The organism is Streptomyces sp. NPDC058632 (genome assembly GCF_042717095.1).
Taxonomy (GTDB): Bacteria; Actinomycetota; Actinomycetes; order Streptomycetales; family Streptomycetaceae; genus Streptomyces.
Map to the genome: position 1 here is coordinate 1 of NZ_JBHXQZ010000011.1, position 57,671 is coordinate 57,671.

The window sequence follows — 57,671 nt, forward strand, 5'->3', positions numbered from 1 at the left end:
CTCCGTGAATGTTTTCCCGTAATCGGGTCGACACCACGAGAGCGGAACGGTCGGGCGGAATAGGCCCGGCCGTCCACAACGTCCTCGCTGTGTTTCTTCAAAGGAACCTCGTCCCGGCCGAACGGCCGGAGACGGGGTATCAACATATCTGGCGTTGATTTTTGGCACGCTGTTGAGTTCTCAAGGAACGGACGCTTCCTTTGTACTCACCCTCTCGGGCTTTCCTCCGGGCGCTTCCCTTCGGTCTTGCGTCTCCGACTCTACCAGATCTTTCCGATCCGATTTCCTCGGGCTTTCGCTTTCCGGGTTCCCGCTTTCGCGTTTCCCTTTCCGGCGGATCCGACTTTATCAGATGTTTCGTGCCGGACTGGCCGGTCGAATTCTTCCGATTCTTCGGGAGGGGCTTCGTCGAATTCTGAAGTTTCGAGAAGCAGTCAGATGCTCACGGTTGCCACTGCGGGTCAGAGCCCAGCTCCAGGCAACTGTTCGAATCTACCTCCCCGCTCGGTCCGTGTCAACGGTTCCTGCGGGGCGAAGAGGAGACTAGCAGCTGAACGGAGCTCCACGCACATCAGGCGGCCGTCGGCACGACGGCGCTGCGTTCGGCCGTCTCCAGGTCACCGGTCTCACCGGCCCGCGCCGCGCGTCCGCCCAGGACAAGGACGTAGGCCAGGAAGGCCAGCTCCGCGACGACTCCGATGGTGATGCGGGCCCAGGTGGGAAGGCCGGACGGGGTGACGAAGCCTTCGATCGCACCGGAGACGAAGAGGACCAGCGCGAGGCCGATCGCCATGGCCAGCGCTGCCCGGCCCTCCTCCGCGAGGGCTCTGCGCCGCGGGCGTGTCCCGGGGTCGATGAGGGTCCAGCCGAGACGCAGGCCGGTGCCGGCGGCGACGAAGACCGCGGTCAGTTCGAGGAGGCCATGGGGCAGCACGAGGCCGAGGAAGGTGTCGAGCCTCCCCGCGGAGGCCATCAGTCCGAAGCCGACGCCCAGGTTGAGCATGTTCGTGAAGAGGATCCAGATGACCGGCAGGCCCAGGAAGATTCCCAGGATCAGGCAGAGGGCGGCGGCCCACGCGTTGTTCGTCCAGACCTGGGCGGCGAACGAGGCCGCGGGGTTGCTGGAGTAGTACGTCTCGTACTGGCCGCCGGGGCGGGTGAGCTCGCGCAGCTCGGCGGGTGCGGCGATGGATGCCTGGATTTCTGGGTGGGTGCCGATCCACCAGCCGAGGAGGGCCGCGACCGCGGTGGACAGGAGCGCGGTGGGCACCCACCAGTGGCGTGCCCGGTACACGGCGGCCGGGAAGCTGTGCGAGAGGAAGTGGGTGACGTCCCGCCAGGACGCGCGGCGGGTCCCTGTCACGGCACCACGCGCGCGTGCCACCAGCTGGCTGAGCCTGCCGGTCAGCTGCGGGTCGGGGGCTGCGGACTGGATCAGCGAAAGGTGCGTGGCCGTGCGCTGGTAGAGGAGGACGAGTTCGTCGGCCTCGGCGCCGGTCAGCCGGCGCCGGCGCCGGAGCAGGGCGTCGAGGCGGTCCCACTCCGCGCGGTGGGCGGAGACGAAGACGTCCAGGTCCATCGGTGTGTCTGCTCCTCGGCTGTGCGTCGGATCCCGCCGCGAGTCCTTCGTCGGTCGTACGGGCCGGCCGGCTTGGCGGTACGGGATGATCGGCTGGTCGTACTGCGGTGCGATGTGCCATCAGCTTGGCAGACTGGCGGTGTTCCGGGCAGGGCAGGGGAAAGGCGGCGGACGTGAGTGAGCTGGTGACGGGCGAGGCTGTGGCGTTGGAGCTGCGCCCGGCGAAGCTGCCCAGCAGGGCGCTGGCCGTGCTGCTCGATCTGGCCGCGGCCATGACGGTCTATGTCGTGGCGACCATCGCGCTGGTGGCTTCCACCTCCTCCCTGGACCAGGCGGCACAGACAGCGATCTTTCTCGCCGTCTTTCTGTTGTTGCTGGTGGGCGGGCCGATCGCGGTGGAGACGCTCACCCATGGTCGATCGCTCGGGAAGATGGCCTGCGGGCTGCGGGTGGTGCGGGACGACGGTGGGCCGATCCGTTTCCGGCATGCGCTGGTGCGGGGGCTGATCGGAGTGATCGAGATCCTGATGACGATGGGCGTCATCGCGTGCATCGCCTCACTCGTGTCGTCGCGGGGGCGGCGGCTCGGGGACGTCTTCGCCGGGACCCTCGTCGTTCGGGAGAGGTTGCCGGTCGGGCCCGTGGGCTCGGTGCCGCCGCCCCCGCCCTGGCTGGCCGGCCGGTTCTCGGGGCTCGACCTGTCCGCGGTGCCGGACGGGCTGTGGCTCGCCGTACGCCAGTACCTGACGCGGATGCGGCAGCTGGACCCGCAGGTGGGGCAGGCGATGGCGGAGCGGCTGGCGGCGGATCTGGCGGGCCGGACGGGGGCGCCGGTGCCGCAGGGCGTGCCGGCGGCGGCGTATCTGGCGGCGGTGGTGCAGGAGCGGCAGGCCCGGGACGCGCGGCGTGCCTTCGGGCACGGTGCCGGTGGAGCGGCGGCCGCGGGCGGCGGGCCGATCGGCGCATTCGGACCGGCGGGTCCGTACGCTCCGCCGCCCGTCGATCGGGCAGCTCCGCCCACCGCACACCCCTCCCCCTCCCTTCCCGCTGCGCCCTCCCACCCCGCCGGCTTCTCGAGCCCTTCTGCGCCCTCTGCGCCCTCTGCGCCCAGCGCTCCCTCCACTCCCGCTTCTCCCGCCTCTCCCCCTCCTGCGGCCGAGGGGCCGTCGACCGGGTTCGTGCCGCCGGCGTAGGGCGTGCGGCGTTTTCGGGGCGGTCGCCCGGGGCGGTCGGATCAGTCGAGGGCCGAGGGGGGTGACTCGAGGTCCTCGAGTTCGATGCCGGGGGCCGCGAGGACCACGTCCCCGGAAAGGTGCACCGTGTGCTGCTCACCCGTGTCCAGGGCTGTGACCTGGTATGCGTCCACGGTCAGGGGTCCGTTGTCAGTGGCGTGTGCTTCTCTTTCCACCAAGGTCCAGGACTGGTCCACGGTGAGTGGGGCGAGCACCGGATCCGTGAAGGCGACGAGGCGTACGCGGGTGGCCGGGGCGGAAGGGGTGAGGCGCAGGAGACGAGCGGTGGCGATGAGGAACGCGGGTGAGGAGCCGGTGAAGGCGTGGGCGCGCACATTGCCTTCGGTGGCGTGGGTTCCGGTGGGGTCGGTACGGACCCAGGTGACGCCGTCGAGGGCGGCGCCGCGAACCTGCCAGCTCGCGGCGTGCAGTTCGAGTCTGATGGGGCGGCCTAGTTCGTCGAGGGCGAGGTCGACCGAGCCCAGGTGATCGCCGGATGGTGCGGTGAGCTGGGACACGTAACGCCAGCCGGAGGGGCCGGGGGCGCAGTGGAAGTGCTCTTCGGCGAGGGGGGTGTGATCGTGCGGATCGTGGAGCGAATAGCGGCCGCGGGGCATGGGTGTCCTGGGTCTTGACGGGCGGGCCGGTCCGTCCGGGCACTGGCCGGCCAACGGGACAGGCCCCCGCCACGGGGGTGCGGGGGCCTGTCCTGGATGGTCCTGCCGCGGTGAGCGCGCCGGTGCACGGGCACGCTCACCGCGGGAGCCTCGGCCCGGTGGGCGTCGGCTCGGGCGTCGGGCTCAGTAGCGGTAGTGGTCCGACTTGTACGGGCCCTCGACCGTCACACCGATGTACTCGGCCTGCTCGGGGCGGAGGGTGGTCAGCTTCACGCCGAGCGCGTCGAGGTGGAGGCGGGCCACCTTCTCGTCCAGGTGCTTGGGCAGCACGTAGACGCCGGTCGGGTACTCGTCGGGCTTGGTGAACAGCTCGATCTGGGCCAGGGTCTGGTCCGCGAAGGAGTTGGACATCACGAACGACGGGTGGCCGGTGGCGTTGCCCAGGTTCAGCAGGCGGCCCTCGGAGAGGACGATGAGGACCTTGCCGTCGGGATAGGTCCAGGTGTGGACCTGCGGCTTGATCTCGTCCTTGACGATGCCGGGGGTCCTGGCAAGGCCGGCCATGTCGATCTCGTTGTCGAAGTGACCGATGTTGCCGACGATGGCCTGGTGCTTCATCTTGGCCATGTCCGAGGCCATGATGATGTCCTTGTTGCCGGTCGTGGTGACGAAGATGTCGGCCTTGTCGACGACCTCGTCCAGCGTCGTGACCTGGTAGCCGTCCATTGCCGCCTGCAGGGCGCAGATCGGGTCGATCTCGGTGATGATCACGCGGGCGCCCTGGCCGCGCAGGGACTCCGCGCATCCCTTGCCGACGTCGCCGTAGCCGCAGATGACGGCGGTCTTGCCGCCGATCAGGGTGTCGGTGGCGCGGTTGAGGCCGTCGACCAGGGAGTGGCGGCAGCCGTACTTGTTGTCGAACTTCGACTTGGTGACGGCGTCGTTGACGTTGATCGCCGGGAACAGGAGGGTGCCGTCGCGGTGCATCTCGTACAGACGGTGGACGCCGGTCGTGGTCTCCTCGGTCACGCCGCGGATCTCGGACGCCAGCTGGGTCCACTTCTGCGGGCTCTCGCTCACCGTGCGGGTGAGGAGTTCGAGGATGACGCGGTGCTCGTCGGACTCGGCGGTGTCGACCGAGGGGACCTTGCCGTCCTTCTCGTACTCGACGCCCTTGTGGACCAGGAGGGTGGCGTCACCGCCGTCGTCCAGGATCATGTTCGGGCCGCCGGTGGGGGTGCCCGGCCAGGTCAGCGCCTGCTCGGTGCACCACCAGTACTCCTCCAGCGTCTCGCCCTTCCAGGCGAAGACGGGGATGCCCTGCGGGTTCTCGGGCGTGCCGTTCGGGCCGACGGCGATGGCGGCCGCGGCGTGGTCCTGGGTGGAGAAGATGTTGCAGGACGCCCAGCGGACCTGAGCGCCGAGGGCGGTCAGGGTCTCGATGAGGACGGCGGTCTGCACGGTCATGTGCAGGGAGCCGGTGACACGGGCGCCGGCCAGGGGCTGCGCCTCGGCGTACTCCTTGCGGATCGCCATCAGGCCCGGCATCTCGTGTTCGGCCAGGGTGATCTCCTTGCGGCCGAAGGCGGCCAGGGAGAGGTCGGCGACCTTGAAGTCCTGTCGGGTGTCGACAGTCGTCATGGAGAGCTGCTCCTCGGGGTGTGGGTCGAGGTGGGTACGGCTGTTCTGCGCGGCGGCGGACACAGGAGTGCCCGGGGAGGGCACAGGCATGCCCCGCGTGCTCGCAGCGCAGTCCGTCGGAGGCCCTCTCTCCCTCGGCCGGTCCGCAGGGGGACCGCCCGACCGCCATCAGCAGCGACGTCTGGCTCCGTCCCAAGCTACACCGACGGACGGGGCCGCCCCCAGCCGGTTGCCGAACACATCAAGCCGAACACGGAGGGTGATGAGGCGGGTGGCAACGAACGGCAGACAGCGGGAAGGAGCCATGGTGAACGGCGGTGAACGGCCACGACCACCGGGGCCGGTGGTCGTCACCGGTCGGTGGTCGTGGCCGAGCAGGGGGTGTGCCCGTCGGCAGGGCCGGACGGGCGCGGGCTCAGTGTTCCGTCGGGGCCGGGCCGCCGGGGCTGGCTGCGGCGTCGGCGCCCTTGGCGGCCTCGGTCTCGCTGTAGATGTCGGGCTCCAGGTAGATCACGCGGGCGATCGGGACGGCCTCGCGGATGCGGGACTCGGCGGCGTCGATCGCGGCGGCGATCTCCGTGGCCGTGTCGTCGTGCCGCACGGCGATCTTCGCGGCGACCAGCAGCTCCTCGGGGCCGATGTGAAGGGTGCGCATGTGGATGATGCGGGTGACGGTGTCTCCGTCGACGACGGCGGCCTCGATCTTCCGGGCCTCCTCGGCACCCGCGGCCTCGCCGAGCAGCAGCGACTTCGTCTCGAGCGCGAGGATCACGGCGATCAGGATCAGCAGGACGCCGATGCAGAGGGTGCCGATGCCGTCCCAGACGCTGTCGCCGGTGAGCAGGGCCATGCCGACGCCGCCGAGGGCGAGGACGAGGCCCACGAGGGCGCCGAGGTCCTCCAGGAGGACGACCGGCAGCTCGGGGGCCTTGGCGTGACGGACGAACTCCTTCCAGGAGCGCTCGCCGCGCACCGCGTTGGACTCCTTGATGGCCGTGCGGAAGGAGAAGGTCTCGGCGATGATCGCGAAGACCAGGACACCGACCGGCCAGTACCAGTGGTCCAGGTCGTGCGGGTGCTTGATCTTCTCGTAGCCCTCGTAGAGGGCGAACAGGCCACCGACCGAGAACAGCACGATGGAGACGAGGAAGGCGTAGATGTAGCGCTCGCGGCCGTAGCCGAAGGGGTGCTGCGGGGTGGCCTGCCGCTTGGCCCGCTTGCCGCCGACCAGCAGCAGGGCCTGATTGCTGGCATCGGCGACGGAGTGCACGGATTCGGCGAGCATCGACGAGGATCCGCTGAAGAGGTACGCCACGAACTTCGCTACCGCGATCGCGGCGTTGGCGACAAGTGCCGCAACGATTGCCTTGGTGCCGCCTGACGCGCTCATGTGTCCGCGTTGTCCCTTCGTACGCCGTTGACGGGCCCGGGTCGGCGTCTTCGTACGCCGCCCGGGGTGTTGACCGTCCTGTAACGGGGGGACATTGTTGCAGCCCTATCGGGCTGCGGTGTGTCAGACCGTCGTCATCGGCCGGTCAGACGACGACCGTGGCCCTGAACAGGGTTCCGGCACCGGACACTTCGGCCTTTTCGCCTGCGGGGACGAACACGGAGGTGCCCGGGGACAGTTCGTGCTCGCCCGCGCGTACGGAGCCGGCGGTGCAGAGCAGGATCTGGGGGGTGGCGCGCGTGAGGTCGTGGGAGGTGCCGCCCGCGGGCAGGACGTAGCGGGAGAGCCGGAACTCGTCGGTGGGGGTGTCGTAGAGCTCCTCGCCGTCGGGGGCGGCCTCCGGGCGCAGCACGCCGGGGTCGCCGGCCTCGAAGCGGACGATGCGCAGGAGTTCGGGGACGTCGACGTGCTTGGGGGTCAGTCCGCAGCGCAGCACGTTGTCGGAGTTGGCCATGATCTCGACGCCGAGGCCGTTCAGGTAGGCGTGCGGGACGCCGGCGCCGAGGTAGAGGGCCTCGCCGGGCTGGAGCCGGACGTGGTGGAGGAGCATGGCGGCGATGACGCCGGGGTCGCCCGGGTAGTGGTGGGCGATGGCGGCGTACGGGGCGTGGTCGCCGCCGAGGCGGTCGCAGGCGGCGGCCGCTTCGGTGACGGTGTGGGCCATCTCGTCACGGTCGGCGGTGAGGATCGCGGTGAGGACCTCGCGCAGGGCCGCTTCCTCGGGGTGCGCGTGCAGCAGGTCGGCGTACGGCTTGAGGGAGTCCACGCCGAGGGCGTCGAGCAGTTCGGCGGCGCGCAGCGGGTCGCGGAAGCCGCAGAGGCCGTCGAAGTCGGTGAGGGCGCAGATCAGTTCGGGCTTGTGGTTGGCGTCCTTGTAGGTGCGGTGCGGGGCGTCGGCGGGGACGCCGCGTCGCTCCTCGTCCGCGTATCCGGCCTTCGCCTGGTCCAGGTCGGGGTGGACCTGGAGGGACAGGGGCGCGCCGGCGGCGAGGAGTTTGAGGAGGAAGGGCAGGCGCGGGCCGAACTTCGCGACCGAGGCCGCGCCGAGTTCCCGCTCCGGGTCGGCGTCGATGACCTCGGCGAGTGTGCCCCGGCCGGTGCGCGAGGGCGCGCCGGGGTGGGCGCCCATCCACATCTCCGCCTGCGGCTCGCCGGTCGGTTCGACGCCGAGGAGCCGGGCGATGGCGGTGGTGGAACCCCAGGCGTAGGGGCGGACGGTGTTGTCGAGGCGATCCATGGGGTTCTCTCTGGGGCGTTCGGCAGGTTCTCTGCGGAGGGCAGAGGGCGGAGGGCAGAGGCGGCGGGAGGGGCGGGGGACGGAGAGGCGGCGTACGCGCGGACGCGGCAGGGCGGACGCCGCCAGAAATCCTGGTCAGGGCATCCGCTGTGGGGCTGTCCCTCGCATGATCAGGCTCTTGAGGTGAGCGCCAGGTAAACGGCGGCGAAATCCGTGACGGCGATCAGTTCGGCAAGGGTCTCCAGTTCGCCGCCCTCCTCCGGTTCCAGTTCGCTGATCGGTGTGTCGTGGCTGAGGGCCAGCTCACGGGCGGCCGGGGCGGCGGTGAGGCCGCCGATCGGGCGGTCGCGGAGCAGCACCACGCGCGCGTGGAGGGCGGGGGTTTCCTCCACGCGGTCACGGAAGAAGTCGTCCGGGTCGGCGCGGCCGGCGAGCGGGCCTGCCAGCAGGGCGCTGTGCGAGCCGAGCGCCTCGGGGAGTTCGGCGACGACGGCGGGGGTGCCGGACAGTTCCGCGAGCGCGGAGGCGAAACGGCGGCCCGCCGGCCCGGCCGAGGTGCCCTCGGTCCACACGACGGGGAGCGCGTCGGCGAGTTCGGCGGCCAGGGTCTTGGCGGGGTTGCTGTAGGCGGCGACGGCCGGGCCGCAGCGTTCGGCGATGCGGTCGAGGCGGTCGGCGACCTTCTCCAGGACGTCCGGCGGGGCGGTGAGCAGGCCGGCACGGTCCAGAAGCGCGAGCAGCGGGGTGAGCAGGGCCCACAGGACTCCGGGGGCGGATGCGGCGAGCTCCTCGTCCTGCTCGTAGGAGGCGGTGGCCATGGGGACGAACAGGCTGTGGGAGCCGCTGGCCGTGTCGGCGAGCGGGGTCCGGGCGGGGGCCACGGCGACGACGGTGCAGCCGCGGCGGTAGGCCTGTTCGGCGAGCAGGGACAGGCCCGGCTCGGTGCCGTCCGGGGTGGCGATCAGGAGCAGGTCCACGGAGCCGGCCCAGCCGGGCAGCTCCCAGCGCAGCGCGCCCGCGGCGGGGGCCACGCCGGTGGGCGCGAGCCGGGTGACGGGGCTGCCGGCGCCGGCGAGCGTACCGAGGAGGTCTGCGGTCTGGGTGGCGGCCGCGCCGGGGCCCGCGATGAGGACGGCGCGGGGGCGGCCGTCCGGTTTGAGGTCGTGGACACCGGCCTCGGCGGCGTACCGCGCGGCGGTGCGGACACGGGCGCCCGCCTCGGCCGCGCCGCGGAGCAGCCCGCGGCGGTCGGCCTCGGCGAGGCCCTCCGGTGAGTCGAGCAGGGATTCGTCGAGCATGGGGCGGCAGCCTCCGATCGGCGGGGCGTCGTACGCGAAGCGTCGTACGCGGGGCGTCGGTACGCGGGGCGTCGGGTCGCGGGGCGGCGGGTCGCTGGTGCGCAGGGTGGCCGGATCGTCGCTTACGCGGGCCGGCGGGCCTCGTCGACGAGGAGGACGGGGATGCCGTCGCGGACCGGGTACGCCAGGCCGCACTCCTGGCCGGTGCAGATCAGCTCGTTGTCCCGCTCCTTGAGGGAGGAATGGCAGGCCGGGCAGGCGAGGATCTCCAGGAGGCCGGTTTCCAGCGGCATGGGGTGGGTTCCCTTCGGGGGCGTATGCGGATGTGCCCGGTCAGGGTACCGCCGGTGAGGGCCCTGCGGGCGGGCAGCGGATGTTGGGGGGCGGCGCCTCGTCCGGCGGGGCCCGCGGTGGCCGCCACGCCCCGCCCGGCTCCGAGGTCCGCGTCTCCCCGGTACCGTGCGGACGCCCTGCCGCCCGCGGCGGCGCGGAAGCCGGCGGGAGCAGGCCCGACCGGCCGTACGCAGCGGACGGTCCGCAGGCCGCACGTGTGCCGGTCCTCGCGGCACCCGACGCCCGAAGCCCGGTGGACGCAGGTGCCGTTGCAGCGTGCCGTGCGGGCCGCTCAGCTGCCGCGGGCCGGATCAGCCTCGGATGACGGCCAGTGCCTCGTCGCGGATTCTGGCCATGGTGGCCCGGTCGCGGGCCTCCGCGTTCAGGCGGATCAGGGGTTCCGTGTTGGAGGGGCGGACGTTGAACCACCAGTCGGCGGCGGTGACGGTGAGGCCGTCCAGTTCGTCCAGGGTGATGCCGTCGCGGCCCTCGTACGCGGCCCTGATCGCGGCGAGGCGGGCGGCCTGGTCGTCGACCGTGGAGTTGATCTCGCCGGAGCCCGCGTAGCGGTCGTACTGGTCGACCAGGGCGGACAGGGTGCCCTGCTGGCCGCCGAGGGCGGCGAGGACGTGCAGGGCCGCGAGCATGCCCGTGTCGGCGTTCCAGAAGTCGCGGAAGTAGTAGTGCGCCGAGTGCTCGCCGCCGAAGATCGCGCCGCTGGTGGCCATCTCGGCCTTGATGAAGGAGTGGCCGACGCGGGTGCGTACCGGCGTGCCGCCGTTCTCCTCGACGACCTCCGGCACCGACCAGGAGGTGATCAGGTTGTGGATGACCGTGCCCTTGCCGCCGTTGCGGGCGAGTTCGCGGGAGGCGACCAGGGCGGTGATCACGGACGGGGAGACCGGCTCGCCGCGCTCGTCGACGACGAAGCAGCGGTCGGCGTCGCCGTCGAAGGCGAGGCCGAGGTCGGCGCCCTCCTCGCGGACCCGCTGCTGCAGGTCGACGAGGTTGGCCGGGTCGAGCGGATTGGCCTCGTGGTGGGGGAAGGTGCCGTCGAGTTCGAAGTACATCGGGACGACGGTGAGCGGCAGACCGGCCAGGACGGTGGGCACGGTGTGCCCGCCCATGCCGTTGCCCGCGTCGACGACGACCTTCAGGGGCCGGACGGAGGTCAGGTCGACGAGGGAGCGCAGATGTGCCGCGTAGTCGTCCAGCGTCTCGCGCCGGGTGACGGCTCCCGCCGTGGCGGCCGGCCCGGGCGCGCCCGACTCGCTCCACTTCTCGACGAGTCCGCGGATCTCGGTCAGGCCGGTGTCCTGGCCGACCGGCGCGGCGCCCGCGCGGCACAGCTTGATGCCGTTGTACCGGGCCGGATTGTGCGAGGCGGTGAACATCGCGCCGGGCAGGTCCAGTGCGCCCGAGGCGTAGTAGAGCTGGTCCGTGGAGCAGAGGCCGATCTCGGTCACGTCGACGCCCTGGGCCGCGGCGCCGCGGGCGAAGGCGCCCGACAGGCCGGGCGAGGAGGGCCGCATGTCGTGCCCGGTGACGATGGCGCTCGCGCCGGTCACCCGCGCGAAGGCGGCGCCGAAGAGTTCGGCCAGGGACTCGTCCCACTGGTCGGGGACGACCCCGCGTACGTCGTACGCCTTCACGATCTGTGACAGATCAGCAGTCACGGCCAGCCCTTCCGGAGGTCCTGTCGGTCCTCACAAACTACCCGCAGCGGATGCCACCCCGCCGCGGGCGGTTCGTGGTGACCGACGGGTGTCGGGTCAGGGCAGCATCCACCCGAGGACGGAGGTGCTCTGCCCCACCGCGATCAGGCACATGACGAGCAGCAGGCCGAGGCTCCAGGGCAGTACCTTGCGCAGCAGGTCCCCTTCCCTGCCCGCCAGTCCGACGGTGGCGCAGGCGATGGTGAGGTTCTGCGGCGAGATCATCTTGCCGAGGACGCCGCCCGAACTGTTCGCGGCCGCCAGCAGCTCGGGCGGGAGTCCGGACTCCCGCGCGGCGGTCACCTGGAGGGCGCCGAAGAGTGCGTCGGCCGAGGTGTCCGACCCGGTGACGGCGACGCCGAACCAGCCGAGGACGGGTGACAGGAAGGCGAGCCCGGCACCGGCGGCGGCGACGAAGTAGCCGATCGTCGCCGCCTGGCCGGAGAGGTTCATGACGTGGGCGAGCGCCAGCACGGAGGTCACCGTGAGGATCGCGAACCGCAGTTCGTGCACGGTCGCGAGCCATTCCCCGGCCGCCACGCGCGCGTGTACGCCGAGGTGTACCGGATGACGGTCCACATGATGGGGAAGAGGCCGAAGACCGCTCCCTGGACGGCACTGGAGAGTGTCTGGTCCAGAGGCATGCGATAAGCCAGGCAGGCCACCAGAACGGCACCCGGCAGGCCGATCAGGCCCGCCAGGTGCGCTTTCATGCGGAGGCCGCCGAGCAGGACGAGGACGATCACGAGGGGGAGCGCCACCACGAGGGCGGAGAGACCGAGTGAGCCGGCGACGGGTTCCAGTTCCTGGACGTACACGGACGCACCTCCTGAATTCCGCGATGCGGAAGAAGAATCTCGCTACGCCCTCGGAATGGTCGTGTCCTCGACAAGTGCGCGTCAATGGGCGTGCGGCACCTTGCTTTCGGGACGGGTGGGGCGGGAGGGAAGCGAGGAGCGGCGCACCCGGGCAACCGGCGCGGCCGTGCGAACGGCCTCACGGGTAAGGGGTGTTCAAGGCTCAGGCGTCAGGACCGACGCACGTCGTCCGGCGTCAGTTGTCGGGGGAGCGGAGCACGCGCAGGTGGCCGCGTCGCGCGACCTCCATCGGATCCGCGCCGCGTCCGCCGCCGACCGCCCGCTCCTGGGGCCGGGCCGCTTCGCGCACCGCGTCCGCGAGCGCTTCGAGATCGTCCCCGCTGGGCCGCGCCGGGGCCGAACCGTCGAGCAGACGGACGACCTCCCAGCCGCGCGGTGCGGTGAGGCGCTCGGAGTGCTCGGCGCACAGGTCGTAGCAGTGGGGTTCGGCGTAGGTGGCGAGCGGGCCGAGGACCGCGGTCGAGTCGGCGTAGACGTACGTCAGCGTCGCGACGGCGGGGCGGCCGCAAGCGGTGCGCGAACAGCGACGTACAGGGCTCACGATGTTGGACGGTACCGCACTCTTGAGCGGGCCGCGACGACTCCCCACCTGCGCGCTGCCCCGTGTCGTGGCCTGAAACGCCCCACACGCCCCTCCCGGCACACGCCCTTGACCTGCTCCGACGCCCGCGTGCGGAGCATCCGCGGATTCCGCTCCGGTCATCACTTGGTACAAACACCGTCAAATACCTTGAGACCACCGGCGCATGAAAGATATGAAATCGAGTCGAACCTTGGCCGGAATGCTCATGCGACGGTGCCGTGCGGGGGCGGGATCCGAAGCGGGCGGGGGCCGGGGGCCGGGCCGGTGCGGGGCCGAGGTCCGCAAGCCGTGTGGGGGCCGGGCGCGTCGGACCGGCGGAGACTACGCTTCACCGTGATGGACACCCCTGTGACGCCCCGTGCCGCGGACCGCGGGCCCCGCCGTCGTGATCGCCACGGCCGGGGCATGCGCGGGCCGATCGCGCCTCCCCAGGTGCCGCTCGCCGCCAGCCGCGCGGAGACGTTCGCGGATCTGGTGCAGGACTCCGTGGAGCGGCTGGAGCGGCGATGGCCCCAGCTGGCCGACATCGACTTCCTCGTGCTGGAGGTCCCGCGCCTGGACGCGCCAGGAGCGGGATGGAGCGACGAGCCGGTGCCGCTGGGCGGCACCGTGCCGACCCGCGAGGGGCACCCCGCGCGGGTCGTGATCTACCGCCGGCCGGTGGAGATCCGCACCAAGGGGCGCGACGAGCGGGCGGCGCTGGTCCACGAGGTCGTCGTGGAGCAGGTCGCCGAGCTGCTGGGGCTGACGCCGGAAACCGTGGATCCCCGGTACGGCGAGGACTGACGGCCGAAGGCCTGTCGGCGGTCCCTACTTCTGCAGGACCGACAGGTCCTCCTCCGTCTCCGGCACCGCCACCATGCCCCGGTCGTCGGGGAGGGCCTGGACCGTGAAGGCCGGGACGCCGTCCTTCGTGGCGGTGAGGGTCCGTGAGGCGTAGACGGGTGTGTCGTCCGACTCGGGCTCGACCGTCAGCGCGTACGTGCCCTCGACGTCGTCCGGGACCGGAACCTCGATGTTCCGGGTGGTACCAGCCTTGATCGTGTACGTCCCGGTCGCCGGCGTACCGCCCTCGCTGCCCGCGGAGACGGTGACCCTGACCTTGGCGGCACCCTCGGGCGCGGCCACGGCGAGGATGCTGCCCTTGGCCGTGTTGTCGACGGACGTCGCCCGCACCCCGACCTCGCGGGCCGCCGGGACGAAGGCCGACTCCTGGCTGTCCCCCTTGCCGCGCAGCACCCGAACGGCCGCCACAACGGGCACCGGGCCGTCCGTCGGCGTGAGGACCAGGGAGCCCGCCTCCCCGCGTGTGACGTCGCCGAGGTCGACGGCGGTCGTCATGCCGCCCTTCACGTGCACCGTCTCGTTGCCGGCCGGTGTGATCAGCCCGGAGGGCGACGCGAGCTGTACCTTCAGGTCGGCGTCGACATTGCCGGGAGTGAAGACGACCAGGCGTACGGCGGTGGCGTCCTCGGGGATGCCGGGCAGGACCAGGCTGCCCGCCGGATCGGCCGACGCGGCCAGCCAGTCACCGCCGAGCGACTCGTCCAGGGCCTGTACGGCCGCGCCGACCCGCCCGCTGCGGACGACGACGTGGACCGTCACATCGGTCTGCTCCTCGTCGGTGAGCGTGGACAGCAGCACCGGTTCGGAGGAGTGCGGCTTGACCGTGATGCCCTCCCCCACCGTGGTCTCGAGGGCGCCGTCCTTGCCGTAGATCTCGATGTCCACGACGGCGGCGGAGTCGTCGGGGTTGGTCAGGTGGACGTAGTCGGTGCGCTCGGTCGCGGTGCTCGCGCCGGGGAACCAGAACTCCGTGTCCGGGGCGGAGCAGTTGACGCCCTGCAGGCCCCGGCCGGTGCCCACGGCGACCTCGGTGGTCTGCTGCACGGTCCAGCCGGGGGCGAAGCGGCCCTCGGCGGTGCCGACGAGCGCGGGCGCCCCGCCTCCGGGGACGTCCGCGGTGACCGGCTTGCCGGGCTCCCCCTTGTGCTCCAGCACCGGCTTCCCGGGCTTCGCGGACTCGCCGTCCTTCCCCCCGTCGCCGTCCTTCTCCCCGTCGCCGTCCTTCTCCCCGTCCTCCGCGTCTTCGTCCGTGCCTTCGTCCGTGCCTTCCTCCGCGGGCTGTCCCGTGGCGGCCGGCTGGAGCCGGGCGCTGCCCTCGCTCTCCGTGCCCTTCGTGACGGGCGTGAAGGACGTGTACGTCGTCTCGGCGAGGTCGGAGCCGCTGGGCGTCGGGCACAGCAGGCTCGAACGTTCCACGGGCAGGTGGGCCGCCGCCGTCGCGACGCCGTCCTCCGCGGTCGTGGGGTCCGGCTCGGTCAGGACGGCGAAGCCGGTGACGGCGGCGAGTGCGGTGGCTCCCGCGATCAGGGACAGGGTGGTGCGGTTCACTGCTGGCTCCCGTCGGGACGCTCACTGCCCGGCTGGGGGCGGTGCGGCTGCTCGGGGTCGTACGACGCGTCGTAGCCCTGCGCATAGGTCTGGTCGTAGCCGTCGTAACCCTCGTAGCCCTGCCCGTACGCCGACGGGTCGTACGCGCTCGGGTCGTACTGCGGCTGCTGGGGCGTGCCGTCGTAGGCGTACGGGTCGTACTGACCGCCCTGACCGCCCTGACCGGCCTGGCCGGCCTGGCCGGCCTGGTGCGGCTGTCCGTAGCCGTCCGTCGCGTACTGCTGTTGCCGCTCCTGTTGCGACGGCGGCTGCTGCTGTCCCTGCGGGTACGAGGCGGCGGTGGTGTAGGCGCCGTCGTACTCGGGGTTCGGATTCGGGTCCGGGTAGCTCGAGACGTCCCATTCGTCGTAGGGCCGCTGCTGCGGAATGGCCGCGGGAGCCGGCTCCGGCGGGGCTTCGAACCCGTCGGCCGCGCTCTCGGCCACACCGCCGTCCGTGCCCGCCTCCTCGGCGGCCGCGGCTTCCGCCTCCGCCTGGGCGCGCAGGCGGCGGGCGCGGCGGCCGTCGCCTGCGAGCTCCTCGGCAGGGACGGCCGGCTCCTCGGGCAGGTCGTCGTCGACGTCGCGGCGCCGGCCGGGCAGCGCGAGCACGACGAGGACGACGGCGAGCAGCCCCTGCGCCCACAGCCACGCGGTGTGGGTGAACGGGTCCTCGTAGGTGACGGCCAGCTGTCCGCCGGTGGCGGGGAGCCGGAAGCCCTGGGCCCAGCCGTCGACCGTGGTGCGGGTCAGCGGCTTGCCGTCGAGGGTGGCGGTCCAGCCCTCGGCCGCGGCGTCGGCCAGGCGCAGGACGCGCCCCTCGGCGCCGTCGGGGATCCCGGTGCTGATCCCGACCGGTCCGGCGGCCACGGTCTGCGGCTCGCCCTCCCCTTCCTTCGCGGGGACGACGGTCGCGCGGGCCACGTTCTGGTCGACGCGCCACAGCGCGCCGCCCGCCTGCTGGCTGAGCCGGGTCAGGCCGGGCGTGGCGTCCAGGACGCGGGTGACCTCGCGGGGCGCGCCCGGGTGGACGAGGACGTAGCGCACCGCGAATGCGCCGAGCTGGTCGGCCTGGTCGGCGCCGGAGCCGGCGACGAGGTTGGCGACGACCTTGTCGAGCCCGGTGTTCGCACCGCTCGCGGCGGCGATCTCCGCGTCGCCCATGCGGGCACCGGAGCCGCGGACCAGTACGTAGTCGACGCGGGCGGCGGAGTCGCTGTCGAGGACGAGGGTGCGGGCCTGGTCGCGAGTGCCGCTCTCCTCGGCGACGAACGCGGGCACCTGCACGGGGTCGCGTCGTTCGAGCGGTCCGTCGGCGCCGCGGAGCACCCAGCCGGCGGCGGCCAGCAGCGGGCCGACCGCGCAGGCGAGGGCGATCAGCACGGCGACCGGCTGACGCCAGCCGAAGCTCTGCTCGGCGACGCGCGCGCGGGCCCCGTCGGCGCCGAGCGTGGCCGCGGCCAGCAGGGCGATGCCGTAGACGAGGGTCGCGGGCCCCGCCCAGGTGGAGCCGTTGGACAGGACCGCGAAGACGAGTCCGACCAGGGCGGCCGTCCAGGCGGCGCGGATGGCGAGGAGGCGCTCGGAGCGGAGCAGGGCCGCGAGGGCGGCGAGCACGATGCCGACGAGCACCGGTCCGCCGGCCGCGCCGGGGCCGCCGGGGCTCGCGCCGAGCAGGTCGAGGGCGGAGGCGGCGGAGGCGCCGTACTCCAGGCCCGCCTCCTGGAAGAAGCCGAACGGGAGCAACGACAGCGACCAGGGGGCGAGGACCAGCAGCGGGGTGCCGAGCTGGGCCAGGAAGCGGAGCCCGTGGGCCACGAGGTCGGACCTGCGCAGGGCGAGGACGCCGAGGCCGAGGAACAGGGCGATGGGCCACACGATCGGGGTGAACGCGGTGGCGAGGGTGAGCAGCAGCGCGTACGCCCAGGTCGCGCGCCAACTGCCGCGGACACCGGGGTCGTTGGTGAGTCCGCTCGCGGCGGTGCCCGCGCGGGCGATCAGCGGCAGCAGCACGGCGAGGACGGCGGTGCCGATCCGGCCGCCGGCGAGGGCGCCCGCGACGGCGGGCAGGAAGGCGTAGGCGACGGCGGCCCAGGCGCGCAGCAGCCGGGACTCGACGAGCGGGCGGGAGGCGAAGTAGGCGGTGAGGCCGGCCAGCGGCACCGAGCCGATGAGCAGGACCGTCACGGCGAGCCCGGTCGAGCCGAGCGTCAGGGTGGCCAGGGACGCCACGAGGGCGAGGTAGGGCGGTGCGGAACCGGTGCCGCCGGCGCCCACCGTGTGCCAGGCGTCCGTGTAGCGCGCCCACAGCTCGCCGGAGCCGGCGGGGGCGGGCAGCAGGGCGCCGCCCGCGAGCGCGCCGCCGCCGCCGAGAAGGGTGCGGCAGGCCGCGAGGGAGAGGAGCAGCAGGAGCAGGAAGAGCACCGGGCCGGGCTTGCGGGCGATCCGCTTGAGCCGGGCGAACTGCTCGACCTCGATGAAGTCGGCGTCGTCCCCGCCGGGTCCGGACTCGACGGCACCGCCGTGCCGTCCGGCGCCGGTGGTGATCTCGGGGTCGGAGCTGCCGACGAGGCTGCCCGCGGCCTGTTCGACGGTGACGCGGACGGTCGCGCCGGGCGGCGGGAACAGCGCCCGCAGTTCTCCCTTGTCGATCTGCGGGCTGCCGCGGCGGCGCCGTCCGGCGAGGATGCGTTCGGGCCGCAGCAGGGTGCCCACGAGGCCGCGTATCTCGTCGACGGCCTGGCCGGGGACCTTGCCGACGAGGTAGGCGAAGGTCCGCAGCACGGTGCCGAGGACGAGCCGCAGCAGTACCCAGGGCAGTGCCGCGGTACGGGTGTTGACGAGCAGGGTGTGGACGGCGCCCGCCTTGTCCACCTTGTGCGGGGAGGCGGCGGTGCGGCCCACGCAGTCGACGGCGCGGCGTTCGCGGGAGGCGGCCTCGGCGTGCCGTACGACCGCGTCGGGGGCGACGAGCACCCGGTGTCCCGCCGCGTGCGCGCGCCAGCACAGGTCGACGTCGTCCCGCATCAGGGGCAGGTGCCGGTCGAATCCGCCGAGTTCGTCGAAGACGTCGCGGCGGATCAGCATGCCGGCGGTGGACACCGACAGGACGGAGCGGACCTGGTCGTGCTGTCCCTGGTCCTGTTCGCGGCGGTCCAGGCCGGTCCAGCGGCGGCCGGAGCTGGCGATGGAGACGCCGACCTCCAGCAGTTGCCTGCGGTCGTACCAGCCGCGGAGCTTGGGGCCGACGACGGCGACGTCGTCCCGGCCGAGTTCGTACTCGTTCTCCACGACGCCCAGCAGCCGGGCCAGCGCGTCGGGTTCGGGAGCGCAGTCGTCGTGCAGCAGCCACAGCCACTGCACCGGCTCCCCGTGCGGGAGGTCGGGCAGGTCGTACGCGTCGTCGTGCCAGCTGCGCGTGACCGGGTCCCAGCCGCTGGGCCGCTTCAGATAGGGCAGGTCGTCCGGGGTGAGGTCCGGCGCGGCACGGTGGCACTCCTCGACGGCCTGGCCGAAGCCGGTGCGCCGGGCGAGGTGCAGGACGTGGTCGTCGCCGAGGGCTTCGCCGACCAGTCGGGCGGAGTCGTCCGCGCTGCCGGTGTCGGCGCCCATGGCGAACTGGACGGGGCGTTCCTGGCCGAGTAGCCCGGCGAGCGCGTCGGGCAGCCAGCGGGCTCCGTCGTGGGAGACGAGCACCGCGGTCACCACATGACGCGGGAACTCTGGTGCGGCAGCGGCGTCTTGACGGGCTGCCGGGTGACTGTGCACGGACATCGAGGTACGGGCCCCGGTTCAGTGGACTGTGGGGGACGCCCGTGCCCGGTGGGGGCGGCGTGGCGTCTCGGACGAGCAACCACACTATCGGCTGGGCAGCGAGGCGGCCCGCCGCCTGCGGACAACCCGCACACGACGGGCCGTAAGCGAAGTATGCGCACATCCCGGCCGTCCGACGCACGCATGAACAAGGCGTGCATACGGAGGTGACGTGCGTGACGTGCCGCTTCTCAGACGGCGGCCTTCTTCAGCCGACGGCGCTCCCGCTCGGACAGACCGCCCCAGATGCCGAAGCGCTCGTCGTTGGCAAGGGCGTATTCGAGGCACTCGGAGCGGACTTCACAGGCGAGGCAGACCTTTTTGGCCTCCCGGGTGGAGCCGCCCTTCTCGGGGAAGAACGACTCGGGGTCGGTCTGTGCGCACAGCGCGCGCTCCTGCCAGCCGGGCTCCTCGTCCGCGTCGTCGACCAGCAGTTGCTGCACCAGCTCCGTCATGCGCGCCCCTCGTCCGTCTTTCGCGTCCCCGTGATGCTGCCGTTACCGATACCGGCCGAACGACACGAGTGAAATTACAAGTGTGCTGATCCGGGCGAGTCAAGCTGAGATCTGCTATTGGCTCCCTTATTCACTCTGCGGAACCAAGCCCGAGCCGAAAGTGTTCAAATCGCCATAAACGTTGACACGCTGATGGGCCCTCAGGGGAACCCGCCCCGCGCAGAGCCTCCACGGAGCAGGACGCCCGGCCGGTTCGATCCCGTTGACCCACTCACGCCACAGCGACCCGGATCACATTCGGATCACAGGACCGCAACGGCACTTGTGCGCCCGACCGTGTGCCCCTTGTGTCCCCGGAACCACGTGAGCAAACCTTTCGCCTCGCAGGTGAACCTGATGGGGTGAACCGTGTCCCACGATCCGGGCATCGAGTTGACACTGGAGGTCTGAGCCGCTGTCCTTGTGGGCATGCTCGCGAACCTGGCACTCGCCTCGACCCGCTCCGCCGGGTCCCTCGGTGCTGCCCGCGCTCGCTGTAGCTGTCGTTGTTCCGGTTGTTGAGCCCAACGCGCTCCGGCCCTTCGGGTCACCCTCGACCCGACCGCTTTTTCCTCCGCTCCCATCAGGGCACTTTCCGCCGCCGTCCGTGATCCGGACACATGCGGCACGTCGTCCGCGGCAGGCCGGTTCTCCGCACGGCCCCGCCCGACGGCCGCACCCTCTGCTTCCCGAGTGCTTCCCCACCGCTTTCCCACCGCTTCCCGACCGCTTCTCCGCCGAGGAACCACCGCATCCATGAACAGCGACAGTGACCTCCAGATCGCCGGCGACATCCTCGAAGTACCGCACCTCCTGCAGACCCCGCGCGAGCACCCGGCGACCGTCGCCGAGTTCGTCGGCCTGGCCCGCTCGCTCGCCGCCGACCGGTCCCAGTGGGAGCACCTGGTGCGGTACGACGCGAGCAGCCGCTGGTACCACCGGCTGCGCGCCGTTCCCCAGGTCCCCGGCTCCGCTCGAGCGGCGGAGCCCCCCATCGGCTACGAGGTGTGGCTGTTGTCCTGGGTGCCCGGACAGGGCAGCGGACCGCACGACCACGGCCGCTCCTCCGGCATCCTGACCGTCCTGGCCGGCTCCCTCACCGAGCACACCGGACGCGGCGCGCGCACGCTGACGACAGGCACGGAGCGGGTGTTCGCGCCGGGCTACGCGCACGAGGTCGTCAATGACGCGCTGGAGCCGGCGGTCAGCCTGCACGTGTACTACCCGGGCCTGACCGAGATGCCGATGCACCCGGCCGCCCCGCACTGCGAGGCGCGGCCAAAGCCCCGGACGCCGACCGCCTGACCAGCCCCCTGTCCGCCCCCGTGTGCGGCGGACCGGCCGACACGGTGCCGCGTCCCGCCCGACGGCTGACAGACTGCTTCCCATGCGCATTGTGGTTCTGGCAGGCGGCATCGGCGGTGCCCGTTTCCTGCGCGGTCTGAAGCGGGCCGTGCCGGACGCGGACATCACGGTCATCGGCAACACCGGGGACGACATCCACCTCTTCGGGCTGAAGGTCTGCCCGGACCTCGACACGGTGATGTACACCCTCGGCGGCGGCATCGACGAGGAGCGGGGCTGGGGACGGACCGACGAGAGCTTCCGGCTCAAGGAGGAGCTGGCGGCGTACGGCGTCGGCCCGGGATGGTTCGGGCTCGGCGACCGGGACTTCGCCACGCACATCGTGCGGACGCAGATGCTCGCCGCCGGCTATCCGCTGAGCGCGGTGACCCAGGCCCTCTGCGAGCGCTGGCAGCCGGGCGTCCGGCTGATCCCGATGACCGACGACCGCGTGGAGACGCATGTGGCCGTCACCCTGCCCGCCGGCGACCCGGCAGCGGGGCCGCCGGCGGGATCCGGGGCCGGGGAGACCCCGCCGGGTTCCGCGTCGGGCTCCGGTACGCGCAGGGTGATCCACTTCCAGGAGTACTGGGTGCGGCTGCGGGCTTCGGTCCCGGCCGAGGCGGTCGTGCCGGTCGGCGCGGAACAGGCGAAGCCGGCACCGGGTGTGCTGGAGGCGATCGCCGCGGCCGACGTGATCCTCTTCCCGCCGTCCAACCCGGTCGTCTCCATCGGCACGATCCTCTCCGTCCCCGGCATCCGGGAGGCGATCGCCGAGGCGGGCGTGCCGGTGGTCGGCCTGTCACCGATCGTCGGCGACGCGCCCGTGCGCGGCATGGCCGACAAGGTGCTCGCGGCGGTCGGCGTCGCATCCACGGCGCGGGCGGTGGCCGAGCACTACGGCTCGGGCCTGCTGGACGGCTGGCTGGTCGACACGGTCGACGTGGCCGGCGTGGAGCACGTCGAGGAGGCGGGCATCCGCTGCCGGGCCGTGCCCCTGATGATGACCGACGTCGACGCCACCGCCCGGATGGCCGGGGAGGCGCTCGCTCTGGCGGAGGAGGTGCGGGCGGTTTGAACGGCACGCGTGCGCACGACGACGTATCCGCGGGTGGCGCGGCGTCCGGCGGGTACCGGGTGTGGGCCGTCGCGGGGCTGCCCGAGGTCCGGCAGGGGGACGACCTCGCGAAGCTGATCGCGGCCGCGGAGCCGGGGCTGGCCGACGGGGACGTGCTGCTCGTCACCTCCAAGATCGTCTCCAAGGCGGAGGGCCGGATGCGGCAGGCCGCCGACCGGGAGGCCGCGATCGACGCGGAGACGGTACGGGTGGTGGCCCGGCGCGGCCCTCTGCGCATCGTCGAGAACAGGCAGGGCCTCGTCATGGCCGCGGCCGGGGTCGACGCCTCCAACACGCCCTCCGGCACGGTGCTGTTGCTCCCCGAGGATCCGGACGCGTCCGCGCGGGCGATCCGCGAGGGCCTGCGGGACGCCCTCGGGGTCACGGTCGGCGTACTGGTCACCGACACCTTCGGGCGCCCCTGGCGGGCGGGACTGACGGACGTCGCGATCGGCGCCGCGGGCGTCCACGTCCTGGACGACCTGCGCGGCGGGACGGACGCGTACGGCAATCCGCTGGGAGCCACCGTGGTCGCCACCGCCGACGAACTCGCCGCGGCGGGCGACCTGGTCAAGGGCAAGGCCGCGGGCCTGCCGGTGGCCGTCGTACGCGGGCTGCCCGCCCTGGTGGCGGCCGACGGCGAGCACGGCGGGGACGCGCGGGCCATGGTCCGCGACTCCCGCGACGACATGTTCCGGCTCGGCACGTCGGAGGCGGTACGGCAGGCGGTGACCCAGCGCCGCACGGTACGGGCCTTCACCGACGAGCCGGTCGACCCGGGGGCGGTGCGCCGCGCGGTGGCCGCGGCCGTGACGGCTCCGGCCCCGCACCACACCACCCCGTGGCGGTTCGTCCTGCTGGAGTCGCAGGCGTCCCGGACCCGGCTGCTCGACGCGATGCGGGACGCCTGGATCGCGGACCTGCGCCGGGACGGCAAGTCGGAGGACTCCGTCGCCAAGCGGGTCCGCCGCGGCGACGTCCTGCGCAACGCGCCCTGCCTGGTCGTGCCCTGCCTGGTCATGGAGGGCTCGCACACCTACGGGGACGCGCGGCGGGACGGTGCGGAGCGGGAGATGTTCGTGGTCGCGACGGGTGCCGGCGTGCAGAACTTCCTGGTCGCCCTGGCCGGTGAGCGGCTGGGCTCGGCATGGGTGTCGTCGACGATGTTCTGCCGGGACGTGGTCCGCGAGGTCCTGGACCTGCCGACGGGCTGGGACCCGATGGGCGCGGTGGCGGTGGGCCACCCCGCCGGGGAACCCCGGCCGCGGCCGGAACGGGACGCGGCCGCGTTCATCGCGGTGCGGTGAGCCGGACGGCGATGAAGCAGACGGCGGTGGGCGGGACGGGACGCGCGGGGCGCCTACCCTCGTAGGAGCCCCGTCTCCTCCTACCCCCGCACCCTCGCACTTCCCAGTTCCTCACCTCAGCCCCTCTCCCCCCGGGACCCCTCCGTGGCAGGACGTTTCGCTCCCCGACCCGCTTCCCGCCCCGCTCGTACGACCGCGCGGGACGGGCGGGCCGTCGAACCCGCGGGGGTGCCGCGGCAGTCCTCGGCCCCGGCCGCCCCGTCCCTGGTCCGGACGTGGGTGCCGGACGGCCCGCTGGACCTCGGACTGGTCCTCGGGCCGCTGCGGCGCGGGTCCGGGGACCCGACGTTCCGCACGCTGCCGGACGGTTCCGTGTGGCGGACGAGCCTGACACCCGCCGGGCCGGGCACGCTGCGGGTGACGCGGCACGGCGACGAGGTACGGGGCGAGGCGTGGGGCCCGGGGGCCGGGTGGTTCCTGGACCGGCTGCCCGACCTGCTCGGCGCCGCCGACGACCCGGCCGCGTTCGTCCCCCGGCACAAGCTGCTGGCGCTCACCCGGCACCGCCGGCCCGGGCTGCGGCTGGCCCGGACCGGGCTGGTGCTGGAGTCGCTGATCCCGTCGGTCCTGGAACAGAAGGTCACCACCGGTGAGGCGTACCGGGCGTGGCGGCTGCTGGTCCGGAAGTACGGGGAGCCGGCCCCCGGGCCCGTGCCCGAGCGGATGGCGGTGCTGCCGTCGCCCCGGACCTGGGCGCTGATCCCCTCCTGGGAGTGGCACCGGGCCGGTGTCGACGCCAAGCGGGCGTCCACGGTGCTGCGGGCGGTGCGGGTCGCGGCGCGGCTGGAGGAGGCGGCCGGGATGGCTCCGGCGGCGGCGCGGGCCCGGCTGGAACTGGTGCCGGGCATCGGGCCGTGGACGTCGGCGGAGACGGTGCAGCGCAGTCACGGCGCGCCGGACGAGGTGACCACGGGGGACCTGCATCTGCCGGGCATCGTGGGGTGGGCGCTGGCCGGGAACCGGGACGCGGACGACGCGGCGATGCTGGAACTGCTGGAGCCGTATGCCGGTCAGCGGCACCGGGCGGCGCGGCTGATCCTGCTGAGCGGACGGACGCCGGCGCGGCGGGCACCGAAGATGCCGCGCTGGGACATCGGACGGCTGTGAGGCGCGAGCCTCCTGCCGTCCGACGCCCTCGGTCCTTCGAATCCCCCCGCCCGTGCCCCCGGTTACTCGTCCGAGGAGAACCGCACCGACCCCGCCGGGATCCGCGCGTCGCACCAGACCCTGACCCCGTCCCGGAGTTCGTTGCGGGCGCCGACGACCGCGCCGTCGCCCACCACCGTCCCGGTGAGGACCGACCGCTCCCCCACCCGCGCACGCGTGCCGATCAGTGAGTCGGTGACGACCGCGCCGGGTTCGATGACCGCACCCGGCAGGATCGTGCTGCCGAAGACGCGCGCGCCCTCCGCCACGAACGCGCCCTCGCCCACCACGGTCCCGCCCGCCAGCTTGGCGTCCGGCGCCACTCTCGCCGTCGGCAGGACCAGCCGGTCGCCGCAGCGCCCCGGGACCGCCGGGGACGGGGCTCGGCCCAGTACCAGGTCCGCGGAGCCCCGGACGAAGGCCGCCGGGGTGCCGAGGTCAAGCCAGTACGTGGCGTCGACCAGGCCCTGGAGATGGGCTCCGGCCGCCAGCAGTTCCGGGAACGTCTCCCGCTCCACCGACACCGGCCGGCCCGTGGGGATCGTGTCGATGACCGAGCGGCGGAAGACGTACGCCCCCGCGTTGATCTGGTCGGTGACGATCTCCTCGGGTGTCTGCGGTTTCTCCAGGAACGCCAGGACGCGGCCCGTGTCGTCGGTGGGGACCAGGCCGTACGCCCTCGGGTCCGTCACCTTCGTCAGGTGCAGCGAGACGTCGGCGCCCGTCGCCCTGTGGGTGTGCACCAGCGCCCGGATGTCCAGGCCCGTGAGGATGTCGCCGTTGAAGATCAGCACCGGTTCGTCGGGGCCGGAGTGCAGCCGGGAGGCGACGTTGCGGATGGCGCCGCCGGTGCCGAGCGGCTCCTCCTCCGTCACGTATTCGATGTGCAGCCCCAGCGACGATCCGTCGCCGAAGTACGGCTCGAAGACCTCGGCCAGATAGGACGTGGCCAGGACGATGTGCTCGACGCCCGCCGCTCTCGCTCTCGCCAGCTGGTGCGTGAGGAAGGGCACCCCGGCCGCCCGGATCATGGGCTTCGGTGTGTGCACCGTGAGCGGGCGCAACCGTGTGCCCTTGCCGCCGACCAGGAGAATCGCTTCTGTCACCTGTCGTCTCTGCTTCCTGCCGGGACCGGCCGAACTGTCTTTCGGCCGGCCAGTGTATGCAGACCGTCGCACAGCGGTTTCGACGGCGGTGTCTCCGGCAGGAGGGAACGCGGGCCCGGCGGCCCGCCGTTCTCAGCGGCCCTGGTAACCGGCCGCCGCGGAGCGGGCGGTGCCGAGCTTGTCGTAGAGCTTCCCCCCTGGGCACACGGTGTTGAACCCGTCCCGGTGGCCGGAGATCACGTTCATCCGTACCTTCGTGCCTTTTGCGTAGAGATTGCCACCATCGGACGTCAGGTATGTCTTCGCGCCCGGATCCATGCCGTGCAGTCCGAGCTTCCACGCGGCGAGCTGGGCGACGCCCGTCACCGCGGCGGCCGGCGGGTCCGTGGTGTCGAAGGTGCCGAGAACCGCCACGCCCATGGTGCTGCTGTTGAACCCCAGAGTGTGGGCGCCCAGGACCGGGTTGGCCACTCCCCCGGCCCGGCCCTCGTAGATCTTCCCGCACTTGTCGACGAGGAAGTTGTAGCCGACGTCCCGCCAGCCCATGCTCTCCGTGTGGTAGCGGTAGATACCGCGGATGACGGAAGGGGCCTGCGCGCACGTGTAGTTGTTGCCGGAGGCGCTGTGGTGCACGAAGGCCGCGCCCACCTTGTCGGTGTAGACGAACGCCTGCTCCCGCAGGCTCTCGTCCGCACCCCACCCGCTGCGCGTGACGATGCCGGGGCGCGGGCCGATGTGCGGATTCGCCTGCTGTCCGGCCGCCTCGGTGCCGCGCAGGGCGTGGTACTCCTCCTCGGTCTCGGCCCGGGTCAGCGCCGGGATCCCGGTGGCGCCCAGGGGCACGAGCGGGGCGTTGGCGGCGGATGCGGCAGCGGCCCCCGCGCTCATCACACCGGTCCGGGGAGCCTCCGCCGCGGGGCCCGCGGAGCCGTCTGCGGGGTTCTGGTCGGGGTTCTGGTCGGTGTTCTCGCCGGGGCTCTCGGCGGAGCTCTCGGCAGTGCCGTCCTCGGGCGGGGCGCCGTCCCCCGGGTCGACGAGTTCGAGGCGCATCCCGGACGGCAGCAGCGAGGCGGACTTCTCGGCGCCTTCCCCGGCGGTGGAGCCGGTGGAGCCGGAGCCGGCCTCCGGCTCCGGCTCCGCGTCCGGTCCGGTCTCCGCCCGGACCCGGATCTCCACGCCGTCCGACTCGCCCACCCACAGCGGTGCGGTGGCACCGCGGACCCGGCCCGAGGTGCGTTCCGCGGTCCCGGGATCGGCCCCGTGGTCGGCGTTGTGGGTCTCGACGTCCTGCCAGCCGGACCAGGCGCCGGTGTCCGCCGCGCGGGCGCGGACCTGGACCCGGCCGTGGAGTTCGGCGGCGGGGTCGTCCCAGATGACGCCGACGAGGGAGAAGTGCCGTACGGACCGCGGGGCGAGGCCGAACGCGGCGGCGCCGGAGGCACGGTCGGGCTCGAGGGGCCGCAGGGGCAGCGACTGGGTGCTGCCGGGGGTACTGGACCCGGTCGTCACCGCTGCGCGGGTGGCCGCCGTGTCCGTCCGGCCCGGGCCCGCGTCCGCCGCGGCGGCGGACGGGGCGAGGGGCAGGGCGAGTGCGGCCGCACAGGTGACACCGATGGAGGAAGCAAGAGTTCTACGCATGCCCCTGATCTTGAACATAGTCATACAAATCTGTCCATCGGGGAATTGACGGGCTGTCGGGACCCGTTCCGCCGAACCGGTGCCCCGGGCACCCGGTGCGCGCGGCCGTGTCCGCGTACGCTTGCGCGGGTGAACGCCACCGACCGCACCCCCGCCGACCTGCTGGGTTCCGCGCTCGTCGCGGACCCGGGACGCCCCCTGGTGACCTTCTACGACGACGCCACGGGCGAACGTGTCGAATTGTCCGTGGCCACCTTCGCCAATTGGGTGGCCAAGACCGCGAACCTGCTGCAGGACGAACTGGCCGCCGAGCCCGGTGACCGTGTGGCGCTGCTGCTGCCCGCGCACTGGCAGACCGCCGTGTGGCTGCTGGCGTGCGCGTCGGTGGGCGTGGTCGCGGACGTGTCCGGCGACCCGGCGGCGGCCGATGTCGTGGTGAGCGGGCCGGACGCGCTGGAGACCGCGCGGACCTGCTCGGGCGCACGGGTCGCGCTGGCCCTCAGGCCGCTCGGCGGACGGTTCCCGCAGCCCCCGGAGGGCTTCGCCGACTACGCCGTGGAGGTCCCGGGACAGGGCGACCGGTTCGCGCCGTACGTGCCGGTCGACCCCGAGGCGCCGGCGCTGATCGTGGCGGGCCGGGGGTTCACCGGGGCCGAGGTGGTGCAGCGGGCCCGCGCGCAGGCGACGGACCTCGGGCTGACCGGACCGGCCTCGCGCATCCTGTCGGGGCTGCCGTACGACACGTGGGAGGGTCTCCACGCGGGCCTGTACGGACCGCTGGCGACCGGCGGTTCGGTGGTGCTGTGCCGGAATCTGGACCGGCTCGGGAACGACGCCCTGGACAAGCGGGTCGAGAGCGAGCGGGTCACCGTCATCGCCCGCTGACAGCCACCCCGCCCCGGCCGCACCCCCGGCCCGGGCCGGCCGCTCAAACCGGCTCCGCCGGGCCGTCCCCCGTACGCCGTGCCCCGTCCCCCGTTCGGATGCGCAGCACCCGCCCCCGCCGCGCATCCGGGTCATCGTCGTGTCAGCGGCACACCGCTCCCCGACGCCCGTACGTCCGTACCTCACCCGTATGTCCGTACGCCGTCCCGCGGTTCCGTATGCCGCCGCAAGCCGTCCCGTACGCCGCGAGGGGGTGGACCGGTCATGAGCGACACCGCAGGCGCGTCCCCCGCGGACCCGGCGGGCGGGGGTGCCCTCGGGCCGGGGGCGGGAGCCTCGGCGAGCGGAGCGGGGCTCCCGCGGCACGGACGGCGGCGGTGGATGCTGGGCGCCGGGCTCGGTGTCGCGGCCCTGCTCCTCGTGGCCGCCGGGGCCGGGTGGGCGGTGTACGTGAAGCTCAACGGGAACATCACGCCGGACGAGGCGGCCGCGGCCGAGCTGGCGCGGTTCGAGAAGGAACGGCCGACGGCACTGGTCAGGGACGCCCGGAACATCCTGCTGATCGGCTCGGACTCGCGCTCCGGGGACGAGAACGCCCGCTACGGCCGGAACCCGGGGACGGAGCGGTCCGACACCGCGATCCTGCTGCACCTGCCGGCGGGCCGGGGCAGCGCCACCGCGGTGTCCCTGCCCCGGGACCTGATGGTGGACGTGCCGGGCTGCCTGCGCCGGGACGGCAGCCGCACCGAGCCCGTGTTCGCGATGTTCAACCAGGCCTTCGAGTGGGGCGGTTCCGCCTGCGCGATCCGCACCGTGGAGAAACTCACCGGCATTCGCGTGGACCATCACATCGTCGTGGACTTCCAGGGCTTCAAGGAGATGGTCGAGGCGGTCGACGGCGTCGAGGTGTGCCTGCGTGAACCCATCGACGACAAAGCGGCCAAACTGAGGCTGCCCGCGGGCCGGGTGACGCTGAACGGGGAACAGGCCCTCGGCTATGTCCGCGCCCGCAAGTCTCTCGGTGACGGAAGCGATACGCACCGTATGGAGCGTCAGCAGCGATTCCTCGGGGCGCTCGTCAACAAGGCGAGCGGCAATGGCGTTCTGCTGAATCCGGCCAAGCTGTATCCCGTTCTGGACGCGGCCACTTCGGCGCTGACGACCGACCCGGGACTGGCGAGCCTGCGGGGTTTGTACGAACTCGTCCGCGGACTCCGTGACATCCCCGCGGAACGTGTGCAATTCCTCACCGTCCCCCGGGAGCCGTACACGAACGACGTCAACCGGGACCAGCTTTCACAGCCCGAGGCGGAGGAACTGTTCGAGCGGTTGCGCAGGGACGCGTCGGTCGCGGTCACGCAGGGCGCGGCGCACGGCACCGGCACGGAATCCGAGTCCGGCGCGCCGTCCGGAAATCCGGACGGCGAAAACACGGAGGGTGATGGAAAGGTCACGCGCAACGAATCCGGGGGACAGCCGGAGGAAGCGGCCGAAGCGGCTTCTCCCGCACCGACGTTCTCCGGGAACACGGCCGCCGAGGACACCTGCGCGTAAAGCCGGCTCTCAGGCGACTCCCAGACTGCGAAGTCATGTCAAGGGATATGCGCGAATTGCCCAGTTGTGAGGATGTGGAATGCGCCACCGGCGTCGCCGGAGGTCGTTCCGTGGCGTTAGTGTGTGCGCTCCCGGTGCACGCGTTCCTGAGATTCACTCTTCAGGCGCGCACTGAGGACCGACCGAGCGCCTGGGAGGGGAAAGGCGCCGCGTGGCACCGACGGAGGATTCAAACGACCGTGGACGCGCAAGGCCGTGGGCGGGGCAACGACATCGACCCCGCAGACCAGTGGGTACTCAACCCGGACACCGGTGATTACGAGCTGCGACTGAACCATTCCGCACCGCAGCCGCCGGTCCCCTCTCCTCGCAGACGGCGTTCCTCCGGTCCGGGCGGCGGCGCGGGGGCGGGCAAGGACTCCGGCGCGGGTGCGCCGCACGGCCGCAGCGATGCTCCCGGGCGCGCGGCGGAACGGCCCGCCGGCCGCAGAGCGTCCGAGCGCGATGCGTCCGAGCGCGATGCTCCCGAGCGCGAGGGGCCGCCACGCAGGCGCCGCGGTGCGCCGGAGGAGCCGCCGCCGGGCAGGCGCGGGCGCCGGCCGGTGAAGAAGAAGTCGAAGGCCAAGAAGGCCCTGCTGTGGACCGGCGGGACGACGGCGTTCGTGGTGCTCGCCACCGCCATGGGCGGCTACCTGTATCTGGAGCACCTCAACGACAACATCAACGCCGTCTCCGACGACGGCGCGAGCACCGGTGGCTTCCAGAAGGACAAGGCCATCAACATCCTGCTGATCGGCACGGACAAACGCACCGGCGAGGGCAACGAGAGCTACGGCGACGCGGGCAGCGTCGGACACGCCGACACCACGCTTCTGCTGCACGTCTCCAAGGACCGCACGAACGCGACCGTGCTCAGCATCCCGCGCGACCTCATAGTGGACATCCCCGACTGCCCGACGCAGATGGAGGACGGGACGGAGAAGGTCATCCCGGGCTCCAGGGCCCGCTTCAACACCAGCCTCGGCCAGAGCGACCGTACGCCGAGCTGCACCATGCGGACCGTCACCGAGCTGACCGGGATCACGCCGGACAACTTCATGGTGGCCGACTTCAACGCGGTCAAGACGCTCACCACGGCGGTCGGCGGGGTCGAGGTCTGTCTCGCCGAAGCCGTCAACGACAAGGATTCCAAGCTCAATCTGCCCGCCGGCACGCACACCATCGAGGGTGAACAAGCCCTGGCGTTCGTCCGCACCCGGCACGCCTGGGGCAACCAGGGCGATCTCGACCGCATCAAGGTGCAGCAGCAGTTCCTCGGCGCGCTGATGAGGCAGCTGAAGTCCAGTGACACGCTCACCAGTCCGACGAAGATGGTCGACCTGGCGGAGGCGGGCACCAAGGCGCTCACCGTCGACTCCCAGCTGGACAGCATCAACAAGCTGAAGGACCTCGGTCTGGAGCTGGGCAAGCTCAACACCAAGAACCTGACGTTCACCACGCTGCCGGTGGTCGACAACCCCGCCGAGACGGTGAAGGCGACCGTCGTCGTGGACGAGTCCAAAGCACCGGAGATCTTCGACCTGATCAAGAACGACGTGTCGTTCACCGAGGTCGAGCAGCAGGAGAAGAAGGAGAAGGCCGCGGTCGCCGCCCGGCTCAAGGGCACCAAGGCACCGGCCTCCGAGGTGCGGGTCCAGGTCCTCAACGGCGGCGCCCCGGCCGGCAGCGCCCAGGAGGTGCTCACCTGGCTCCAGGTGGAGGAGGGTGTCGGCAAGTCGGAGAACGCCGGCAACGCCGGCGAGACGCTGAAGAAGACCACCCTCGAGTACGCGCCCGACCAGGCCGACCAGGCCCGCCGCCTCGCCGACCTCCTCGGCCTGTCCGGCTCGGGGATGAAGCCCGGCGAGAGCGTCACCAACTCCCAGGGGGCCCCCGCGATGACGCTGGTCCTCGGCGAGGACTTCAAGGGTGCGGGCGTCTCCCTCACCACTCCCGCCAAGGCGCCGGAGGACATCGAGAAGTCCACGGCCGACAAGGTCGAGTGCGCGGAGTGAGGCGGCGCCGAACGCGCCTTGCGGTGCGCGGGCGAAGTCTCCGCGGATGCACCGGTTCGACCCGGCGGGTGGGCCCGTCACGTGTTCTGCGGGGTGCGTGACGGGACCGTGCACGGTGCGAGCCCTGCGGGGAGGTCGCCCACGCCCTCATTTCCCCACCCAATGGGGCGGTTTACCCCTTTTCGCGGACGAGGAATTCGTCACTGAGGCCCCGTCCCGCTCAGGTCGGCGGCTAATGTGAACGCTCCAGTGCCCCGGCCGCGAGGACCGTCCTGGCGTCGCGCGCACGGTGGTGACCAGTACGCGCGGACACCCTCCGGAGGGGGGAGGGTGCCGTGTGGCCCCGACGGAGGATCGGACGAGCGTGGACGCGCAGAGCCGTGGGCGGGCGGACAAAGTCGACCCCGCAGACCAATGGGTACTCAATCCGGCCACCGGTGAATACGAACTGCGACTGGGTCCTTCCGCACCGCGGTCCCCCGTCCCCGGACCCCGCAGAACCTTCCCGCACACCACGAACCACCCGGCCGGCCCCGCCGGCACGGGCCACCCCTACGGTGCCCTGCCCGGCGGCCCCCCGCGGGCACCCGGCCACGAGGTCCCGCCGCCGCGGCGGCGCGGCACGCCCGAGCCGCCGCCCGGACGGCGCGGAGGCCGGCCGGGACAACGGAGGCCGAGGGCGAGGAGGACCCTGCTGTGGACCGGCGGGACGATGGCGTTCGTGGTACTCGCCACCGGCACGGCCGGCTACGTCTATCTGAAGCATCTCGAGAGCAACGTCAACACGACCGACATCGGCGACGCGGGCTCGGGCGACTTCAGCAGGGACGAGGCCTTCGACATCCTCGTCCTCGGCACCGACAAGCGCACCGGAGCGGGCAACGACGGCTACGGGGACGCGGGCAGCGTGGGCCATGCCGACACCACGATTCTGCTGCACGTCTCCAAGGACCGTACGAACGCCACCGCGCTCAGCATCCCGCGCGACCTCATAGTCGACATCCCCGACTGCCCGACGAAGCTGGAGGACGGGACGGAGAAGGTGATCCCGGGGCTGCAGGGCGCCCGCTTCAACCGGAGCCTCGGTGAGGGCGGCCGGGACCCGGGCTGCGCGATGCGCACGGTGGAGGAAGCCACCGGCATCAAGCCCGACCACTTCATGATGGCCGACTTCAACGCGGTCAAGACGCTCACCTCCGCGGTCGGCGGCGTCGACGTGTGTGTGGAACACGCGGTGGACGACAAGCAGTCGAAGCTGAAGCTGCCCGCGGGCGAGTCGAAGGTGGCGGGCGAACAGGCCCTCGCCTTCGTCCGGACCCGGCACAGTTTCGGCAACGAGGGCGACCTCGACCGGATCAGGGTGCAGCAGCACTTCCTGGCCTCGCTGATGCGCAAGATGTCCTCCAGCGACACCCTCACCAGCCCCACCAAGCTGGTGAAACTGGCCGAGGCCGCCACCGAGGCACTGACCGTGGACACCGGCATCGGCAACGTGAGCACGCTCAAGGACGTCGCCCTGGAGCTGAAGAGGGTCCCGCCGAAGAACATCTCGTTCACCACGGTGCCGGTGCGTGACAACCCCGCGGAGACGGTGAAGGCGACCGTCGTCGTGGACGAGGCCAGGGCGCCGCAGCTGTTCGACGCGATCGCCGGCGACGTGTCGCTGACCGAGGTCGAGAAGAAGCGGGAGAGGAAGGAGAAGGCCGCCGTCGCCGCCCGCCTGCAGGGCACCAAGGCACCGGCCTCCGACGTCCGGGTGCAGGTCCTCAACGGCGGCGCCCCGGCCGGCAGCGCCCAGGAGATGCTCCGCCGGCTCCAGGTGGAGGAGGGCGTCAGCAAGTCGGAGAACGCCGGCAACGCCGGCGAGACGCTGAAGAAGACCACCCTCGAGTACGCGCCCGACCAGGCCGGCCAGGCCCGCCGCCTCGCCGACATCCTCGGCCTGTCCGGTTCGGCGCTGAAGCCCGGCGCGGGCGTCACCAACTCCCAGGGGCTGCCCGCGATGACACTGACCCTCGGCGAGGACTTCACGGGCGCCGGATCACCGCTCGACGGTTCCGCGGCGAGGGCTGTGGACGTGGAGAAGTCCACTGCCGACAAGGTCGAATGCGCGACCTGACGCTCGGCCGAGCCGCGCCCGGAGGCTCGTGCGGGACCCGAGCACTGCTCGCCAGAAGTTGTTGACGTGGAATTGCATTCCTGGGGCAACTGACTGGCCTGTCGTGCGTCTAACAGGACGCAGGACAGGCCAGTTCCACGATGCGAGGAGTACCAGGGGTGGGGAGGGCGACGGAAGTGACGCAGCGCGCCGCGCGGAAAACGCTCCGCGACGACCGGCGTGATCCGGGCCGGGACGACGGCCCCTCCGTCGTCCCGGCCGACGGCGAGAACGCGGCAGGCGGTGACAGCGGCGAGACGCCCACGCCGGACGGTGACGACGGCGGCATACCCGCGTCCGGCGCCGACGCGCCCGCCTCCGGCGAAGGCGGCGGCCGTCGCCCGCGGCGCCGGATGCTCAAGTGGGGCGCGGCGGTCCTCGCACTGCTCCTCCTCGGCTCGGCCGGGGCCGGCTACGTCTATTACCGGCACCTGAACGGCAACATCAAGCAGAATCCCCTGAACCTGGGCGACGGCAAGGTCGCCGAGCCCACACCGAACGCCGCCGGGCAGACCCCGCTGAACATCCTGCTGATCGGCTCCGACGCCCGGGACAGCAAGGAGAACCAGGAACTCGGCGGCGCCCGCGAGACGTTCGGCTCCACCCCGCTGGCCGATGTGCAGATGCTGCTGCACCTGTCCGCCGACCGGACCAACATGTCCGTGATCAGCATGCCCCGCGACACCCTCGTCCGGATCCCGAAGTGCACCGACCCCGAGGACGGGACGGTGTACGAGGCGAGCAACGGGCGGACGATGACCAACCAGAGCCTCGGACACGGCGGTCCGGGCTGCACCGTGGCCACCTGGCAGGAGCTCACCGGCATTCACATCGACCACTTCGTCATGGTCGACTTCGCCGGGGTGGTCTCCATGGCGGACGCCGTCGGCGGCGTCCCCGTGTGCGTGGACGCCAACATCCTCTCGCGCGACAGCCGGGGCCACGGCTCCGGACTGAAGCTGGCCGAGGGCACCCACCCGGTCAAGGGCGAGCAGGCCCTCCAGTGGCTGCGTACGCGCTACGGCTTCGAGGACGGCAGCGACCTCGCCCGCGCCAAGGCGCAGCACATGTACATGAACTCGCTGGCCCGTGAGCTGCGCGAGAACGCCACCCTGAGCAGCCCCAACAAGCTGCGCAGGCTGGCCGAGGAGGCCACCCGGGCGCTCACCGTCGACCCCGGCCTCGACACCGTCAAGAAGCTGTACGACCTCAGCAACGAGCTGCGCAAGGTGAAGCCGGAGCGCATCACCATGACCACGATGCCCAACCGGTACGTGGGTGCCCGTGTGGAGCCGACCGAGGACGCGGACCAGCTGTTCCGGCTGGTCCGCGACGACATCGCCCTGGACGGCAAGGACGAGGAGCCGACGCGGGCCGAGGAGGCCGCCGCGGAAGCGGCCGAGGAGGAGGCGGCCGCGTCCGCCGAACCGGCCGCCCCCGATGCCGAGATCGCGGTCCGGATCGTCAACGGCACCCGCACCGACACCCTCGCCTCGGCGTCCGGCCGCGCGAGCACCGTGGCCGGACTCCTGCAGGAGAAAGGGTTCACCGGCGCGTCCGCCGACACCGCCGGCTCCCTGAGCGAGCAGCTGACGCTGGTGCGCTACCCGAGCGCCGACCTGAAGAGCAACGCCCTGCGCGTCGCCGAGTCGCTGGGCGTTCCGGAGAGTTCGGTACGCCGGTCCACCGACGTCTCCGGTGTCACGGTCGTCGTCGGCGCCGACTGGCGCGAGGGAACGGTGTACGAGGCACCCGAACAGGACGACACGACCCCCGAGTCGGCCGAGGCCCTCAACGGGGCGGACGACTCCGCCTGCATGAAGGTCGACCCGAACTACACCTGGTCCTGACAGGGGCCGGGGATCACCGCGCGCCCCCGGACCGGGCGCATCGTGCGTCCTGTGGTGGTCATGGGGCAAGGGGCGTAGGACTGAAGGGCGGGGGTCGGTCCGCGGCCCCCGCCGTTCCCCTGGGAGGAATCATGACCCAGTCTGCCGCCGCGTCCCCCATGAGCAAGGAGATGCAGGACTGCGTCGAGGCGTGCATGGACTGCCACAGCACGTGCGAGGAGACCATGAGCTCCTGTCTGCGGATGGGCGGACAGGCCCCCGCGCAGGTCATGGGAGCCCTCATGGACTGCGCCGACATGACCCGCATGTGCGCCGACATGATGATGCGCCGCTCGCCGCTGGCCGCCGAGATGTGCGCGATGTGCGCCACGGCCTGCGACCTGTGCGCCGAGGCGTGCATGTCCCTGCCGGACGACGCGCAGATGACGCGCTGCGCGGAGTCCTGTCGCCGCTGCTCCGAGTCCTGCCGTGCCATGGCGGGCGCCACGATGTGACACCGGACACCGGACACCGACACCGACGCCGGAAGAGGCCGGACGCCGGACACGGCCGGGGGCGCCCCGTGGGGTGCCCCCGGCCGTTCGGCCGTCCTGTCCGCCCCGTCCGTCCGCCGCCGGCGCCGTGGGGCTCAGTCGCCCTTGACGGTGACCTTCTCGTCGTTCTTCAGCTCGTCCACCAGCTGCTTGACCTTCGCCTTGTCCCAGAGCAGGTTGCCGCCGGAGGAGCCCGCGAGAGGCATGTTCAGGGAGGTGCCGTCGCCACCGCTGACGCCCTTCATCGACCAGAACATGTCGGCCAGGCCGAACAGGCCCATGTCCTCGTCGACGATCAGCGAGTCCAGGCCCGCGCCCATGGTCGGGTACAGCTTGAACGGGTTCAGGACCGTGCCCGGCGTCGCCACCTGGTTCGCGAGGGCGGAGAGGAACTTCTGCTGGTTCTTCGTACGGTCCAGGTCGGAACCGGCCAGCGCGTACCGGGTGCGGACGAAGGCGAGGGCCTCCTCGCCGTTCAGCGTCTGCTTGCCCTTCTTGAGGTCGGCGCCGGACTTGGTGTCCTTGATGTCCTGCGGGATGTCCATCTCCACGCCGCCGACCGCGTCCACGATGTTCGCGAAGCCGGCGAAACCGATCTCCACGTAGTGGTCGATGCGCAGGCCGGTGTTGAACTCGACGGTGCGGACCAGGAGTTCGGGCCCGTCCTCCGCGTAGGCGGAGTTCAGCTTCATCTGCCGGCCCGTGCCCTGGTACGTCTTGCCGGACTCGGAGCCCTTGAAGGTGGGTATCTCCACGTTCGAGTCGCGGGGCAGCGAGACCAGGGTGGGTCCGTTGCTGCCGGTGTGCAGGATCATCATGGAGTCCGTGCGCTTGCCCTCGGCGGACCCGGTGCGCAGGTTCTTCTTCTGCTCGTCGGTCAGTCCGGCCCGGCTGTCGGAGCCGACGATCAGGTAGTTCGTGCCCTCGCCCGCCTCCGGCCGGTCCAGCACGATCGACAGGTCGACCTCGCGGTTGAGCTTCGAGTCCGCCCAGAAGTAGGTGCCCACGGTCGTCACGACCAGCACGGCCGCGACCGTGATCGCCGTCACCTTGATCCGGCGGCGCCAGTCGGGCGCGGGGCGCTGCGCGTAGCGGCCGTCGTCGCCCGGACCGCCGGGGCCGCCGTAGCCACCCCCGCCGGGGGAGCCGTAGACCTGGCCCGTGTTGTAGCCGTTGTCGTAGTCGCCGCCGTGCCCACGGCCGTCCACGTACGACGGCTGCTGCGGCACGGTGCCGTGCGCCCCCTGGCCGGGCGGGGCCGCCGGGCCGCGGCGGACCTGGCGCATGACCCGGGCGCTCTCGGGCTGTGCGCTCGCGCTCCCCTGTCCGTAGCGGGGACCGCGATTGTCGTCGGACCAGGCCTCGGGCCAATCATTCATGCGCAACAGTGTGCAGGTCCGGGCTGTGCGTCGTACCAGTCCTCGGAAAATAGGAGCAGCGCTGTTGCGAAGCTGACACAAATACCCCGGATGCGGCCTCGGCATAAGGTGGAGGCCATGACAGATCAGGCCCCAGCCCCACTCACGGAGAGTCCCGGCATCCCCGACATACCGGGCAAGCCCGTCTCGGCGTCGCGGACGACCCTCAGCCACATCATGACCCACAGCGACACCAACCTCCTGGGTACGGTGCACGGCGGCGTGATCATGAAACTCGTCGACGACGCGGCGGGCGCGGTCGCCGGACGGCACTCCGGAGGGCCCGCCGTCACCGCCTCCATGGACGAGATGGCCTTCCTCGAACCGGTCCGGGTCGGCGACCTGGTCCATGTGAAGGCACAGGTCAACTGGACCGGCCGGACGTCCATGGAGGTCGGCGTGCGAGTCCTGGCCGAGCGGTGGAACGAGTCCGCCCCGGCCACCCAGGTCGGCTCGGCGTATCTCGTCTTCGCGGCCGTCGACGCCGACGGCACACCGCGCCGCGTGCCTCAGGTGATACCGGAGAGCGAGCGGGACCGGCGCCGCAACCAGGAGGCCCAGATCCGCCGCACCCACCGCCTGGCCCGCCGCCGGGCGATCGTGGAGCTGCGCGAGAAGCGGGCGGCGGACGGGATCGAGGACTGACTCCGCCCGCCCCCGCGTGGCGGGGCTACGAGCAGCCCACCTCGTCGCCCCGCACCACCCCGAACTCGTCCTTCCCGGGGTTCTCCGCCCGGACCTTGCGGACCTTCTCGAAGTCGCTGCCGGCGATCACCTTCAGAGTGGCGCCCTGGCCGTTCACCGCCCGCAGCCCGCTGCCCGGCAGGGCGGCGGCGAGGGACTTCGCGGAGCGGTCCCAGCGCGGGTCGTAGGCGACGACGGTCCGCTCCACGGAGCGGACCGCCGCGTTGACCGGAACACGGGTGGTGTTGAAACCGGTGGCCGCGAGGGCCGCGTCCACACGGCGGCCCAGGCCCTTCGTCTCCGTGCCGTTCTCGACCTGGACGCGGATCTGCCGGGGATCCACCGGGACGCGCCGCGCCGCGTCGGGCGACGACTGCGCGGAGAGCGGCTCGTCCTCGCGCAGCGCCTGAAAGATGTCCTCGGACTTCTCGGGGTCCCACTTCACCGTCGCCCCGATGCCCTTGACCGTGTGTCCCGCCCTGCTGAGCGGCACGGTGGTGAACTCCGACGAGGCGGGCGAGAAGCTCCGCATCGCCCGCCCCAGGTCCAGCAGTTCGCCGGTGCCGAAGCCCTTGTCGGCGCGGACCGAGCCGAGCACCGCGCGGGTCACGTCCCGGAACCTCATCGGGTTCAGCAGGATCCCGGAGGACGTCGCCCGGTCCACCAGGGCCGCCATGAAGTGCTGCTGGCGCTTCATCCGGCTGAGGTCGGCCGCGCCGTCGACGTGCCGGGCGCGCACGTACTGCAGGGCCTCGCCGCCCTTGAGGGTGTGCCGGCCGGCGGGCAGGTCGAGGCCGGTGTGACCGTCCTTCAAGGGCTCGCCGGTACACAGTTCGACGCCGCCGACCGCGTCCACGGTCTTCATGAAGCTGGTGAAGTCGAGCTCCAGGTAGTGGTCGATCTTCACCCGGGTCATCTTCTCCACCGTGCGCACGGTCAGCTGCGGCCCGCCCTCCGCGTACGCCGCGTTGAGCTTGGCGGGGTGCCCCTCGTGCTTCTCGCCGCTCACCCGGTCGGTGTGCGCGGGCGTCATGGCGTACGAGTCGCGCGGCAGGCTGACGACGCTGGCACGCTCCCGGTCCTCCGAGATGTGCACGATCATGATCGTGTCGGTGCAGTTGCAGGGCGCCCCGCCGAGCCGGTACTTCCGCCGCTCCTGAGCTCCGAGTTCCTCGCGTCCGTCCGTGCCGACGAGCAGGATGTTCATGCCGTGACCCGCCTCGGGGCGGTTCTTCATGTCCCGGAACGGGTCGACCCGGTCGATTCCCGCGTCGAGGCTGCTGAGCACCGCGTGTCCGATCCCGGCGGAGGCGAGCACCAGGACCGACAGCGTGGTCACCGCCCGCGTGCCCCAGCGCGGCCTCCGGCGCCCCGGTGGTCGCGGGCCGCCTTCCCGTGGCGGCTGCGGTCGGCGCTGCGGCATGGTGCGGGGCCGGGGGGACCGTGGCGACGCGGACAAGAGGGACACCTCCGGGCGAGGGCCGTACGAGGGGATGCGGGAGAGGCGGAGGGCGGGACGGAGGGCGCACGAGACAGAGGGACGCACGGGACATACGGAACATACGGGGCCGTACGCGAAATCCTGAGCACCGTAGGCCGATACGATCTGCGGCCCGGCGCAGCCGCACCCGGCACGCGCAGTACTGTCCCCCGTTCGCGGTAACGTGAGGCCCCTATGAACGCCAATCCCGACGTGCGGCTCCCCGCCGTTTCCGTGATCATGCCCGTGCTCAACGAGGAGCGGCACCTGCGCGGCGCCGTCCACGCGATCCTCGCCCAGGAGTACGCCGGCGAGATGGAGGTCGTGATCGCCCTCGGTCCCTCCACGGACCGCACGGACGAGATCGCCGCCGAGCTCGTGGCCGAGGACCCGCGGGTGCACACCGTGCCCAACCCCACCGGCCGCACCCCGGCCGCCCTCAACGCGGCGATCGGGGCCTCGCGCCATCCGGTCGTGGTCCGCGTCGACGGGCACGGGATCCTCTCGCCGGGCTACATCGCCACCGCGGTACGGCTCCTGGAGGAGACCGGAGCGCAGAACGTCGGCGGCGTCATGCACGCCGAGGGCGAGAACGACTGGGAGCACGCGGTCGCGGCCGCGATGACGTCCCGGATAGGTGTCGGCAACGCGGCCTTCCACACCGGCGGCGCCGCGGGCGAGGCCGAGACCGTCTACCTCGGGGTGTTCCGGCGCGAGGCGCTGGAGCGACAGGGCGGTTACAACGTGGAGTTCGTCCGCGCCCAGGACTGGGAGCTGAACTTCCGCATCCGCGAGGCCGGCGGGCTGATCTGGTTCTCGCCGGAGCTGAAGGTGTCGTACCGGCCCCGGCCGAGCATGCGGGCGCTGGCCAAGCAGTACAAGGACTACGGCCGTTGGCGGCACGTCGTCGCCCGCTACCACTCCGGTTCCATCAACCTGCGCTACCTGGCCCCGCCGGCCGCGGTGTGCGCGATCGCGGCCGGGATCCTGGTCGGCGGTCTGCTCACCCCGTGGGGCTTCGTCGTGCCCGGCGGCTACCTCGCGGCGATCGCGCTCGGCTCGGTACCGGCGGGCAGGGGGCTGCCGCCGAAGGCGCGCCTGCAGATCCCGGTGGCGCTGGCCACCATGCACATGTCCTGGGGCTGGGGCTTCCTGACCAGCCCGCGCTCCCTCGCGAAGAAGGTCATCGCCTCCCGCCGCCCCGCGGTCCACGCGGACGCGGACGCCCCGGCATGACGAAGGAAGGGCGCCCGAGTACGCGTACTCGGGCGCCCTTCGCGTGTCCGTGCGCCGGCGTTACGGCAGGTTCCTGGCCATGACGATCCGCTGGACCTGGTTGGTGCCTTCGTAGATCTGGGTGATCTTCGCGTCGCGCATCATGCGCTCGACCGGGTAGTCGCGGGTGTAGCCGTAGCCGCCGAGGAGCTGGACGGCGTCCGTGGTGACCTCCATGGCGACGTCGGAGGCGAAGCACTTGGCGGCGGCGCCCTGGAAGGTGAGGTCCCCCTCTCCACCTCCGGCGGCGACGCGCTCGGACTTGGCGGCGGCGGCGTAGGTGAGCTGGCGGGCGGCCTCGATCTTCATGGCCATGTCGGCCAGCATGAACTGGATGCCCTGGAAGTCGGCGATGGGCTTGCCGAACTGCTTGCGCTCCCTGACGTAGCCCTTGGCGTAGTCGAGGGCGCCCTGGGCGATGCCGAGGGCCTGGGCGGCGATGGTGATGCGGGTGTGGTCGAGGGTCTGCATCGCGGTGGCGAAGCCGGTGCCCTCCTCGCCGATCATGCGGTCCGCCGGAATGCGGACGTCGTCCAGGTAGACCTCGCGGGTCGGGGAGCCCTTGATGCCGAGCTTCTTCTCGGGGGCGCCGAAGGAGACGCCCTCGTCGGACTTCTCGACGACGAAGGCGGAGATGCCCTTGGAGCGCTTGGCGGGGTCGGTCACCGCCATGACCGTGTAGAACTCCGACTCGCCGGCGTTGGTGATCCAGCGCTTCACGCCGTTGAGGACGTAGGTGTCGCCGTCGCGGACCGCCCTGGTCTTCATGCCGGCCGCGTCGGAGCCGGCGTCCGGCTCGGAGAGGCAGTACGAGAACATGCCCTCGCCCTTGGCGAGCGGGGTCATGTACTTCTTCTTCAGCGCCTCGGAGCCGGAGAGGATCACCGGCAGGGAGCCGAGCTTGTTCACGGCGGGGATCAGGGAGGAGGACGCGCAGACGCGGGCCACCTCCTCGATCACGATGACGGTGGCGAGCGCGTCGGCGCCCGCGCCGCCGTACTCCTCGGGCACGTGGACGGCGTGCAGGTCGTTCGCGAGGAGCGCGGCGAGCGCCTCCCGCGGGAAGCGTGCCTCCTCGTCCACCGCTGCGGCGTGCGGCGCGATCTTCGCCTCGGCCAGCGAGCGGACGGCGTCGCGGAGCATGTCGTGCTCCTCGGACGGGCGGTACAGGTCGAAATCAGCCGATCCGGCCAAGGTCTCTCACTCCAAAGACGACGAGGTGCGACGTGGTACGGCGAAGGGTGACGCCCCGATGATGCTAACTACTGTTAAGTAACTCCCATTTTAGAACTCCTGCCCCTGCGGCAGCACGTGAGTTTGGTGACAGCGTGACGGTTGCGGAGCCGCAATGAGCGGTGACAAGCCGGATCGCCCCGTGCGGCGCGCCCGGCGGCCCCGGATATGCTCAGCCCGCACTGGCTTCCGCAGACCCCTGGAGCACGCATGGCCCTCAAGATCACCGTGATCGGAACCGGTTATCTCGGTGCGACCCACGCGGCGGCCATGGCGGAGCTCGGGTTCGAGGTGCTGGGCCTCGATGTCGTACCGGAGAAGATCGACATGCTCCGGCGGGGCGAGGTCCCGATGTACGAGCCGGGGCTCGAGGAGCTGCTGCGCCGGCATGTGGCCGGGATCGAGGGGTCCACCGGCCGGCTGCGGTTCACCATGGACTGGGCCGAGGTCGGCGCGTTCGGCGACATCCACTTCGTCTGCGTGAACACGCCGCAGCGGCACGGCGAGTACGCCTGCGACATGTCGTACGTCGACTCCGCGATCGCCTCGCTGGCTCCGCACCTCACCGGCCCCGCGCTGGTCGTCGGCAAGTCGACGGTGCCCGTGGGCTCGGCCGACCGGCTGGCCGCCTACCTGGCCGGGCACGCACCGGCCGGTGAGGACGCCGAGCTGGCCTGGAACCCGGAGTTCCTGCGCGAGGGCTTCGCCGTCCAGGACACGCTGCACCCGGACCGGGTCGTGGTGGGCGTCAGGAGCGAGCGGGCCGAGAAGCTGCTGCGGGAGGTGTACGCCACGCCGGTCGCCGAGGGCACCCCGTTCGTGGTGACCGACTTCCCGACCGCGGAGCTGGTGAAGACCTCCGCGAACTCCTTCCTCGCCACCAAGATCTCCTTCATCAACGCCATGGCCGAGCTGTGCGAGGCCACCGGCGCCGACGTGGCCAAGCTGGCGGAGGCCATCGGCTACGACGACCGGATCGGCCCGAAGTTCCTGCGCGCCGGGATCGGCTTCGGCGGCGGGTGCCTGCCGAAGGACATCCGGGCGTTCATGGCGCGCGCCGGCGAGCTGGGCGCGGACCAGGCGCTGACCTTCCTGCGGGAGATCGACTCGATCAACATGCGCCAGCGCGGCCGCATGGTGGAGCTGGCCCGGCAGGCGCTGGGCGACGGGGCGTTCCTGGGCAAGCGGGTCGCGGTCCTCGGCGCCACCTTCAAGCCGGACTCGGACGACGTACGGGACTCCCCGGCGCTGAACGTCGCGGGCCAGATACACCTCCAGGGCGGCCAGGTCACCGTGTACGACCCGAAGGGCATGGACAACGCCCGGCGCCTCTTCCCCACCCTCGGGTACGCGGACTCGGCGCTCGACGCGGTACGGGGCGCGGACGTGGTGCTGCATCTGACGGAGTGGCGGGAGTTCCGCGAGCTGGACCCGGCGGCACTGGGCGAGGTCGCGGCCCAGCGGCTGGTCCTGGACGGGCGCAACGCGCTCGACGCCGAGGCGTGGCGCCGGGCCGGATGGCGCTACCGGGCGATGGGACGCCCCACCGCCTGACGGGACGGGTGACGCCGGTTCGGCCGAGGCTCAGTCGGCCGAACCGGCGTCTGCCTGCATTCTGCACCACCGGGCGGGCCGGGCGGGGCCGCTGTGACGCCTACGACTCCTTCGGTGCCGGTGCAGGTGCGGGTGCGGGCACCTGACCGCCCTTCGGCGTCTCCACCGGCTGCGGCTGCGGCTGCGGCTGCGGCTGCTTCGAGCGGTAGCGGCGCATCTTGGCGCGGGCGCCGCACACCTGCATGGAGCACCAGCGGCCGCGTCCCGCGGGACTGCGGTCGTAGTACGCCCAGTGACAGCCGGCGGCCTCGCAGGCCTTCAGCCTGATCCACGTACCCGCCGCGACCGCCTCCGCCACGGCCGCCGCGACCCGGGAGAGCAGGGGCCCCTCGTCGACGGGTGCGAGGGCGGCGGAGCCGTCCGCCGGGTCGACGGTGACCACCAGCGGAGCCCGCGCGAGCAGCGTGCCGAGCGGGACGGTCTCGCGGTGCGGCGGATGGCCGGCGTGGGCGAGCAGGGCCACGCGCAGCGCCTCGCGCAGGGTGCGTGCCGACTCCACACCGGCCGCGTCGTCCTCCGGGAGCCCGAAGCGGGCGCGGCCGTCCGTCGTGTCCAGCGTGTCGGCGCCCGTCTCGAGGTCGAGCGTGTTGACCAGGTCCTGAACCAGGAGCAGCCCACCGGGCGCGGCCGATCTCTCACTCATGTCCGGACGGTACCTCTCACGTGTCCGTGCGTTTCCCCTTGCGACGTTACCTCCACTGCGGCAGCATGGAGTAACGGTTACCGGTTACCCGCTTCTGCGGGTAACCGAAGCGATCCGGGAGTTCAAGAACTCGAGGAGGAAGTCATGTCCGTTGCCAAGGTGGGCGCCGTCGTCCTGGACTGCGTCGATCCGCGCGCGCTGGCCGGTTTCTACGCCGGACTGGTGGGCGGCACGGTCGAGGACCAGGGCGACTGGGTGGACCTCCAGGTACCCGGCGGGCCGACGCTCGCGTTCCAGGCGGCCCCCGGGCACGTACCGCCGCGGTGGCCCGCGCCGGACCACTCGCAGCAGTTCCACCTGGACCTGACCGTCGAGGACCTGGACGCCGCCGAGAAGGAGGTGCTGGCGCTCGGCGCGAAGCCGCTGGACACGGAGGACCGCTCGCGGACCTTCCGGGTTTACGCGGACCCGGCGGGGCACCCCTTCTGTCTGTGCGCCTGCTGACACCGGAAGCCTGCTGACACCGGGAGGACCCATGGCCGCCGTGGCCCGTCTGCGCTCCGGCGTCGTCGACTGCCCCGAGCCGCGCGAGCCGGGCCGCGCCTGTCCTTCCAGCGGGCGCCCGGGTACGGCCCGCCCGACCGGCCGCGGGCCGGCCACGACCCGCAGCAGTTCCACCTCGGCTTCGAGGCGGGCGGCACCGGGGAGGAGGGGCTGCCGGGTGCATGCCGATCCGGCAGGGCGTCCGTTCTGCCTCTGCCGGATCGAGCGGCCGTAGCGCCGGCCCGTCTCAGCCGTTGCCGTCGTTGCTGCTGCCGTCGCCGTCGAGGGACTCCAGGGTCGCGTTCGACGGGCCACGGGTCGCCCGGAGCCCGCGGGCGGTGTCCTCGGCGGCACCCAGCACCCGTACCGCGTTCTGCCAGGTCAGCTTGGCGAGGTCGGCCCGGGACCAGCCGCGGTCGTGCAGTTCGGCGATCAGGTTGGGGTAGCCGGAGACGTCGCGCAGGCCGTCGGGGGTGAAGGCGGTGCCGTCGTAGTCGCCGCCGATGCCGAGGTGGTCGACGCCGGCGACCTCGCGCATGTGGTCCAGGTGGTCGGCCACCGTGGACACGGTGGCCACCGGGCGCGGGTGGGCCTCCTCGAAGGCGGCGTGCACCTTCATCCCTTCCGCGGTGGTGTCCAGGTGGTGGAGGCCGTGGGCACGCATGTTCTCGTCGGCCGCGGCCGTCCAGTCGACGGCTTCCTGGAGCACGAACTTCGGTACGAACGTCACCATGGCGACGCCGCCGTTGGCGGGCAGCCGTTCCAGTACGTCGTCCGGGATGTTGCGCGGGTGGTCGCAGACCGCGCGGGCGGAGGAGTGGGAGAAGATCACCGGCGCGGACGTGGTGTCCAGCGCGTCCCGCATGGTCGTGGCGGCGACGTGCGAGAGGTCGACCAGCATGCCGAGCCGGTTCATCTCCCGGACCACCTCGCGGCCGAACGCCGACAGCCCGCCCACGCCGGGCTCGTCCGTCGCGGAGTCCGCCCAGGCCACGTTGTAGTTGTGGGTGAGGGTCAGGTAGCGCACGCCGAGGTCGTACAACCCGCGCAGGGTGCCGAGGGAGTTGGCGATGGAGTGGCCGCCCTCCGCCCCCATCAGGGAGGCGATACGGCCCTGTCCGCGCGCCGCCTCCATGTCGGCGGCGGTCAGCGCGGGCGCCAGGTCCTCGGGGTGGCGGGCCAGCAGCTGCCGTACGCAGTCGATCTGTTCGAGGGTGGCCGGCACCGCGTCGGGCAGGTCCGCGCGGACGTACACCGACCAGAACTGCGCGCCGACGCCGCCCGCGCGCAGCCGCGGGATGTCGGTGTGCAGGTGGGCGGACTGGTCACCGGTGATGTCCCGGGCGCCGAGGTCGTAGCGGACCTGTTCGCGCAGCGCCCAGGGCAGGTCGTTGTGTCCGTCGACGACGGGGAACTCGGCAAGCAGCGCGCGGGCGTCGTCGAGGGACGTGGACGTCATGGGGCTCACTTTCCGAAGCCGAAGCCGTTGCCGGAGCCCTCGGTCCTGGCGCGCAGGCGTTTGCCCTTCTCCGTGGCCTGGTCGTTCAGCTCCTGCTGGAACTCCCGCATCCGGCCGAGGAGTTCGTTGTCGTGGGCGGCGAGCATGCGGACCGCGAGCAGTCCCGCGTTGCGGGCGCCGGCCACCGAGACGGTGGCGACCGGGACGCCGGCCGGCATCTGCACGATGGAGAGCAGGCTGTCCATGCCGTCGAGGTGCTTCAGCGGCACGGGTACGCCGATGACGGGCAGCGGGGTGACCGAGGCGAGCATGCCGGGCAGATGGGCGGCGCCGCCCGCACCCGCGATGACCACCTTCAGCCCTCGGTCCGCGGCCTGCTCGCCGTACGCGATCATCTCGCGGGGCATGCGGTGCGCGGAGACGACGTCGACCTCGTGGTCGATCTCGAACTCGTCGAGGGCCTTGGCGGCGGCCTCCATGACGGGCCAGTCGGAGTCCGAACCCATGACGATGCCGACTACGGGGCTGGGGCTCATGCGGTGATCGTGCCTCTCAGGTAGCCGGCTGCGTGACGGGCGCGCTCCAGCACGTCGTCCAGGTCGTCGCCGTAGGTGTTGACGTGGCCGACCTTGCGGCCGGGCTTCACGTCCTTGCCGTACATGTGGATCTTCAGCTGGGGGTCGCGGGCCATGCAGTGCAGGTACGCGGAGTACATGTCGGGGTAGTCGCCGCCCAGGACGTTGACCATCACCGTCCACTTCGCGCGGGGGCGGGGGTCGCCGAGCGGGAGGTCGAGGACGGCGCGGACGTGGTTGGCGAACTGCGAGGTGATCGCGCCGTCCATGGACCAGTGGCCGGAGTTGTGCGGGCGCATCGCGAGCTCGTTGACGAGGATGCGGCCGTCGCGGGTCTGGAACAGCTCCACGGCGAGATGGCCGACGACGTCCAGCTCCTTGGCGATGCTGAGCGCCATCTCCTCGGCCTTGAGCGCCAGGGTCTCGTCGAGGTCGGGCGCGGGCGCGACGACCGTGTCGCAGACGCCGTTCACCTGCTGCGACTCGACGACCGGGTAGGCGACGGCCTGGCCGTGCGGGGAGCGGACCACGTTGGCGGCCAGCTCGCGCACGAAGTCGACCTTCTCCTCGGCCAGCACCGGGACCCCGGCCCGGAACGGCTCGGCGGCCTCATCGGCCGAGCCGACGACCCACACGCCCTTGCCGTCGTAGCCGCCGCGCACGGTCTTGAGGACCACCGGGAAGCCCTCGCCCTCGGCCGCGAAGACAGCCACGTCCTGGGGGTCCGTGACGATGCGGTGCCTCGGACAGGGCACACCGATCGCGTCGAGCCGGGCGCGCATCACCCCCTTGTCCTGGGCGTGCACCAGCGCCTCGGGGCCGGGGCGGACGGGGATGCCGTCCGCCTCCAGGGCCCGGAGGTGCTCGGTGGGCACATGCTCGTGGTCGAAGGTGATCACGTCGCAGCCGCGGGCGAACGCGCGCAGCGTCTCCAGGTCGCGGTAGTCACCGACGACGACGTCGCCGACGACCTGCGCCGCGGAATCCTGCGGAGTGTCACTGAGAAGCTTGAACCTGATGCCGAGCGGGATGCCCGCCTCGTGTGTCATACGAGCGAGCTGACCCCCGCCGACCATGCCGACTACCGGGAATGTCACGCCCCCAGGGTATCGGTCGGACCGTGGTGGCCGGTTCCGCGGCCGTTCCCGGCCGGTCTTGGACCGTTCCCGGACGATCCCACGACCCGACGTCCATCCGCAGGAAGATCTCGCGGACGGATGGTTAGCATGGTCGCGTTGACGCCACCTCGGCGCTCCTACGACGTCACTCCACGGACGGGGGCCGGCACGACCATGGAACGCGGTTCCTCGGGGCCTTCGACGGGCACCCCGGCCCCGCGCGGCTCCATGCGGCAGCGCCTCGACCGGCTCGTCCGTGAAGCCGTGAAGTTCGGCGCGGTCGGCGGGGCGGGGCTGCTGGTCAATCTCCTCGTGTTCAACCTGGTCCGGCAGGTGACCGATCTCCAGGTGGTGCGGGCGAGCGTCATCGCGACCGTCGTCGCGATCATCTTCAACTACCTGGGCTTCCGCTACTTCACCTACCGGGACCGCGACAAGTCCGGGCGTACCAAGGAGATGTCGCTGTTCCTGCTGTTCAGCGCGGTCGGCCTGGTGATCGAGAACGGCCTGCTGTACGCGGCGACCTACGAGTTCGGCTGGGACAGCCCGCTGCAGAGCAACATCTTCAAGTTCCTGGGCATCGGGATCGCCACCCTGTTCCGGTTCTGGTCCTACCGCACCTGGGTGTTCCGCGCGCTGCCGGGAGCGGCGGGAGCAGGAGCGACAGGACCGGCGGCGGGTCCCGCCGTGGAGGGCGGGCACGGGCCCGCGAGACCTCCCGCCCGGCAGCACGTGCCGTAGCCACCGGGGCCCGGACCTGGGCCGGCGCGCCGCGCAGTCCCTCGTGAACCCCCGTGCCCCGGGTCAGCGCACCGTGTGGCGGTTGTCGTCCCGGGTTTTCTGCGGCGGGGTGCGGGACAGGAACAGGCCGAAGACCGCGGGCTTGGCCTGGAGCATCTCCAGCCGGCCGCCGTCCGCCTCGGCGAGGTCGCGGGCGACCGCGAGGCCGATGCCGGTGGAGTTGTGGCCGCTGATCGCGCGCTCGAAGATGCGGGCGCCCAGGTCGGCGGGGACTCCCGGGCCCTCGTCCGTGACCTCGATGACGACCTGGTTCCCGGTGACCCGGGTGCGCAGGGCGACCGTGCCGCCCCCGTGCATGAGGGAGTTCTCGATCAGCGCGGCCAGCACCTGGGCCACCGCGCCCGGCGTGCCGACCGCCCGCAGATGCCGCTTGCCGGAGGTGACGACCGCGCGGCCGGCGCTGCGGTAGGCGGGGCGCCACTCCGCGAGCTGCTGCTGGATCACCTCGTCGAGGTCGAAGGTGACGGCCGAACCGGTCCGCGGGTCGCGGGAGTTGGTCAGCAGCCGCTCCACCACGTCCGTCAGCCGCTCCACCTGCGCCAACGCGATCGTCGCCTCGTCCTTCACCGTCTCGGGGTCGTCGGTGAGGGTGATCTCCTCCAGTCGCATGGACAGCGCGGTGAGCGGGGTGCGCAGCTGGTGGGAGGCGTCGGCGGCCAGGCGCCGCTCGGCGGTCAGCATGCGGGCGATGCGCTCGGCGGAGGAGTCCAGCACGTCCGCGACCCGGTCCAGCTCGGGGACGCCGTACCGCCGGTGGCGGGGGCGCGGGTCGCCCGAGCCGAGGCGCTCGGCGGTCTCCGCGAGGTCGGTCAGCGGGGAGGCGAGCCGGTTGGCCTGGCGGACCGCCAGCAGTACCGCCGCGATCACCGCCAGCAGCGCCACCAGTCCGATGATCAGCAGCGTGCGGCCGACCTCCCGGGTCACCGAGGAGCTCGGCTCCTGGACGGTGACCGTCTCGCCCTCCTCGCCGGACGCCGAGGCGCCGATGACCTCGCCCTCCGGCTTCTCGCCGATCTCGATGGGCGCCCTGCCGGGCAGGCGGACGACGACGTAGCGGTCCTCGGTGATCTGGTCCCTGAGGACCTCGGCGGTGACCCTCTCCTCGAGGAGCAGCCTGCTGTCGACGATGCTGGCGAGCCGTACCGCCTCGGACTCGACCCGCTCCCTGGCGCTTTCGGTGATCGTACGGGTCTCCACGATCACCAGGGACACGCCGAATACGGCGATCACGACGAGCACCACGGCGAGCGTGGACTGGATCAGTCGGCGGCGCATGTCCTCATATCCGAAGTGTCCGAGACGTCCGGGGCGTCCAAGACGTCCGAGGCGTCCGAGGCGTCCGAGACGGAAGCGCGGCGCACGGGGGCGCGGCCCCCCGCCGCGGCGTCAGCTCTTCTCGAAGCGGAACCCCACGCCCCGTACGGTCGCGATGTAGCGGGGGTTGGCCGCGTCGTCGCCCAGCTTCTTGCGCAGCCAGGAGATGTGCATGTCGAGGGTCTTGGTGGACGACCACCAGGTGGTGTCCCAGACCTCGCGCATCAGCTGGTCACGGGTGACGACCCGGCCCGCGTCCCGGACCAGGACCCGTAGCAGGTCGAACTCCTTCGCGGTGAGCTGGAGTTCCTCCTCGCCCATCCATGCCCGGTGCGACTCGACGTCGATGCGTACCCCGTGCGTCGCGGGCGGCTGCTGCTGTTCGGTGGCGCCGCGCCGCAGCAGGGCGCGTACCCGGGCGAGCAGTTCGGCGAGCCGGAACGGCTTGGTGACGTAGTCGTCGGCGCCGGCGTCCAGACCGACGACGGTGTCGACCTCGTCGGCGCGCGCGGTAAGAATCAGGATCGGGACCGTGTGACCGTCGGAACGCAGCCGGCGGGCGACCTCCAGGCCGTCCATGCCCGGCAGCCCGAGGTCCAGCACCACCAGGTCGATGCCGCCCTGCAGGCCTGCGTCGAGCGCGCTGGGTCCGTCCTCACGCACCTCCACCTCGTACCCCTCCCGGCGCAGGGCGCGGGCCAGGGGCTCCGAGATGGACGCGTCGTCCTCGGCGAGCAGTACACGGGTCATGGACTGATGGTAGTCCCGCACCGACGCGGCCCGGGGTGTGATCACCGGCGCCGGTTCTTACCCGGGGCACACCGGATTCTCACGTCCGGGACCCGGGTGCCGCACCTGGAGGTGTGGGGTGCGATCGTGGAGAGAACCTTCGAATGGGTGATCACGGTTCCCCCAAAACCTGTGATCCCTGTCTCAAGTCCTTCCATTTCGGTCACTGTCCTGCCGTATGGTGAATCAACGCCTGTTGCACCACGGGGACCTTTGGCGCAGTTGACGCCGAGGGTCTCTTTCGTGTGCGGGCCGGTCTTCCGCCGGCCCCGGAAGGAATGACCTGTGGCCGGGCCTCGGCGCGCGTGGAAGCGCGTGGAGGCGTGGATCCCGGTGGTCGCCGTCCGCCGCTCCGTGATCCGGGGCGGACTCCCCAGGGGCGTGGGGGATGGACGGCGGGGCCCGCCGGTGCCGGCCAGCCCCCCACCGGGCGCGTACGCACTCACGCCACGCGTCCCGACCCACAAGGAACGACCATGGCGTCCAGCCTGACGAAGGACTCGGTCCCGCCGGGAACCCCCGGTTCCGAGAAGACCTTCTTCGGCCACCCCCGCGGACTGGCCACTCTCTTCATGACCGAGATGTGGGAGCGGTTCTCCTACTACGGCATGAGGGCTCTGCTCCCGCTGTACCTCGTCGCCCCGGGCGGCATGGGTCTGAGCGCCGGCACGGCGACGGCCATCTACTCGGTGTACCTGTCGCTGGTGTACCTGCTCACGATGCCGGGCGGCTGGTTCGGCGACCGGGTCCTGGGACCGCGCAAGACCGTCGCCGTCGCCGGCGCGGTCATCATGCTCGGCCATCTGACACTGGCCCTGCCGTCCGCAGGCACCTTCTACGCGGGTCTCGGCCTGGTCGCGATCGGCTCCGGCCTCCTCAAGGCCAACATCTCCACGATGGTCGGCCAGTTGTACGACGGTCCGGACGACCCGCGTCGCGACGGCGGCTTCACCGTCTTCTACATGGGCATCAACCTCGGTGCCTTCGCCGCGCCGCTGATCATCGGCACCGTCGGTGAGAGTGTCAACTGGCACCTGGGCTTCGCGCTCGCCGCCGTCGGCATGGGGCTGGGTGTGCTCCAGTTCCTGCTGGGCAGCCGCCACCTCGCCGCGCACTCCGGCGTCGTGCCCAAGCCCCTGTCCGCCGCGGAGAAGTCCACCACGCTGCGCAAGGCCGCCCTCTGGGCCGGCATCGCCGTGGTCGCCTACTCCGTCATCGGCTTCTCCGGCACCTACACGCTGAACTGGATCCTGGTCCCGCTGACACTGCTCGGCGTGATCGTCCCGGTGCTGGTGCTGGTGCGGATCAAGCGCGACCGGGACCTGGACCGGGACGAGCAGTCGAAGATGTCCGCGTACATCTGGTTCTTCGTGGCCGCGGCCGTGTTCTGGATGATCTACGACCAGGGCGGCTCGACCCTGTCGATCTTCGCCGACTCGTCGGCCGACAACAGCGTCCTCGGCTGGGAGTTCCCGGTCTCCTGGTACCAGTCGGTCAACCCGGTCCTGATCATGGCACTGGCCCCGGTCTTCGCCTGGGTCTGGCTGGCGCTGAACCGGCGCGGCAAGGAGCCCAGCACGATCGTGAAGTTCGGCTCCGGCCTGGTGCTGGTCGGCGCGTCCTTCTTCCTGTTCCTCGCCCCGCTGTCGATCGCCGAGGGCGGTCACAAGGCGGCGGCGGCCTGGCTGGTGGCGATCTACTTCACGCAGACCGTCGGTGAGCTGCTGCTCTCCCCGGTCGGCCTGTCGGTCACCACGAAGATGGCGCCCGCGAAGTACGCCTCGCAGATGATGGGCGTCTGGTTCCTGGCCGTCACCGCCGGTGACGCCACGACCGGACTGCTCTCCATCGCCGGCGTCGACCTGAACAGGCCGGGCGTCGTCGCGATGGAGGCCACCCTCGCGGTGGTCGCCGGTGTCGCGGTGTGGATGTACCGCAGCAAGGTCAAGTCGCTGATGGGCAGCGTCCGCTGAGGCCGTGAGGCCGTGAGGCGGGCGGCTCGCCGCGGGCCGCGCTCATGAGCCGGAGGGCCCCGCGTCCGTACGTACGGCAGCACGTACGCGGATGCGGGGCCCTCCGGGCGTTCTCGTCGCGGGCGCGGGCGGACTCGCCGTGGTCACGCGGCGGGGTGCCAAGCCCGCGTCCGCGTCCGCCGTCGGCGCCGGCGCCGGCCCGGTTCACGGGGCGTGAGGCCGTCGGCGTCGGCGCCCGGGGGCGTACGTGGTCCACCACGGCCGGTCCCGCGCGGAAGACGCCCGACCGGTACGACCTGGAGAACCATGAATCAGAAGAGGGCCGCTCCCCGGGAGCGGGGTTCGGCCCAGGGCCGGTCCTCCCCTGTCGGCGGAGGACTTGTCCGGCGGACCACCCGAAAGGCTGCGCCGCCCACCCTTCCTGACGTCACATCAGGTCCGACGGCCCGTCGGGGTACGCCGGGGGCCATGGGGAAGGAGGCCACGGTGCGAGCCGGATCCGCGGTACTCCGGCGGGCGGGCGACGGTGTGGGGTGAGTGGCGCCGCGGAGGGTGAGGACCCCGCCGGTCAGGCGGGCGCCCCGAGTTCCGCCCACACGGTCTTGCCCGCGACGCCCGGGGTGCGTACGACACCCCAGTCCAGGGAGAGCCGCTGCACGATGAACATGCCGTGCCCGCCGGGCCGCCCCGCCTGGTGCGGGGTACGCGGTGCCGGCTGACCGGTGCCGCGGTCGGTGACCTCGAGCCGGATCACCTTGTTGTCGCAGACGATGCCCAACTGGTCCGGTCCTTCGGCGTGCAGGCAGGCGTTGGTGACCAGTTCGGACACGACGAGCAGGACGTCCTCGGCGGCGGCTCTCCGGTCGGCGGTGGCGGCGGGCAGCCAGCCCCACGCGTACAGCGCCTGGCGGGTGAAGTCACGGGCGAGGGGAACGACGCCGCTCTGGTCCTCGAAGCTCAGCCGGCGGACCTGACGTCCTCCCGGCGGACCCGACGACCCCGACGCCTCCGGCACGGACGCCGCGGCGGACCGCGCCTCCGACAGGGGCGAGGCCACGCCCCCGTCGGGCGCGCTCGCCGTCGGCGCGCCGCCCCCGGGCAACCCGGAAGCACCGCTGGGCTCCGGACCGCGGTCGCCCGGCGGATAGGGCCGGGTGGTGCTCATCAGCGCTTCACCTCACCGATTCACCAGTTCACCATTCAAAAAATCCGTACTCACTCAGTCACGCGGTGCGGGATCGTCCGGTTCTCGGCATCCCCGCGACCACGGCAGCGGACACGTTCAGCTTGTCTCCTGCCCGAGGCTGCCGGGGGAACACCCCTGCGTTCGCACAAGACACAAAAAAAGCGCAATGTTCCGGGAGCACCCCGGAAGAAGGCCCGCGGAGAAAACCGGGGAGCGACGGGTCGCTCGACGCACCGGTAGGAGAACGCCCGCCCCCGGACCCGCCGCGGGGTGGCGCCGGCCTGCCCGCGCGGTCATCCGGAGTCGTCGGCCAGAGCCGCCTCGAGGCTGTCATGGACGGTGAACACCGCGTCCGCTCCCGTGATCTCGAACACGCGCGCGACCACGGACTGCATCCCCGCGAGATGCACCCCGCCCCCGGCGGCGTCGGCCTTCAGCCTGGCGCCGAGCAGCACGTTGAGCCCGGTGGAGTCGCAGAACTCCAAACCGGAGCAGTCGATGACGAGCCGCTTGAATCCCTTGGCGAGACATCCCTCCAGCGGCTCGCGCAACAGATCGGCGGTGTGGTGATCCAACTCACCCGCCGGAGTCACGACGGCACTGGGGCCCTCTTCTCGCACCTCGACCAGAAGCCGGCCCGACTGTGCGCTGCCGACCGTCCCGCGGTCCATGCCGTCTCTCTCTCCCACCGGTCGTGGCTGCTGCTGACACTGACACTGACGCTGACGAACATTACGCCTTCCCAGCGCGCTTCAACAGCCGAACAATCGCCCCCAAACGGGCATATGCCCACAGAGCTTACTTGCGGTGAGCTCGCGAAAACGGGTAGGGCTAGTAGGGACACGCACTCGACACGGCCGGCTTTGGAGGCGCCGCACACCGCAGTGGACGTAACGGCATCGGCAGCCATATGCCGAGAACGATGGAGGACATCATGTCACCCCGGCTCGACGCATCGCCTACCCAGGAAGCGACGTCGACACTCCCTCCGGCACATCTGATTCCCATCGAGCAGGACGACATGGGTGTCGTCCCGGACGACGATCTGCTCGTCGGGCTCCCGGAGATCCCCCCTTTCGACGAGGTGGGCCCGGTCGACGCGCGGGCGTTGTCCAAGACCCTCTTCGAGCGGCTGGAGTCGCTGGAGGAAGGCACCCACGAGTATTCGTACGTACGCAACACGCTCGTCGAGCTGAACCTGGCCCTGGTCAAGTTCGCCGCCTCCCGCTTCCGCTCGCGCAGCGAGCCGATGGAGGACATCATCCAGGTCGGCACCGTCGGCCTGATCAAGTCGATCGACCGCTTCGAGCTTTCGCGCGGTGTGGAGTTCCCCACTTTCGCGATGCCGACCATCATCGGTGAGATCAAGCGCTTCTTCCGCGACACCTCGTGGTCCGTGCGCGTACCGCGCCGGCTGCAGGAGCTGCGGCTCGACCTGGCCAAGGCCGGCGACGAGCTGGCGCAGCAGCTCGACCGGTCCCCGACGGTGGGCGAACTGGCCGAGCGTCTGGACATCTCCAAGGACGAGGTCGTCGAGGGCATGGCGGCGTCGAACGCCTACACCGCCTCCTCGCTCGACGCCCAGCCGGAGGAGGACGACTCCGAGGGCGCGCTGGCGGACCGGATCGGTTACGAGGACCACGGGCTCGAAGGGATCGAGTACGTCGAGTCGTTGAAGCCGCTGATCGCCGAACTGCCGCCGCGCGACCGGAAGATCCTCTCGCTGCGCTTCGTGGCCGGCATGACCCAGTCGGAGATCGGCGAGGAACTGGGTATTTCACAGATGCACGTGTCACGACTGCTGTCACGCACCCTGGTACGGCTGCGCAAGGGGCTGACCCTCGAGGAATGACGGGCGGCCGCGTCCTGCGCCCCGCACGGTCGACGCAGGGCACGGCCCCGCACGGACGACTCGCACAGCGGGCCTCACACAGCGTGCCCTGCACGTCGCGCCCCGCACTCCGCCGGCGCCGGAAGCCCTCCCCGGGCACCGGACACCGGCCGGGTACGGGGCGCAACGCGTTTCCCGCCGCCGGCCACTGATCCGAGTGCGGGGAGGGGGAGGGTACGCGGAGGGGGGGAGGGTGCGCGGACGGCTCAGAGTACGCGGACGCCCCGCCGCCATACGCCCGTGACCAGCGGGACGCCGGGGCGGTAGGCCAGGTGGACGTGGCTCGGGGCGTCGAGGAGGGCGAGGTCGGCGAAGGCGCCGGGGGTGACGCGGCCGATGTCGGTGCGGCGCAGGGCCGCCGCACCACCCGCGGTGGCCGACCAGAGCGCCTCGTCGGGCGTCATGCCCATGTCCCGCACGGCGAGCGCGATACAGAACGGCACCGAGGACGTGAAGGACGACCCCGGGTTGCAGTCCGTGGACAGTGCGACGGTGACGCCCGCGTCGAGCAGCCGGCGGGCGTCCGGCCAGGCGGCCCGGGTGGAGAACTCGGCGCCCGGCAGCAGGGTCGCGACCGTACGGCTGTGGGCGAGGGCGTCCACGTCGGCGTCGGTGAGATGCGTGCAGTGGTCGGCACTGGCCGCGTCGAGTTCGACGGCGAGCCGCACGCCGGGTCCGTGGGAGAGCTGGTTGGCGTGGATGCGCGCGTGCAGACCCTTGGCCCGGCCGGCGGTGAGAACGGCGCGCGCCTGGTCGCCGTCGAAGGCGCCCCGCTCGCAGAAGACGTCGATCCAGCGGGCGTGCGGCGCGCAGGCGTCCAGCATCCTCCCGGTGACCAGGTCCACGTAGCCGGCCGGGTCGTCGGCGTACTCCGGGGCGGGGATGTGGGCGCCGAGGTAGGTGACCTCGTCGGTGTGGCGGGCGGCCAGCCGCAGCGCGCGGGCCTCGTCCTCGGTGGTCAGTCCGTAGCCGGACTTGGTTTCGACGGTCGTGGTGCCCTGCCGCAGCGCCTCGGTGAGGAAACGGGTCAGGTTCGCCTCGAGTTCCGCGTCGCTCGCGGCCCGGGTGGCGGCGACGGTGGTGCGGATACCGCCCACACTGTAGGGGTGGCCCGACATCCGGGCGTTGAACTCGTCGGTACGGTCGCCCGCGAAGACCAGGTGGGAGTGCGAGTCGACGAAGCCCGGAATCACCGCCCGGCCTCCGGCGTCGACCCGGTTGTCGGTGGCGGGTGCTTTGCTTGATTCACCGGTCCACACGATGCGGTCGCCCTCCATGACGACGGCCGCGTCCCGGACCGGACCGAGAGGAGAGAACCCCCGTCCGAGGGAGGGATCGTTGGTGACCAGCGTGGCGATGTTGACGATGGCGGTGCTGCTCATGACGTCCTCGTGGGTGGCGGGGGCGGGTACGGGGTTCCGGTGGCCGGTCCTCGGGCGCCCGGCGTTCCGGCCGGCGGCGTTCAGGTCCTCAGTGCCTCGACGGCGCGCGCGAGGGCGTGCGGCACATCGGGGACGAGGGTGTGCGCCCCGTCGCGTACGACGTGCCGTCCCGCCACGATCGTGTGCCGTACGTCGGCCGCTGTCGCGGCGAATACGGCGGTCTCGGCGCCGAGCCGGGG

At 72.0% G+C, this 57,671-nt stretch carries 45 protein-coding genes and 2 pseudogenes (1 of these 47 running past the window's edge); 19 read left to right on the forward strand and 28 right to left on the reverse strand.

Translation table 11 applies throughout. From position 1 onward, the window contains the following. Positions 1-571: 571 nt before the first annotated feature. Positions 572-1,579, reverse strand: coding sequence for a stage II sporulation protein M (locus tag ACFWVE_RS06670; protein ID WP_384008899.1), 1,008 nt, complete (start codon positions 1,577-1,579; stop codon positions 572-574). Positions 1,580-1,752: 173 nt separating this feature from the next. Between ACFWVE_RS06670 and ACFWVE_RS06675 the strand changes: the two genes are divergently transcribed. After that, positions 1,753-2,772, forward strand: coding sequence for an RDD family protein (locus ACFWVE_RS06675; RefSeq protein ID WP_384008901.1), 1,020 nt, complete (start codon positions 1,753-1,755; stop codon positions 2,770-2,772). 41 nt (positions 2,773-2,813) lie between these two features. On the opposite strand, the gene ACFWVE_RS06680 is transcribed toward ACFWVE_RS06675, so the two are convergent. The 9 genes and pseudogenes from ACFWVE_RS06680 to ACFWVE_RS06720 form a co-directional block, all read right to left on the reverse strand. Continuing rightward, a complete protein-coding gene (locus tag ACFWVE_RS06680; RefSeq protein ID WP_384008903.1) occupies positions 2,814-3,428 on the reverse strand; it encodes a hypothetical protein in 615 nt (204 codons plus the stop codon). 183 nt (positions 3,429-3,611) lie between these two features. Beyond that, a complete protein-coding gene (ahcY, locus tag ACFWVE_RS06685; RefSeq protein WP_384008905.1) occupies positions 3,612-5,069 on the reverse strand; it encodes an adenosylhomocysteinase in 1,458 nt (485 codons plus the stop codon). A 415-nt stretch (positions 5,070-5,484) separates the two neighbouring features. Next, positions 5,485-6,459: a cation diffusion facilitator family transporter gene (locus ACFWVE_RS06690; RefSeq protein ID WP_384008907.1), complete on the reverse strand. Its 975-nt coding sequence runs from the start codon at positions 6,457-6,459 to the stop codon at positions 5,485-5,487. Between the two features lie 145 nt (positions 6,460-6,604). Next, on the reverse strand, positions 6,605-7,756 hold the full coding sequence (manA, locus tag ACFWVE_RS06695; RefSeq protein ID WP_384008909.1) for a mannose-6-phosphate isomerase, class I: 1,152 nt from the start codon (positions 7,754-7,756) through the stop codon (positions 6,605-6,607). 170 nt (positions 7,757-7,926) lie between these two features. Continuing rightward, the gene (locus ACFWVE_RS06700) at positions 7,927-9,054 is read right to left on the reverse strand and encodes an SIS domain-containing protein (RefSeq protein WP_384008911.1); all 1,128 of its coding nucleotides are present in this window, start codon (positions 9,052-9,054) and stop codon (positions 7,927-7,929) included. Between the two features lie 122 nt (positions 9,055-9,176). Continuing rightward, a complete protein-coding gene (locus ACFWVE_RS06705; RefSeq protein ID WP_384008913.1) occupies positions 9,177-9,347 on the reverse strand; it encodes a Trm112 family protein in 171 nt (56 codons plus the stop codon). Positions 9,348-9,698: 351 nt separating this feature from the next. Next, positions 9,699-11,063 (reverse strand): phosphomannomutase/phosphoglucomutase, encoded by a 1,365-nt coding sequence (locus ACFWVE_RS06710; protein ID WP_384008915.1) that lies wholly within the window; start codon positions 11,061-11,063, stop codon positions 9,699-9,701. A 96-nt stretch (positions 11,064-11,159) separates the two neighbouring features. Then, positions 11,160-11,920 (reverse strand): annotated as a pseudogene (locus ACFWVE_RS06715) (L-lactate permease). A 235-nt stretch (positions 11,921-12,155) separates the two neighbouring features. Beyond that, positions 12,156-12,569 carry a DUF3499 domain-containing protein gene (locus tag ACFWVE_RS06720; RefSeq protein WP_384008917.1) on the reverse strand — a complete coding sequence of 138 codons (414 nt, stop codon included), beginning with the start codon at positions 12,567-12,569 and terminating at the stop codon, positions 12,156-12,158. Between the two features lie 330 nt (positions 12,570-12,899). Here ACFWVE_RS06720 and ACFWVE_RS06725 point away from each other — a divergent pair, with 330 nt between their 5' ends. Then, positions 12,900-13,349 (forward strand): metallopeptidase family protein, encoded by a 450-nt coding sequence (locus tag ACFWVE_RS06725; protein ID WP_384008919.1) that lies wholly within the window; start codon positions 12,900-12,902, stop codon positions 13,347-13,349. Between the two features lie 24 nt (positions 13,350-13,373). Here the strand turns inward: ACFWVE_RS06725 and ACFWVE_RS06730 are convergent, their stop codons facing one another. The 3 genes from ACFWVE_RS06730 to ACFWVE_RS06740 form a co-directional block, all read right to left on the reverse strand. Next, positions 13,374-14,957, reverse strand: a complete 1,584-nt coding sequence (locus ACFWVE_RS06730; RefSeq protein ID WP_384008921.1) for a DUF5719 family protein — start codon at positions 14,955-14,957, stop codon at positions 13,374-13,376. Then, positions 14,954-18,769 (reverse strand): glycosyltransferase, encoded by a 3,816-nt coding sequence (locus ACFWVE_RS06735; RefSeq protein WP_384008923.1) that lies wholly within the window; start codon positions 18,767-18,769, stop codon positions 14,954-14,956. Before ACFWVE_RS06735 ends, ACFWVE_RS06730 begins: the two co-directional genes overlap by 4 nt. 230 nt (positions 18,770-18,999) lie before the next feature. Continuing rightward, positions 19,000-19,263 (reverse strand): WhiB family transcriptional regulator, encoded by a 264-nt coding sequence (locus ACFWVE_RS06740; RefSeq protein WP_384008925.1) that lies wholly within the window; start codon positions 19,261-19,263, stop codon positions 19,000-19,002. Between the two features lie 795 nt (positions 19,264-20,058). Between ACFWVE_RS06740 and ACFWVE_RS06745 the strand changes: the two genes are divergently transcribed. The 4 genes from ACFWVE_RS06745 (at position 20,059) to ACFWVE_RS06760 (ending at position 24,237) form a co-directional block, all read left to right on the forward strand. Next, positions 20,059-20,607: a cysteine dioxygenase gene (locus tag ACFWVE_RS06745; RefSeq protein ID WP_384008927.1), complete on the forward strand. Its 549-nt coding sequence runs from the start codon at positions 20,059-20,061 to the stop codon at positions 20,605-20,607. 82 nt (positions 20,608-20,689) lie between these two features. Next, positions 20,690-21,724, forward strand: a complete 1,035-nt coding sequence (locus tag ACFWVE_RS06750; RefSeq protein WP_384008929.1) for a 2-phospho-L-lactate transferase — start codon at positions 20,690-20,692, stop codon at positions 21,722-21,724. Continuing rightward, positions 21,721-23,070: a coenzyme F420-0:L-glutamate ligase gene (locus ACFWVE_RS06755; RefSeq protein WP_384008931.1), complete on the forward strand. Its 1,350-nt coding sequence runs from the start codon at positions 21,721-21,723 to the stop codon at positions 23,068-23,070. The genes ACFWVE_RS06750 and ACFWVE_RS06755 overlap by 4 nt, the downstream gene beginning before the upstream one ends. 144 nt (positions 23,071-23,214) lie before the next feature. Then, positions 23,215-24,237, forward strand: coding sequence for a DNA-3-methyladenine glycosylase family protein (locus ACFWVE_RS06760; RefSeq protein WP_384008933.1), 1,023 nt, complete (start codon positions 23,215-23,217; stop codon positions 24,235-24,237). Positions 24,238-24,299: 62 nt separating this feature from the next. Here the strand turns inward: ACFWVE_RS06760 and ACFWVE_RS06765 are convergent, their stop codons facing one another. Together ACFWVE_RS06765 and ACFWVE_RS06770 are read right to left on the reverse strand one after the other, a co-directional pair. Continuing rightward, on the reverse strand, positions 24,300-25,382 hold the full coding sequence (locus tag ACFWVE_RS06765) for a sugar phosphate nucleotidyltransferase (protein WP_384008935.1): 1,083 nt from the start codon (positions 25,380-25,382) through the stop codon (positions 24,300-24,302). Positions 25,383-25,514: 132 nt separating this feature from the next. Then, the gene (locus ACFWVE_RS06770) at positions 25,515-27,020 is read right to left on the reverse strand and encodes a peptidoglycan recognition protein (RefSeq protein WP_384008937.1); all 1,506 of its coding nucleotides are present in this window, start codon (positions 27,018-27,020) and stop codon (positions 25,515-25,517) included. Between the two features lie 129 nt (positions 27,021-27,149). On the opposite strand from ACFWVE_RS06770, the gene ACFWVE_RS06775 reads away from it, so the two are divergent. From ACFWVE_RS06775 to ACFWVE_RS06800, 6 genes are all read left to right on the forward strand, one after another. Beyond that, positions 27,150-27,905 carry a TIGR03089 family protein gene (locus tag ACFWVE_RS06775; protein ID WP_384008939.1) on the forward strand — a complete coding sequence of 252 codons (756 nt, stop codon included), beginning with the start codon at positions 27,150-27,152 and terminating at the stop codon, positions 27,903-27,905. Positions 27,906-28,169: 264 nt separating this feature from the next. After that, positions 28,170-29,459 carry an LCP family protein gene (locus tag ACFWVE_RS06780; protein ID WP_384008941.1) on the forward strand — a complete coding sequence of 430 codons (1,290 nt, stop codon included), beginning with the start codon at positions 28,170-28,172 and terminating at the stop codon, positions 29,457-29,459. A gap of 239 nt (positions 29,460-29,698) precedes the next feature. Continuing rightward, the gene (locus tag ACFWVE_RS06785; RefSeq protein ID WP_384008942.1) at positions 29,699-31,513 is read left to right on the forward strand and encodes an LCP family protein; all 1,815 of its coding nucleotides are present in this window, start codon (positions 29,699-29,701) and stop codon (positions 31,511-31,513) included. 364 nt (positions 31,514-31,877) lie between these two features. Next, the gene (locus ACFWVE_RS06790) at positions 31,878-33,632 is read left to right on the forward strand and encodes an LCP family protein (protein WP_384008944.1); all 1,755 of its coding nucleotides are present in this window, start codon (positions 31,878-31,880) and stop codon (positions 33,630-33,632) included. Between the two features lie 176 nt (positions 33,633-33,808). Then, complete coding sequence (locus ACFWVE_RS06795; protein ID WP_384008946.1) at positions 33,809-35,521, forward strand: LCP family protein; 1,713 nt, start codon at positions 33,809-33,811, stop codon at positions 35,519-35,521. Positions 35,522-35,652: 131 nt separating this feature from the next. Continuing rightward, complete coding sequence (locus ACFWVE_RS06800; RefSeq protein ID WP_384008948.1) at positions 35,653-36,015, forward strand: four-helix bundle copper-binding protein; 363 nt, start codon at positions 35,653-35,655, stop codon at positions 36,013-36,015. A 134-nt stretch (positions 36,016-36,149) separates the two neighbouring features. On the opposite strand, the gene ACFWVE_RS06805 is transcribed toward ACFWVE_RS06800, so the two are convergent. Continuing rightward, positions 36,150-37,433 carry an LCP family protein gene (locus ACFWVE_RS06805; protein ID WP_384008950.1) on the reverse strand — a complete coding sequence of 428 codons (1,284 nt, stop codon included), beginning with the start codon at positions 37,431-37,433 and terminating at the stop codon, positions 36,150-36,152. A gap of 90 nt (positions 37,434-37,523) precedes the next feature. On the opposite strand from ACFWVE_RS06805, the gene ACFWVE_RS06810 reads away from it, so the two are divergent. After that, on the forward strand, positions 37,524-38,117 hold the full coding sequence (locus ACFWVE_RS06810; RefSeq protein WP_384008952.1) for an acyl-CoA thioesterase: 594 nt from the start codon (positions 37,524-37,526) through the stop codon (positions 38,115-38,117). A 25-nt stretch (positions 38,118-38,142) separates the two neighbouring features. Here ACFWVE_RS06810 and ACFWVE_RS06815 read toward each other — a convergent pair whose 3' ends face one another. After that, complete coding sequence (locus ACFWVE_RS06815) at positions 38,143-39,579, reverse strand: LCP family protein (RefSeq protein ID WP_384008954.1); 1,437 nt, start codon at positions 39,577-39,579, stop codon at positions 38,143-38,145. A gap of 252 nt (positions 39,580-39,831) precedes the next feature. Between ACFWVE_RS06815 and ACFWVE_RS06820 the strand changes: the two genes are divergently transcribed. Beyond that, complete coding sequence (locus ACFWVE_RS06820) at positions 39,832-40,872, forward strand: glycosyltransferase family 2 protein (protein WP_384008956.1); 1,041 nt, start codon at positions 39,832-39,834, stop codon at positions 40,870-40,872. A 60-nt stretch (positions 40,873-40,932) separates the two neighbouring features. Here ACFWVE_RS06820 and ACFWVE_RS06825 read toward each other — a convergent pair whose 3' ends face one another. Then, positions 40,933-42,105, reverse strand: a complete 1,173-nt coding sequence (locus ACFWVE_RS06825) for an acyl-CoA dehydrogenase (protein WP_384008958.1) — start codon at positions 42,103-42,105, stop codon at positions 40,933-40,935. A 249-nt stretch (positions 42,106-42,354) separates the two neighbouring features. On the opposite strand from ACFWVE_RS06825, the gene ACFWVE_RS06830 reads away from it, so the two are divergent. Then, complete coding sequence (locus ACFWVE_RS06830; RefSeq protein WP_384008960.1) at positions 42,355-43,698, forward strand: UDP-glucose dehydrogenase family protein; 1,344 nt, start codon at positions 42,355-42,357, stop codon at positions 43,696-43,698. A gap of 193 nt (positions 43,699-43,891) precedes the next feature. On the opposite strand, the pseudogene ACFWVE_RS06835 reads toward ACFWVE_RS06830, so the two are convergent. Continuing rightward, positions 43,892-44,401: pseudogene (locus ACFWVE_RS06835) on the reverse strand (CGNR zinc finger domain-containing protein); the annotation flags it as partial. 144 nt (positions 44,402-44,545) lie between these two features. On the opposite strand from ACFWVE_RS06835, the gene ACFWVE_RS06840 reads away from it, so the two are divergent. After that, positions 44,546-44,905, forward strand: a complete 360-nt coding sequence (locus ACFWVE_RS06840; protein WP_384008962.1) for a VOC family protein — start codon at positions 44,546-44,548, stop codon at positions 44,903-44,905. 286 nt (positions 44,906-45,191) lie between these two features. On the opposite strand, the gene ACFWVE_RS06845 is transcribed toward ACFWVE_RS06840, so the two are convergent. From ACFWVE_RS06845 to ACFWVE_RS06855, 3 genes are read right to left on the reverse strand one after another with little or no spacing between them, the layout of a single operon-like run. Continuing rightward, the gene (locus ACFWVE_RS06845) at positions 45,192-46,403 is read right to left on the reverse strand and encodes a dipeptidase (RefSeq protein ID WP_384008964.1); all 1,212 of its coding nucleotides are present in this window, start codon (positions 46,401-46,403) and stop codon (positions 45,192-45,194) included. Positions 46,404-46,408: 5 nt separating this feature from the next. Then, entirely contained in the window at positions 46,409-46,939 is a 531-nt protein-coding gene (gene purE / locus ACFWVE_RS06850) for a 5-(carboxyamino)imidazole ribonucleotide mutase (protein WP_384008966.1), read from the reverse strand. Then, the gene (locus tag ACFWVE_RS06855; protein ID WP_384008968.1) at positions 46,936-48,075 is read right to left on the reverse strand and encodes a 5-(carboxyamino)imidazole ribonucleotide synthase; all 1,140 of its coding nucleotides are present in this window, start codon (positions 48,073-48,075) and stop codon (positions 46,936-46,938) included. Before ACFWVE_RS06855 ends, purE begins: the two co-directional genes overlap by 4 nt. Positions 48,076-48,270: 195 nt before the next feature. Between ACFWVE_RS06855 and ACFWVE_RS06860 the strand changes: the two genes are divergently transcribed. Next, positions 48,271-48,837, forward strand: coding sequence for a GtrA family protein (locus tag ACFWVE_RS06860; protein ID WP_384009048.1), 567 nt, complete (start codon positions 48,271-48,273; stop codon positions 48,835-48,837). Between the two features lie 63 nt (positions 48,838-48,900). Here the strand turns inward: ACFWVE_RS06860 and ACFWVE_RS06865 are convergent, their stop codons facing one another. Continuing rightward, positions 48,901-50,172: an ATP-binding protein gene (locus ACFWVE_RS06865; RefSeq protein WP_384008970.1), complete on the reverse strand. Its 1,272-nt coding sequence runs from the start codon at positions 50,170-50,172 to the stop codon at positions 48,901-48,903. A gap of 111 nt (positions 50,173-50,283) precedes the next feature. Continuing rightward, a complete protein-coding gene (locus ACFWVE_RS06870) occupies positions 50,284-50,961 on the reverse strand; it encodes a response regulator transcription factor (protein ID WP_384008972.1) in 678 nt (225 codons plus the stop codon). Between the two features lie 515 nt (positions 50,962-51,476). On the opposite strand from ACFWVE_RS06870, the gene ACFWVE_RS06875 reads away from it, so the two are divergent. After that, the gene (locus ACFWVE_RS06875; protein ID WP_384008974.1) at positions 51,477-52,973 is read left to right on the forward strand and encodes an oligopeptide:H+ symporter; all 1,497 of its coding nucleotides are present in this window, start codon (positions 51,477-51,479) and stop codon (positions 52,971-52,973) included. Between the two features lie 568 nt (positions 52,974-53,541). Here the strand turns inward: ACFWVE_RS06875 and ACFWVE_RS06880 are convergent. Both ACFWVE_RS06880 and ACFWVE_RS06885 read right to left on the reverse strand, forming a co-directional pair. After that, positions 53,542-54,138: an ATP-binding protein gene (locus ACFWVE_RS06880; RefSeq protein ID WP_384008976.1), complete on the reverse strand. Its 597-nt coding sequence runs from the start codon at positions 54,136-54,138 to the stop codon at positions 53,542-53,544. A gap of 314 nt (positions 54,139-54,452) precedes the next feature. Then, positions 54,453-54,830 (reverse strand): STAS domain-containing protein, encoded by a 378-nt coding sequence (locus ACFWVE_RS06885; RefSeq protein ID WP_384008977.1) that lies wholly within the window; start codon positions 54,828-54,830, stop codon positions 54,453-54,455. Positions 54,831-55,081: 251 nt separating this feature from the next. Between ACFWVE_RS06885 and ACFWVE_RS06890 the strand changes: the two genes are divergently transcribed. Beyond that, positions 55,082-56,011, forward strand: coding sequence for an RNA polymerase sigma factor SigF (locus tag ACFWVE_RS06890; protein WP_384008979.1), 930 nt, complete (start codon positions 55,082-55,084; stop codon positions 56,009-56,011). A 245-nt stretch (positions 56,012-56,256) separates the two neighbouring features. Here the strand turns inward: ACFWVE_RS06890 and hutI are convergent, their stop codons facing one another. Together hutI and ACFWVE_RS06900 are read right to left on the reverse strand one after the other, a co-directional pair. Further along, the gene (hutI, locus tag ACFWVE_RS06895; RefSeq protein WP_384008981.1) at positions 56,257-57,432 is read right to left on the reverse strand and encodes an imidazolonepropionase; all 1,176 of its coding nucleotides are present in this window, start codon (positions 57,430-57,432) and stop codon (positions 56,257-56,259) included. An 80-nt stretch (positions 57,433-57,512) separates the two neighbouring features. Beyond that, positions 57,513-57,671: the 3' end of a formimidoylglutamate deiminase gene (locus tag ACFWVE_RS06900; RefSeq protein WP_384009050.1), read on the reverse strand. It continues 1,230 nt past the right edge of the window; only the last 159 of its 1,389 coding nucleotides appear in the window; the start codon falls outside the window, past its right edge; it ends in the stop codon at positions 57,513-57,515.

Coding starts and splice junctions, on each gene's coding strand:
- ACFWVE_RS06670 (WP_384008899.1), bottom strand. CDS start 1,579: ATGGACCTGGACGTCTTCGTCTCCGCCCACCGCGCGGAGTGGGACCGC.
- ACFWVE_RS06680 (WP_384008903.1), bottom strand. CDS start 3,428: ATGCCCCGCGGCCGCTATTCGCTCCACGATCCGCACGATCACACCCCC.
- ahcY (WP_384008905.1), bottom strand. CDS start 5,069: ATGACGACTGTCGACACCCGACAGGACTTCAAGGTCGCCGACCTCTCC.
- ACFWVE_RS06690 (WP_384008907.1), bottom strand. CDS start 6,459: ATGAGCGCGTCAGGCGGCACCAAGGCAATCGTTGCGGCACTTGTCGCC.
- manA (WP_384008909.1), bottom strand. CDS start 7,756: ATGGATCGCCTCGACAACACCGTCCGCCCCTACGCCTGGGGTTCCACC.
- ACFWVE_RS06700 (WP_384008911.1), bottom strand. CDS start 9,054: ATGCTCGACGAATCCCTGCTCGACTCACCGGAGGGCCTCGCCGAGGCC.
- ACFWVE_RS06705 (WP_384008913.1), bottom strand. CDS start 9,347: ATGCCGCTGGAAACCGGCCTCCTGGAGATCCTCGCCTGCCCGGCCTGC.
- ACFWVE_RS06725 (WP_384008919.1), top strand. CDS start 12,900: ATGGACACCCCTGTGACGCCCCGTGCCGCGGACCGCGGGCCCCGCCGT.
- ACFWVE_RS06735 (WP_384008923.1), bottom strand. CDS start 18,769: ATGTCCGTGCACAGTCACCCGGCAGCCCGTCAAGACGCCGCTGCCGCA.
- ACFWVE_RS06740 (WP_384008925.1), bottom strand. CDS start 19,263: ATGACGGAGCTGGTGCAGCAACTGCTGGTCGACGACGCGGACGAGGAG.
- ACFWVE_RS06745 (WP_384008927.1), top strand. CDS start 20,059: ATGAACAGCGACAGTGACCTCCAGATCGCCGGCGACATCCTCGAAGTA.
- ACFWVE_RS06750 (WP_384008929.1), top strand. CDS start 20,690: ATGCGCATTGTGGTTCTGGCAGGCGGCATCGGCGGTGCCCGTTTCCTG.
- ACFWVE_RS06770 (WP_384008937.1), bottom strand. CDS start 27,020: ATGCGTAGAACTCTTGCTTCCTCCATCGGTGTCACCTGTGCGGCCGCA.
- ACFWVE_RS06780 (WP_384008941.1), top strand. CDS start 28,170: ATGAGCGACACCGCAGGCGCGTCCCCCGCGGACCCGGCGGGCGGGGGT.
- ACFWVE_RS06800 (WP_384008948.1), top strand. CDS start 35,653: ATGACCCAGTCTGCCGCCGCGTCCCCCATGAGCAAGGAGATGCAGGAC.
- ACFWVE_RS06805 (WP_384008950.1), bottom strand. CDS start 37,433: ATGAATGATTGGCCCGAGGCCTGGTCCGACGACAATCGCGGTCCCCGC.
- ACFWVE_RS06810 (WP_384008952.1), top strand. CDS start 37,524: ATGCGGCCTCGGCATAAGGTGGAGGCCATGACAGATCAGGCCCCAGCC.
- ACFWVE_RS06815 (WP_384008954.1), bottom strand. CDS start 39,579: ATGCCGCAGCGCCGACCGCAGCCGCCACGGGAAGGCGGCCCGCGACCA.
- ACFWVE_RS06820 (WP_384008956.1), top strand. CDS start 39,832: ATGAACGCCAATCCCGACGTGCGGCTCCCCGCCGTTTCCGTGATCATG.
- ACFWVE_RS06830 (WP_384008960.1), top strand. CDS start 42,355: ATGGCCCTCAAGATCACCGTGATCGGAACCGGTTATCTCGGTGCGACC.
- ACFWVE_RS06840 (WP_384008962.1), top strand. CDS start 44,546: ATGTCCGTTGCCAAGGTGGGCGCCGTCGTCCTGGACTGCGTCGATCCG.
- ACFWVE_RS06845 (WP_384008964.1), bottom strand. CDS start 46,403: ATGACGTCCACGTCCCTCGACGACGCCCGCGCGCTGCTTGCCGAGTTC.
- purE (WP_384008966.1), bottom strand. CDS start 46,939: ATGAGCCCCAGCCCCGTAGTCGGCATCGTCATGGGTTCGGACTCCGAC.
- ACFWVE_RS06860 (WP_384009048.1), top strand. CDS start 48,271: ATGGAACGCGGTTCCTCGGGGCCTTCGACGGGCACCCCGGCCCCGCGC.
- ACFWVE_RS06865 (WP_384008970.1), bottom strand. CDS start 50,172: ATGCGCCGCCGACTGATCCAGTCCACGCTCGCCGTGGTGCTCGTCGTG.
- ACFWVE_RS06870 (WP_384008972.1), bottom strand. CDS start 50,961: ATGACCCGTGTACTGCTCGCCGAGGACGACGCGTCCATCTCGGAGCCC.
- ACFWVE_RS06875 (WP_384008974.1), top strand. CDS start 51,477: ATGGCGTCCAGCCTGACGAAGGACTCGGTCCCGCCGGGAACCCCCGGT.
- ACFWVE_RS06880 (WP_384008976.1), bottom strand. CDS start 54,138: ATGAGCACCACCCGGCCCTATCCGCCGGGCGACCGCGGTCCGGAGCCC.
- ACFWVE_RS06885 (WP_384008977.1), bottom strand. CDS start 54,830: ATGGACCGCGGGACGGTCGGCAGCGCACAGTCGGGCCGGCTTCTGGTC.
- ACFWVE_RS06890 (WP_384008979.1), top strand. CDS start 55,082: ATGGAGGACATCATGTCACCCCGGCTCGACGCATCGCCTACCCAGGAA.
- hutI (WP_384008981.1), bottom strand. CDS start 57,432: ATGAGCAGCACCGCCATCGTCAACATCGCCACGCTGGTCACCAACGAT.